A 57671-nucleotide genomic window follows, 5' to 3' on the forward strand; every position below is an offset into this window, starting at 1 on the left:
GCGTTCCATTGAGTGGCGTGCCGCGAGGATCCCGAACCGGATCCGCTGGGCTTGTGCGTGGGTTATCGCTGGGATTCGCTTTCGAGGAGGTCTGGGTCGTGCTTGGTTGCTGCAGGCTGGCTCGTCGCATTCGAGCCGGTAGTCCGTGGAGCTCTTGACGGTCATGCTTGTATTTTTTCTTTCATTAGGTCCCGGACGATACCGGCACACCTTTTGGTGAACTGCTCTTGTAGGCGGAGCCCGCGGCGACTGGGGAATGAACCCTGCGCTCAGAAGCTTCGTTTTCGCCGATGGTCCGGAGTTGGCAGGGCGGGGCGCGGTGGCTTGCCACCGCGCCCTCAAAGATGCTCCTGCTGACGTGGGTGGTTAGCTGGCGTTTGCGTATTTTGCCGGGTCGGCGTCGAAGGCCGGGCCGCAGCCGCCGCAGCAGAACCAGTAGCGGTTGCCTTCGTAGTCGCGGAAGAGGCCGGTGGCTTCCGCGACAGCCTTGACTACAGGTGTGCCGGCCATGACTGGGCATGTGGTGACGGCATCATCAGCTTGTCCGGGGCCTGTGGTGAGGGTCAGGTCCTCGGTTTTGGTGTCTTTGGGGGTGTTGTTGGTGCTGCAGCAGCTTCCCATGGTGGGGTTTCCTTTCGGTGGTGGGGTTGTTGGTTCAGGCGTCGATCGGCTGTCGTGCACGGGAGCGCGCGGCGGCCGGTGACGGGTTTCCTGCCTGGCTTTTGAAAGAGCGCAGACGGAGACTGTTGGAGACCACGAAGACGCTGGAGAACGCCATCGCGGCTCCGGCGAGCATCGGGTTGAGCAGCCCGAGGGCGGCCAATGGGATCGCAGCCACGTTGTAGGCGAAGGCCCAGAACAGATTGGTCTTGATCGTGCTGAGGGTTTTGCGGGCAAGCCGGATCGCATCTGCAGCAGCGCGCAGGTCACCGCGTACCAAGGTGAGGTCAGCCGCTTCGATGGCGACATCGGTGCCGGTTCCCATGGCCAGGCCCAGGTCCGCCTGGGCCAGGGCTGCGGCGTCGTTAACACCATCACCGACCATGGCTACGACTTTGCCCTGCTTCTGCAGGTCCGTGACAACACGAACCTTGTCCTGGGGCAGGACTTCGGCGATGACCTGTTCGATCCCTACCTGGGCGGCGACCTGTTCGGCGACTACCCGATTGTCACCCGTGAGCAGCACCGGCGTCAGGCCCAGGGCGCGGAACTGTGCGATGGCCTCGGCGCTGGTTTCCTTGATCGCATCAGCGACGGTTAGCACTCCTCGGACCTGCCCGTCCCAGGCAACGACCACGGCGGTCTCCCGGGCTGATTCGGCCTGTGCTTTGACGCGGGCCAGGTCTGCGGGCATGGTCAGGGACCAGTCCTCGAGCATGGCTTCGCGTCCAATAATGACCAGGTGTCCATCGACCACACCCTGCACGCCGCGCCCTTCGATGTTCTTAAAGGATTCCGGGGTGGGCAGGTTCCCGACACGCTCGGTGGCGCCGCGGGCGATGGCCTGGGCGATGGGGTGCTCGGAAGCGTCCTCCAGGGCCCCGGCGACGCGGAGCAGTTCGTTCGTGTCGGTGCCCGGTGCGGTATGGACACCCTGCAAGGTCATCTTGCCGGTGGTGACTGTGCCGGTCTTGTCCAACAGGATGGTATCGACCTTGCGGGTGGATTCGAGCACTTCCGGGCCCTTGATCAGAATGCCCAGCTGGGCCCCGCGGCCGGTACCGACCAGCAGTGCAGTGGGGGTGGCCAGACCCAGGGCGCAGGGGCAGGCGATGATCAGGACGGCTACGGCGGCGGTGAATGCTGCCGTCACCGGGAACCCTGCACCAAGCCACACGGCCAGTGTGCCAACAGCGATGGCGATCACGATGGGCACGAACACCCCCGAGATCCGGTCGGCCAGCCGCTGGACTTCGGCCTTGCCGGACTGGGCGTTCTCCACGAGCTGGGCCATTTGCGCCAGCTGGGTGTCCGAACCGACCCGGGTTGCGCGGACGAGAAGGCGGCCGCCGGAGTTGACGGTGGCGCCCGTTACGGTGTCCCCTTCCCCGACTTCTACCGGAACGGATTCGCCGGTGAGCATCGATTCATCAACGGCGCTGCGGCCGCTGACGACGACGCCGTCGGTGGCGATTTTCTCGCCGGGACGGACGATGAACTCATCGCCGACCGACAGCTGGTCGGTGGGGATGCGGATTTCGTCGCCGTCGCGCAGCACGGCCACGTCCTTGGCGCCGAGCTCCAGCAGCGCGCGCAGCGCCGCTCCGGCCTGGCGCTTGGATCGCTTTTCAAAGTAGCGTCCGGCGAGGATGAACAGGATTACCGCCGCGCCGACTTCCAGGTAGATGTTGGCAGCCCCGTCAGTGGGGGCAACTGTCAGTTCGAAGGGGTGCGTCATTCCCGGTGTTCCGGCGGTGCCGAAGAACAGGGCGTAAAGGGACCACAGGAACGCTCCCGTGGTGCCCATGGAGATCAGGGTGTCCATTGTCGCGGCACCGTGGCGAAGGTTGGTATATGCGGCTTTGTGGAAGGGCCAACCGGCCCAGAGGATGACGGGAGCGGCCATCGCCAAGGACAGCCACTGCCAGTAATTGAATTGCAGGGCGGGGATCATAGCCATTGCGATGACGGGGATCGCGAGCACGGCGCTGCCGATAAGCCGGTGTTTCAGGGACGTCAGTTCGGCGTCGGGCCGGTCGCTGTCTTCCCCGCCCTGCTGCTGTTCCCGCCGTGCGCTGGGCAGGGCTGCGGTGTAACCGGTCTTCTCCACCTCAGCGACCAGGTCCTGAGGATCATATCCGGCAGGGGCGGTGATACGTGCCTTCTCGGTAGCATAGTTCACCGAAGCGATGACGCCATCGAGCTTATTGAGCTTGCGTTCGATCCTGTTGGCGCACGAAGCGCAGGTCATCCCGCCGATCTCAAGTTCGATGTCGATGCCCGGCGCCTGTTGAAAGGCCGCGGTTTCAGACATTGGATACTTCTTTCTCCCTGTGCGGGCCCCCGGCCTGTCCGGCCGTGGGTCCTCGGGGATGGTAGGGGTGGGTCAGTGATCGCCATGCCCGTCGTCAGCTGCGCTGTCGGTGGGAGTGATCTCGGGGGTGACCGTTGCGGAAGGCTCCGATGCTGCCGCCGGGGCTGATCCCGTGGTGTCCAAGACGAACCGGGCGGAATGGACTTGCCCGTCGACCTGGAAATCGAAATAGAGGTAGTAGCGGCCAGGGGTCGGAGCGGTGGTTGCGAATTTCACTTCGGGCCCGGAGACTTCGCCGTTGACCGGTTCAGCACCTTCAGGGTGGGTGTGCAGGTAGGCTAAGTCCCCCGCACGCAGCGCCACCAGATGCCCGTAAGCCCCCAAATAGGGCTCCAGGCTGGTTACCGGCTGACCGTCACGGCTGACACTAACCGTCAGAGCCGCGGCTGATCCGGCCCCCAGGTCACCATTCAGGGAGACCTGGAACCCGTCCACTTCATCGGCGGCCGACACTTCCAAGGAGGCGGGCTCGAAGGGCCCGGCCACATCTATCGTGCGGGTCAGTGTCAGGCCCTCACCGGCTCCGGCCGGCACAACGTCGGCGTAAATCCGGTACGTGCCTGCCGCTTCCCACTGCCACGGCAGCGACCAGCGCCCGGCCTCGTCCATAACGGGATGCACATGACGGTAATTGGATCCGTCAGAACGCACCACAATCAGGTGGGCCTGCTTTCCGTGCGAGGTCTCAAACTGGGTCACTGGGGACCCTTCGGGGCCGGTGATCGTGAACGCCAGCTCCCCGGCAGTTCCGATTGCCGCGGGAGCGGTGATCCCACCGAGCAGGTAGCCGCCCCGTTCGGCAGTGACGCCCTTTACCGGGGACCCGGCCATGGCTGCGCCCGGAGCCGGCGCCGGTGACTCCGCGTGTCCGGCACTGGCGTGCCCGCCAGTGGAACCCTGCGCGGACTGCGCCCAGGCAGTAACTGCCTGCTCCGGCACCACGGCTCCTGCCACAGCGAAACCCGCGGCAAAGACCACGGCGAGTCCCGCTGCGTAAGCGCCCAGTCGTCCGGCTGCGTTCATGCCGACCGCACCCCGCGGTAGCCGGCCGTTTGAACAGCTGCGATGACAGCTGCGTCGTCGACGGTTCCGTTGCCACTGACCACGAGCTTGCCGGTTCGGTGGCTGACCTCTACAGACCCGACGCCGGGCACTTCCTGGACTTCTTCGCGAATGGACATCTCGCAGTGACCGCAGGTCATGCCGGTTACCTGGAATTCAGTGGTGGCCATGGTCTTCACTTTCCTTCGGTTTATACCCCTAGGGGGTATGTGTATAGTGGTGAGCATATACCCGCAGGGGGTATGTCTGTCAAACGGGATATTCACCAGGAGGCCGGAATGGCTCAGCAGGGAATCATTATTGCGGGAGCGGGGGCCGCTGGCATGAGCGCCGTTGCCTCGTTGCGCGCCGAAGGTTACGAAGGGCCGCTGACAGTGATCAACGGCGAACCGCACCTGCCCTACAACCGGACACTGGTCAATAAGGGCGTGCTGCCAGGCCTGCTCACCGTCGAGCAGATCACTCAGCCTGGAGCCCGTGCGCTGGAGGGCGATCTCGTGCAGGGCCGTGCGGCCTCTCTGGATACGGAGAATTTTCTTCTAACCCTGGAGGACGGCCGGGCCTTGCCCTACACGGCCCTGATCGCCGCCACGGGAAGTGCTCCGCGGCCTGACAGCCGGATCACGGCCGCCCCTGAGCGGGTATTCCATCTCCACACTGCCCAGGACGCCGTCCGGCTGCGCGCACAGCTTGGCGCAAGCGCTGACACGAAGACCATCACAATCCTGGGTGCGGGCTTCATTGGAGCCGAAACGGCCAGTTACCTCGCCGACGCTGGCGCACGCGTAAATCTCGTCGCCCGCTCCGCCACGCCGCTGGCCGCTGCGCTCGGTAGCCACATCGCCCAGCAGATCGGCGAACTGCACCGCCTCAACGTCACTAGCCACTTCGGCCAGGACATCACCGCCCTGATCCCCGGGCCAGCTTCGGTCACCGCCACCCTCAGCGATGGGCAAATCCTGGAGTCTGACCTCGTTGTCATTGCCCACGGTAACGCGCCGAGCTCGGCATGGATCACCGGCGACGATAACGGCATTGCCGTCGACTCCCACCTCCGGGTCCGGGGTTTCGAGCGCCTCTATGCAGCCGGCAGCGTCGCCCTTCACCCCGCCAGCGACGGGCAGCTCTACGGCATCGACCACTGGGACGCTGCCGCCGCCCAGGGCGCCCACGCCGCCAGGGCAGTTCTGCATGACATCACCGGCGCGCCTGACCCCGGCCCCTACACCCCCGACACCGGATATACCCTCACCGTCTACCGGCAATCCGCAGCCGCCTACGGCACCGTGCTACCTGGCAGCCATGAAACCCAACATGACACCGGCACCCCCAAATCGGCCCTGTCCAGCTTCCACCGCCCCGACGGCACAATGATCGCCGTGGCCGGACTCAACGCCTTCCCGCAACTGCTCGCCGCCCGCAACCAGCTCACCACCCCCTAACCCCGCCGGATCACTAGCTTCCCAGGAGACACCATGATGCCCGAAGCATCGCCTCAGGGGTCCGTCCTGCCGGGCGGCACCCGTCCCGGCGCCGGAGCGACGCCCATAGGAACCGCGTCGGAGTCCCGAGCCGGATGGAACCGATGAATGTCGTCAAGGCTGTGGGGGCAGCCTGGGACATGGTGACCGACGTCGTTGCCCGACAGGTAGAGCCCGGCAACATGGCAGTCACCATGGCCCTGTCCCCCACAGTGTCCGAACGCACGCGGGCACTGGTCTCGATCGCGATACAAGCCCGACTGGACTGCGGCCCTTGCCTGGCCTATTACGAGTCGACCGCCCGGTCTGTTGGCCTTGACGAGGCCCAGATCGAAGCAGCCCGACTCGGCACCTCTTCCGACCCATGCGGTCGCCACGCTGATCAAAGTAGCTCTGGCCGTCCACGCCAGTTCCACCACTATCACGGCCGGGCAGGTAGCAGCCCTAAGAAACGTCGGATACAGCAACCGCGAGATCGCCGACGCCGTCTTGGTCGTGGCTCAGAACGTAGTCCTCGGCGCGTTCCAGCTCATCGCCGACCACCATACCGACCGCACTGTACAACCCCTGGGCCTCCTGCCAAGACCCCGTCACCGCGGGGGGCGCAGAGGCGATCCATCCGGCTCCATCACCACCGATAAAGGAAAACCCCATGTCCACCATTAACCTCACGGAACAAGATTTCAGCCGCACCATCGAAGACAACGACATCGTCATGGTCGACTTCTGGGCCAGCTGGTGCGGCCCATGCCGGATGTTCGCCCTTACTTACGAAGCGGCTTCCGTGAAGCACACCGATATCGTCTTCGCCAAGGTCGACACCGAGGCCGAACAGGCACTGGCTACATCGGCCGGGATAAATTCCATCCCCACACTGATGGTCTTCAGGGAAGGGGTTCTGGTGTTCTCCCAGCCCGGAACCATGCCGGGCGGTGACTTGGAAAAAGTCATTGCGGGCATCAGGAAGTTCGACATGGCAAAAATTCGTGCAGACCTGGCAGACCAGTAAGCGCACCGGTCTGATCCGGCTGGCCGTGAAGGAGTCGGCCGCAGCCGGTCCTACCTTTCGCCAGCTCTCCCCGTACTGACCAAGGGACGACCGGCGCCATCGGGGAATCAATCAGGAAGGTCATGAAAATGATGCACGCCCGTATCGCGAGAATACTGATGGAAGTTGGCCGACGAACCTCCATTGATCCGACGCTGGAAGCCAAAGGCTTGCACGTCGCCCTTCGCGCAAACATCACCCGGCGGTAGCACGTGTCCGTCGATACTTTCCCCAATACCAACCCCGCCCGCACTCTGCAACGGAAAGTCGTCCGGGTGCTGGGGGTCTGATGCTCCTATCGTGTGTCAAGCGGTGGCGAGCCAGTTTCTGTAGCGATCGGCGAGTTCGGGCAGCGGCCGGGCTTTGCGCTCGATATCGGAGATCCGGGCGGGCCACGTGCTTAAGGCTACGGCCACTTGACTGAGGGTGATGTTCTTTTTCGTGCGAATGGCGCGGAGGTCGGCTTGGACCGTCCTTACTGCTGGGCTGGTAAGGATGCGGTAGATCTCTCGGACGATGGCCCTTTTGAGGCAGCGGATGATTTCCTTCTTGCTCTTGCCATCCTGTGTGCGGCGCTCGACGTAGGCGCGGGTTTTGGGGTCGTGGCGCATTCGGACGAGTGCGATGCGGTGGAGGGCGGCGTTACCCTGTCTGTCGCCGCCACGGTTGAGCCGGTGGCGGGTGGTGCGCCCGGAGGACGCCGGGATTGGCGCGGCGCCGCAGAGCGCGGCGAACGACGCTTCGTTGCGGATCCGCTCTGGGTTGCCGCCCGCGGTCACGACGAGTTGCGCGGCGACCAGGGTCCCGACGCCGTAGACATCCAGCAATGCTGGGTGGTGCGCCTGGACGAGTTCATGCAATTGCGTCTCGATGCCGGCGACGCGGTCTGAGAGCTCCTGGTGGGCGCAAGCCATCGTCTTCAGGGCCAGCCCGGCGGCGTCTTCAGGGCCGGCCAGATCGGATCCAGGACGACTACTGGCCAGACGGCGCAGCAGCGCGTCCGTGTCCAGGTCCCGGTATCTGGCGCGGACCGGTTCTGGAGCGGTGATCAGCAGCCCTTTAATGGCGTTGGAGATCGAGGTCATGGAGGAGACGAACCGTTTCCGCGCGCCGAGCAGGAATCGGATGGATTCAGCGGCGGTGTTGGTGTCTTTCGGGATGGAGATGCCACGGCCGGAAAGCACCGTACGGGCAGCTTCGACTGCGTCGACAGGATCTGATTTCCCATTCATCCGGCGCACCTGCCGGGTAGGGCGCAGGACTTCCAGCACGGTGTGTCCGGCGGACTGAAGGGCCCGGGTCAGGCCGGCGCCGTAGGAGTTGGTGCCCTCGACACCGATCCCCCGGACGGGGCCGGCTGAGGCTACGGCATCGATGAGCGCGGCATAGCCACGGCTGTCCGCCGTGAACGTCGCGGTGGAGACCACCGCGCCGTTCTCGGTGAGAATGGCAAGGGTGTGAGTGTCGGTGTGGGTGTCGACCCCGGCGACGCGTCCGGCCGCGTCGACATCCGCTCTCGCGTGTGGCATATGGTGTCCTTCCAAGCAACGGTTCGGGTTGTCACCGTTGGCCCTGTCGGCCGCAGACAGGACGCTGAAGGGACGCGCACCATGGCAGGGCCAACTGGTCATGGGATCGGTCATGCTCCTATGAGGTCATGAACCGGCAGAGCCCACGGCTGGTCCCGGGAACGCAGGACAAATCAGGTCAAGGACAGGTCCCCCGAAGGGGGCCGCCAGTCAAGTATCGGGTCACTGCATTCCCGGACCCTTCCAGTATCAGCGTCAAGTTTTCGGTGTAACTGGTTTTGATTTTATTTCTTGCCGGCGGACAGGCGTCCGTCGAAGGTGACTTCGAAGGCATTGAGCGCAGCCTTCCAGCGGTTGGACCAGCGTTGTCGGCCCGTCCCGGTGGGGTCCAGACTCATGACCGCCAGATAGACGCATTTGAGCGCGGCCTGCTCCGTGGGGAAGTGTCCGCGGGCATTCACGGCTCGCCGGATGCGCGCGTTGATGCTCTCTATGGCGTTGGTCGTGCAGATGATGGTGCGGATCTCGCGGTCGAACTGCAGGAAGGGCACGAATTCGGCCCAGGCGTTGGTCCAGAGCCGGATGATCGCCGGGTAGCGCTTTTCCCACTTCTCGCTGAACTCCACGAACCGGTCCAGGGCATCGGATTCCGACGCCGCCGTGTAGACGGGCTTGAGGTCCTTCGCGATCGCGGACCAGTCCTTCTTCGACGCGTAGCGGAACGAGTTGCGCAAAAGGTGAACAATGCAGGTCTGGGTGATCGTCTGAGGCCAGACGGTGGCGATGGCCTCGGGCAGGCCCTTGAGCCCGTCACAGACCACAATCAGGCAGTCCTGGGTGCCGCGGTTCTTGATCTCGGACAGGACCCGCAGCCAGTACTTCGCCCCCTCCCCGTCACCGTGCTCGCCGGCCCAGAGCCCAAGGATGTCACGGGTGCCCTCGCAGGTCACCGCCAGCGCCACGTAGATCGGCCGGTTCGTGACCTGCCCGTCGCGGATCTTCACGTTCACCGCGTCGATGAAGATCACCGGATAGACCGGATCCAGCGGCCGGCTCTGCCAGGCCGACAAACCCTCCAAGACCTTCTCCGTGATGGTGGAGATCGTCTGCTTGGAGACCTCCGCGCCGTAGACCTCGGCCAGGTGGGCGCAGATCTCCCCGTGCGTGAGTCCCTTGGCGGACAGCGAGATGACCAGGTCATCGAGCCCGGACAGGCGGCGCTGCCGCTTCCTGACCAGCTCCGGGGTGAACGAGCCGTCCCGATCCCGCGGCACCGCGATCTGCACCGGACCGGCCTCGGTCAACAGCTCCTTGGACCGGGTGCCGTTCCGCGAGTTCCCGCCGTCCCTGCCAGCCGGATCGTGCCGGGCGTAGCCCAGATGGTCCTCCATCTCGCCCTCCAGCGCCGATTCCACGACCATCTTCGTCAGCCGGGACAGCAGCCCGCCCTCACCGGTCAGCCGCAGGCCTTCCGCACGCGCCCGCTCACTCAGCTGCTGCACCAACTGCTCATCCAGCGCGTCCGCCGGAGCCGGCGCAACCATGCTCGTCGCAGCAGTCACATCACTAATCACATCAGTCACGGCAACCTCCTAATTCTCTGGAGTTACACCGTTTAAATTACAGTCCCGGTGCTGGCCATGGCGCAGCTCCTGGGAGGAATCGGCACGGGAGCCACCATGAGCCTTGGGGCGATGCTGGTCGTTAACGTCTCAGGCTCCGCAGCTTGGTCCGGCATGGCTATGACGATGGGAGCTCTGGGCGCTGCGCTGCTGGCGATACCCCTTGCCCGCCTGGCTCAGGCCAAGGGCAGGCGAATTTCGCTTAGTACAGGAGCTGGGATCGCTGTGGCAGGCGGGCTAATTGTGATCGTCTCGGCGGGCATGACCATTTTTCCGTTACTTCTGGTCGGCATGATTCTGATGGGCTCGGGCTCCGCGCTGAGCCTGCAGGCCCGCTTCGCCGCAACTGACCTCGGGAGCGAGGCCACCCGGGGGCGGGATTTATCTCTTGTTGTTTGGTCGACAACCATCGGGGCAGGAGTCGGCCCTAACCTATTCGGACCCGGAGAAAGTCTGGGCCAGGCCATGGGGATGCCCCAATTCACCGGCGGGTTCATCATTGGCGGCATCGCGCAGCTGCTCGGCGCCGCCGTCTACCTCATTGGTTTACGGCCGGATCCATTGCTTACCGCAGCTAAAGCTCGCAGTGCTGAGGAAGGTTCCCTGCCCCAAGCCAAAGTGGCTTCCGTCGACGGTCTGAGTCTGTTGCGATCTTCGCCGGCCGCGAAAAGCGCGGTGCTCGCTCTGGCCCTGAGCCACGCAGTCATGGTCGCGCTCATGGCCATGATCCCCGTGCATCTGACCGGCAATGGCGTGTCGCTGAACCTGGTAGGACTAACGATCAGCCTGCACGTGGTTGGCATGTTCGCGTTCTCCCCTGCCCTGGGTCACCTCACGGACCGCTTTGGCGCACGGGTGGTTGTCTTGGCAGGGCAGGCCATACTCCTCGCCGCCCTGCTGCAGGCCATGCTGGGATCCGACAACCAGGTTCTGGTCATCGTGACCCTGGTCCTGCTGGGCTTGGGCTGGTCGGCCTCCACTGTGGCTGGCTCCACGATGGTCGGTGCAGCGGTCGAGCCCATTCATCGGCCGCGGCTTCAGGGTGTATCCGATTCACTCATGAATTTGGCAGGAGCGGCAAGCGGCGCCGCCGGACCCGTCCTGGCGCACATCGGATTCAACGGGCTAAGTGCTGCCCTTATCGCGCTGGTCGCTGTCACGGTAATAGCCCAAATGGGGCAAAGATGACAGGGGCCTCCGCCGCCTGCGGGACTTTGCGCCCGCTCCCGATCCATTATTGGGCGCTGGCGAGATGGCTCACTTTTCGACCATCGCTGACACAGGTGTTGTTTCTTGCTCCTATCTATACCCTACAGGGGTATGGTATAAATTGTTCCCGCAGGTTCCACTCACGCATCCAGTTAGAACTCCCGCCCCTAATTTGCGACCTCCGGTCCGCAGAGGCGGACTCCCCAACCCTAGGAGTATGAAATGTCTGCTATACCCCCGCCATCGCCTTCACGGAGGTGGCTCGCTCTTGCTCTCATAGCAACAGCGCAATTCATGGTCATCATGGATACGTCGATCATCGGCGTCGCTCTGCCTCGCATCCAGGAAGATCTCGGATTCTCACAGGAAGATCTTTCTTGGGTCTTCAACGCCTATGTGGTCGCCCTTGGCGGCCTGTTGCTCCTCGGTGGGCGTTTGTCGGACCTGTTCGGTGCACGCCGCATTTTTGGAGTCGGCTGGGCAATTCTGCTCATTGGTTCCCTCATCGCCGGCGCTGCCGGAGACGTAGCCATCGAGCTCACGGGTCGTGCTGTGCAGGGCCTGGGATCAGCCCTTATCGCACCTTCCGCCTTGACCCTGTTGATGATGCTCTTCGGTGCGGAGCCGAAGCAGCTGACCAAGGCTCTGGCAATCTACGGTGCTGCCGCACCTGCCGGTGGAACCGCCGGTGTCTTCCTTGGCGGAATCATCACCGAGTACGTTTCATGGCCGTGGGTCTTCTACATCAACATCCCCATCGCGATCATCGCCCTACTCGCAATACCCGTCCTCATGCCGGCCAGCATCGCCCGCAAAGGCTCGGTTGATCTGCTCGGCGCCGCCACCGCCACCGCAGGAATTGGTGCGCTCGTCTTCGCGATCGTGCGTGCCCCAGAGGTCGGGTGGGGATCGCCGGAGACCTGGCTGGTGCTGATAGCGGCGGTCGCCCTTTTGGGAATCTTCCTTAGGCTTCAAGCACGCCTGGCTAACCCTCTGATGCGGTTGGGGATCTTCCGCACTTCAAACCTAGGTGCGGCCAACATTGCGCAGCTGCTGCTGGGTGGGGCCTGGATTCCGATGTGGTTTTTCCTGAACCTCTACCTGCAGCAGGTCCTTGGATACAGCGCATTCCCCAGCGGAGCCGCACTGCTCCCCATGACCGTGCTCATCATGATCGGGATGATCGTCCTCGCACCCCGGATGATCAACCGCTTTGGCCCTAAAGCCATGACCGTTGCAGGCCTTGCCATACTGGCCGTCGGAATGGGATGGCTCTCCCTCATCCGTCCAGACGGAAATTTCTGGATTGACGTGCTCCCGGCCTCGCTCGTGGCGGCGTTGGGTATGTCATTGGCCTTCATTCCCTCGCTCGGTACCGCAATCTCCAGCGCCCGGCCGGAAGAAGGAGGACTTGCCGCCGGCATCGTGAACACCAGTTACCAGATAGGTTCGGCGATCGGCCTGGCTGGCATGACCGCAGTCGCGACAGCCTTCGGAGCTCATCAGATTGGTGACCCTGCCGCCCTGACCAACGGATTCTCCGCAGCCTTCATCGGGGCCGGGCTGATCGCGCTCATCGGGGCAGTGCTGGCAGCCCTCATGCTGCGTAATCAAAACAATGGCAGCTCACGCCAGGACCAGGAGGTCCCAGAGGCCGGCGCCCGCTCCTAGCCGTACTCCGAGCCATATCGGTGACGCGAGAACGATCTGTAGAAGAGCCGGTCAGAACTCGCCCCGGAAAGCCGGACTAGCTTTCTAACCCGAGGGCCTGAGCCCGGTGCAGCACCGGGCTCAGGCAACCATCCTGAGCGCAACTGCCCAGCCATCAATGCCTAGAAGGAAAACGCAATGCTTACTCCAAAACTGCTCATCGCCTACGACGGGTCCCCCAACGCACAAGTGCAACACAAACCGCCGCCAGCCTTTTCCCTGCGCTACAGCGGTGCTGCTCTATGCCCGTCAATCGCTGGAGGGCTTCGCGGCGCATCTGGAGGGCCATCCGGCGCTGGAGGAATTACAGGGCCTCGACGCCGCTGCGCTCGACGTTTCAGAACAGATTGCCGCCGAAGGTGCGGAACTGGCCCGTAGCCTCGGCCTAATCGCTGAACCGTTAGTCGCTTCCACGATGGCCACAGCGTCCGAGACTATTGTGAACACCGCCGAGGACCTGAACATAGATCTGATCGTTCTTGGTTCCCGCGGGTTGCGTGGCTTCAAAGCGACCCTACTAGGAAGCACATCGGCAAACGTCCTTCACCATGCCACCCGACCGACCCTCGTGATTCCCTCGGAAGCTGTGGCTTCGGCTCGCCGCAACAGCCGGGCATTAACGGACAGGGTCTAGGCATTCCCCACCGTCAGGTCGCCGGATCCTCGAGCAGAAACGCATGTTGGATCCGGCAACCAGGGGCCAGCTAATTGAATTGACCACGGACGTTGGGGACGCTCAGCGTGGTTTGGTACATGAAGAAGACCTCCGGGTGGAATGGGGCTTGCCTCAAGGGGCAAGCAGCTTTTCGACGCGGCCCTTACAGAGGAAGCTGTGGGGCTCGGACCATTTCGCTTCGGCTGCGTCACGGGAATTTTCGCAGTCCGAGAGAGCAGTCCAAGAGATTAGGACAGATTGATGCATACCAAAGGAAAGAACCAGATGAGTGATATATGGTTCGCTGTCGAGGACAACAACGGCAAAAAGATATTGTCGATGGACCAAGTAAAGGTCACCTTTAAAAAGGATCCGCGAGTCGGAAGAGTGTGGATTATGTCTTATGCCCAACTGGCCGACCTTCAAGTCGCAATCGAAGCCCACTTGGCGATGAACTAACTAGCTTATCCTCGGCCGGCCAGGAAACTCGATGCGGGAAACCGGCGGCTTTGACGCGACGGATAAAGGAGCACCGGTCCAGTTTCGGTTGCCCATCGTAGTACCCGAAACGCGACACCCGAAAGTGCCAGGCCGTGTGCAGGTCCGGGTAGTCTCGGCCTCCATCAGTTCGAAGCATTCCGATTCTCTGCTTGGAAGCGAAAAGGCTGCGGCTCTTCGTATCACTCCCCCGCTGACCCCCTCCCAGCGCAAACGCTCCGGCGCCGCCTTAGCCGTCTCAGCCGCCACGCACTCCTCCGTTCCAGCCCGGGCCCGTTCTTGGGCACCCACCGGCCAAGCAACTGTTCTCAGACAGCCCCAAGTCCCGACCTCCTGGCCACCATCACCCTCATGGGCGGTGCCAGCACCCTGATCGGCGTCCTCCCGACCTACAACGGCTCATCCGGCGACTGGTACCAGGGCGGCGCCGGAATACTCGCGCCTATCCTGCTGATCCTGCTCCGCCTGCTGCAAGGCCTCGGTGCCGGCGCTGAGATGGCCGGCGCCTCCATCCTTATGACCGAATACGCTCCACGCAAGGAACGCGGCTTCTACGCCTCACTCCCCTTCATGGGTGTCCAGGTCGGCACTGTCGTTGCAGCACTGGTCTACTTCCTGCTCTTCAACGCCAACCAGACCGTAAAGATCACCGAAATGTGGCTGTGGCGGGTACCGTTCCTGGCCAGCGTCGTCATCCTCGTCGTCGCTATCTTCATCCGCCTCAAGCTGAGAAGCCGCTGCGCACACTGGTCAAGTCCTCCCGCAGGACCCTCCTGCGCGGTATTGGCCTCCGTCTCGCAGAGAACGGCTCATCCTCCATCTATCAGGCCCTCGCCGTCGCATATGTCACAAGCGCCGCTGTCGGCGTCACCGGCCCCATCGGTGCACTGTCCCTCGTGTTCGCCGCCAGCCTCGGATCAATAGTGGTGCCGATCGCCGGCAAGCTTTCGGACCGGTTCGGGCGGTCAAGACCTACCGCGGCTTCGCGATTTTCCAGTTCGTCGCAGCCTTCCCGATCTGGTACGTGTTGAGCCTCGGCGACACCGTCCTCACGATTGTCGTAATCTCCCTCGCGCTGGGCATCGGAACCTGGGGCATGTTCGGATCACAGAGCGCCTTCATGTCCGAGCTCTTCGGCTCCCGTCAGCGCTACCTCGGCGTCTCCGTCGCCCGTGAAATCTCCGCCGTGATCTCCGGCGGCGTCGCACCCTGATCGGAGCATGGATCATCTCCTTGGTCATCACAGCAGACGGCGGAGCCGGTGTTCACGGTGCAGGACTGGGCGCCTGGGTACCCATTGCCGCCTACCTGTCACTCCTGACCGTGATCACTATCATCGCTACCTTCTTCACACCCGAGACCATTGGACGCGACCTGGACAGCATCAAGGACGCAATTGACGACCCGGCAACCGTCGCGGGCCACCACAAGGCGGTCTACGCAAAGACGCACGAACACGAGTCGGCTTTGTAGGACAACCGTCACGAGGACGCACAAGCCGTCCAACAGTGCAGTCTCTACGTCCGGCGGTGGTCACCTACTGGTGATCGCCGCCGGACGCGCGTGTTTTAGTTCTCAGCCAGACCGGAGATGGCGGACCTACGATCCACTTGCGCCCTGCCAGCCTGAAGTACACCCCAACCTGACGTCAGGTAGTCCTCTGGGGCGTCAGAATAGGATCCGAACCTGCCATTCAATACACCCCGGTGGGAGGGTCTTAGATTCCAACCGGACGCATTTGGCGATCGCATGCTTTGAGGATGGCGTGAGCGCAAGATGTCGATCGTGCACGCGATGTCTGCACAAATCAGCGATGTCTGCTTATGTTGTCGCGGGCTTGGCCCGGAAACTGTCAAGCGGTGATTCCCGCCAACCCCGTCAACAATTAGGCCGTTTGCGTGTCAGGTGGCCTTCGGCGCGGCGTGCAGATATTTTCCGTTCGCAAGCTTTCCGTCTGATTCAGGATTCGCTGCACCCACCCGGTACTCTGATGAGCGCGGCCAAGACGCGTCCTGCGGATCGGCAAATACGCCGTCCAGAGCAGGGGGATCGGGGAATCATGGCCAAGTATGAAGTCGGCGAATACGCGTTCGGAAAAAAGGGCGCCGTCAGTGAACTGCTCAGCGCCGCTCTGAAGAAGTACGAGCCCGGTGACAAGGTGGCGGATCTTTTCGTGTCGGGGCTGTTGACCGCGCTTGTCCGTGAACACCCTGAGGCGGCCGAGAAGATCGGACCAGGCATCGAGCACTGGGTGGTTTGCTCAAACAACGACCGTCAGTACAACACCAGGGGCTTTAGGGCGAAGCAGATCGGTCGCGAGGGCCTCGTGAAGTTCAAATACACGGATGTGCTTTCGCCACCCACTCGGCACGCACTCTTCGCGGAGGCCCTTCCTAGCCCGGGGATTTCATGGCGGGTGGCTGAGGGTGTGTGTTTAAGCAGGGAAAGGGTGCTCTGAGCTGGGAAAATAGTGGTTGTCGAGACCGTTATTTGCCGAGTGAAGGAGCACCCTTTCGATGCAAAAGTCTACCTGTGTTTTTCCGTCGGTTCCGGTCACTTTCACCGGCCAGTCGCTGGTCTCCCACGCCGGGGTGAAGGTCCTGACCGGTTTCATGGATGCCCTGGGTTTCGGGGCACTGTGCGAGGACCGGTTGGGCCAGTTCGTTCCCGCAGGCGCGACGCACCGGCCCGGCCGGCTGGTCGGTTCTCTGGCGGCGATGCTGGCCGCCGGAGGTGAACACGTGTCCGATCTGGACATCCTGCGGGTCTCACCGGGGGTCTTCGGCCAGCTGCCCTCGAACGCGACGGTGTCCCGGTTTTTCGAACGGACCGTGACGAACCCCGAGCTGTTCGGCTATGGCATCGAAACCCTCACCCGGCAACTGCGCTCCACGGCCTGGGAAGCGGCCGGGAACCGGAACCCGGCGTTGTCGGCGACAGCGGCGGATCCGCTCATCCTGGACCTGGACGCCACCCTCGTGGCCTCACACTCGGAGAAGGAAAACGTCGCCGGCACCTACAAGGGCGGCTACGGCTTCGCCCCCTTCATCGCGTCCTGTGACTACGGTGCCGGTAACGGCACCGGGGAAATCCTCGCCTGCCTGCTGCGGACCGGCAACGCCGGCGCGAACAGCGCCGATGACCACATCCGCGTCTTCGAGACCGCCGTGTCCGGCCTGCCCGAAGGATTCTTCGACGAGACCGGGGCGCTGGCCGGAGAGAACGTCCTGGTCCGCACCGACAGCGCCGGAGCCTCAAGGAAGTTCCTCTGGTACCTGCACAGCCGGAACGCCCAGTTCTCCGTCTCCTACCCCGTCCCCGCGGCCAAAGCCCACATGGTCGATTGGATCAACGACAAGAAGAACTGGCAGCCGGCCCTGGACCAGGCCGGCAACGACCGGACCGATGCCTGGGTCATCAACGCCACCGACATCATCCCGCTCACCGACTACCCGCCGGGAACGAACCTGTTCCTGCGCGCCGAGCCCTTGCACCCCGGCGCGCAACCGACGCTGCTGGACATCGACGGGCACCGGATCACCGCGTTCCTGACCAACTCACCGCGCTGGCACGGCCCGTTCCTTGACGCCAGACACCGCGCCCGGGCCCGGTGCGAAAACCGGATCAAGACCCTGAAAAACACCGGTCTGGGCAAGCTGCCGTTCTTCGACTTCGCCGCGAACCAGGCCTGGGCGTGGATCGCAGCCCTGGCCTCCAACCTCGTCTCCTGGCTCCAGCTCACCGCGCTCCCCGCCGGCGACCACGCCAAGGGATGGGACATCAAACGCTGGCGCTACCGGCTCTTCGCCACTGCAGGCAAGATCATCACCCGCGCCAGAAAGAGCTATCTCCTCCTGCCCGGAACGGCACCCGAACACCAACTGATCCACAGATTACTCGAAGCCACCGCAAGCATCGCGGCGAGCCTCAAGAACCCCACCGCCATCATGCAGACCTGACGCCCGGAACCAGCCCCATCACTGCGAGCAGACAGACAGCCATCACGGGTACGTGGAAACCCGCGCCAACCCCGGCGCATGGGACGGTCGAGGGTGCCCGGAATCCGCCCAGACAACACGCCAGCCGCTCAGCCGCCATCAACACCCCCGACCGACGACCGATGCAAAATCCGGGCTAGGGAAGCAATCGACATCACACAGCAGCTAAGGACGGATGCGTTCAGCGACGGCCCCGTCAGGTGTGCGTACACCGGCGAGAAAATCACGGAAAAGACCGACGCAGCGGCCGTCCACCGGAACCCTTCCCGGGCCGAGCTTCACAGGCAGTTCCTCGCCAGTGAAGGGCTCACCGAGGAATCGGTCAAACTGCTCGTGCACCCTTCCCGGCTCGAAGACCGTGAGCTTGCCCAGAGATGGCGCCGCTTCCAGACTGCGCACCTCAATGGAATGTCCATCGTAAAAATCCGGCGGCACTGAAGGCGAGTGGGTAGGACACGACGCTGTCTTGAGCCGCCAAGGTGCCTATACCCCAGCCTGACTTTTTGTTCCTGCAGGACGCTGGAGCTCAACTGAAATCATCTGTGTGACTGCAGACGCCGGGTCCTTGGTTGCATCGTCCTGGTACAAGATACGTTCGCTGGAGCTGAGCGCCTTAACCTCTTCTCGGAAGCTATCAAAGCGAGGCACATTATAGGTGCTGAGGTCCCCGAGTTCGTAATCACGGGCGATATACGACAGGCGAGGGCGGATAGCGTCCCCAAATGGCGAGACGTCAAGAGCGGAGTCGAGTTCCCGCATCAATTTCTTGGCGTCATGTTTCCTCATACCTTGCGGATGGTTTCGCAGGAAGTTGTTAACTGCCCGCTTCATACGATCATCGCTGCGGTTTCTGTCTTCTTCTTCCGACGCGTCTTCTAAACGCTCAGCAAGGAAGCTTAGGAGGGCAGCAAATCGCCTTCGCAGCATCTCGGCGCCGGCAGTATCAGGGAAAACGGCGAGCAGGGAAATGACTTCTCGCGCTAGCCCGGCCTTCTCTATATGCTCCTCAGCGAAGGCAGACGTGTAGGCCCCTTCCAAAGCGTCCCAAAGCCGGCCGCCCGACTTGGCGAGGTTCTTTCCTATGCTTTCAGGGGTGAAGGACTCCGTGTCCTGCTCCTGCAGATCCTCGAAACGCGCCAAGTAATTCAGCGCAGCTCTGTGCGCGATCTCAATCGGCAGCAGATCTTCGATCTCTATAATGCTGACCCCGTTGTCGGGTACCAAGCCAGACTCCGCGGCCCACGTATCAAGACGAACAATATATTCATCGCGTAACACGCGCTTTCGCCGAGCTTCTCCCCGTTGGAGCACTTTCTCGGCTATCAGGCCCGATTTGTCGCCGTCCAGGAGCGCGACACAAGGAGGCTTGATAACATCCCGGCCCCTGGCCAGGTAGGCCATGTAGGGAATACCGTCTGCACCCCCGCACGCTACGACGGTGACCTCATTCAGGTCCAGAACCCCTGCTGTACTTTGTTCTCGTTTCGCGATGTGAGCTGAAATGCCTGCCAGCAGTACTTGATCCCCCTGTCCTTCGACAAGGAGATTCTTACCACCTATGAAGGTTGTCTCCGCCAGATTGGCACCGATTGAAGAACGTAAGGGTTCGTAGCGGTTGTTGGCTGCATCGCGGACTACACGAGTTCCTTCGTCTTCGGAGCCCTTGTCTAACACCCGGATCCTGTGAGGGGCATTCTTGTCGATCAAGAATGGTGAATGCGTCACATATACGACCTGACTTTGTTGACCATCGTCCTCAGGTAGAGCGTAGTCATGCAGCACCCGCATCAGGTCTTGCTGTCCCACGCTTGATAGGAAAGCATCCGGTTCGTCCAAGAGCAGTATGTCCGGCTTGCGGTTCTTCAGCCGGTGGGCAGTGAGTTGCACAAAGTAGCTCAGGAAGAAGCGAAGTCCTTGGCTCCTTTCTCCGAAGGAATACTTTGACCCGGTCCGGTCCAAGATCGTGAACGCCAACTCGTGCTCACGCGCTTCAACTCGAAGCTCGAAGTCTCGATCCTGGGACCACCAACGCTGGACGTTCAGGTTTTCCTTGATAGCGGAGTTCATGGCCCCAATGATTGCCTCAACCTGGCCTTCGCGTCCGGATTTAATCGAGTCTTGCAACTCCACGAATGCTTGTTGATCTATACCGGCGGCATCGACTAGTAGCTGGCGGGCAAGCTCGAACTCCGCCCTGCGTCTTGCTTCAGCCTGAACACTAGCGGGATCCGTACCTTTAGAAAGCGCCGGCAGAACCGCTTCTCCAACTGTCTCAGCGGTCAGTGCAACGAGATCCTCTAAGCGTTCCAGTACTTCAGTTCGGGTCTTCCTGAGCTGTAGCTGACTGTGAGGTTGTCCGGCGAGTTCGGCTATGGAGACGCTGTCCGGAACAGCCAGGTCCGTCCTCAGCTCGTGATAAGACGGGAGAATTGCTTCCAGGCTTGCGAGTTCATCCCCAGTCAGCGGGACCCTCTCGCCGTTGACTAGCAGGAAGGGCGCCGCGGCTCCCGGACGGTAAAGGCTGAACTCTCTCGCACCCTCAAGAGCTGCAATACCTGCTCGATCATCCGTCGAATCAAGCTCGAATGTGCAGCCGAACTCAGGCAACCTGAGCTCGTTGGTCTTGACGGAATACAACTCGCTGTACCGGCAGAAGTCAGCGCGGTTGATGGGGTTTCCCGTCAGAGAAGCCTTAATGGCAGTCAGCAATTGACTTTTGCCGGATTCGTTCGCTCCAACAATGGCCGTGATTTCTGGATCCAAAGGTATTCGAACAAAGGGGTACCATGCAGGATCAGTATCCTCCCAGGGGGCCGGCTGATTCGTGATTCGCGACTTCAATTCGTAGTCGTAATTGAACGAGCGAAAGAATCTGACATCTAGCCTGTTGAACTTCATGATCTCCCCCGAGGGCCGCTTATTTCCGAGCCAATACTTCTGATGTGAGCTTAGGGCATGCGGCAGACAAGGATTGGGCGGCTGTGCGCGAGTCCGGTAAGCCGACGTGTTGCAAAAAGGCCCCCCACTAGCCAGAGGCCCCAACCGGCTTCCTCGAAATTGCGGGCGTTTGGCCAGCGAAGATCAGTGCCGAGCCGCTACCGAAAACAGCCTGTTGCACAATTGCGGGTGTTCGGGGCGAAGACACGCTCGCTGCCCACAGCCGGGGACAATCCTTGGAGGTTATCCACCGCTACTGCTGCCGAGGGAGCTACCTCCATGGCTCCCAATTTCCAGCCGTGGATAACCCGGATTGACCCCAGCCATGGACAGCTAGAAGTCGGGTCAGCTCCGGCCGTTTGGTCCGGGCAGTAAAGGCCTAAGCGCGCGCCTCGTTCTTTTCATCCGATCGTGACCAGCCAGCGGTGCTAGTCAAAGATTCCGGCTTCAGGGGTTGTGTGGGGAAGAGCAGTTCTGTCCCGGGCGGGAGTTTTGTGCCCGTCGTACGCGCATTTTTTGAAGGGGCCTTCTTTGTCCATGAGGACGCGCATGTGTGGGTCGGCGTGGTTGAGCCACCAGGTGCTGACCCCGAGCGCAGGCTCCAGCCGTAAGTGTTCCCAGGCCCGCCAGATGGCTTCCATCCGGATCAGGGCTTCGGGGTGTTTGTACCACTCAGGGCACCACGCGTAGGCTGCGCCCTCGTTGACTTCCCGGACGTAGGACTGGGCCAGGAGGTCAGCGAAGAACTCCACGGCGCTGGAGTACACCAGTTCCGGTTCGGGCTCAGCGTGGCTGTTGCCGGCCGGGGACTGCTCCTCTTCGTCCCCGAAGGCGTCCGCGAACTCTTCGCTCACGCCTTGTCCCCGTCCGTCCACGGGTTGTGGGCGGCAACAGCCACAGGGGCACGCTCAATTGTTTCCTTGGCTGCGAGGGAGTCTTTGACCTTTTGGGCATGGGGCCCGTTCATCCAGGGAATCGTTTCGATCATGGTGGCCGGGGCACCGGAGGCGAGCAGGATGGCTCTGAACCTTGGCAGCGCTGTCAGGTCGGCAACGGACAGGATTTCGTCCTTGCTTTCCTGCCTGGACGAGGAGGATCCGGTTCTGCTGTGGCTGCGGGAGACGTTGATGTAGCTGTATTGGCCGATGAGGCGGGAGAGCTCGTCGAGGTAGCCGACTTCGGAGACGCCGCCGCCGTAGATTTTGACGTTGGATGCTGACCAGAGTTTCCGCATTCCTTCGAGGTTCCAGACTTCCACGCCCTGGGACCAGGACTGCAGGATGGTCATGAGGATGATGCCGCGGGAGCCGTAGTGGCTGTATTGGTCCGGCAGGGCTTTCCACCGGCAGACGTTCGCGGCTTCATCGAGGATCCCCAGCAGCGGTGTTGCGAGGCGCCCGCCGGGTTGGGAGGTGGCGTACTTTTCGGCAGCTTCGACGACGGCGACGGTCAGGGCCGTGACCAGGGGGCCGGCGGTGCCGAGTCCTTCGCGGGAGAGGCTGTACAGCGTGCCTGTGCCGCGCACGAAGTCCTCGGGAACGAACTGCGGCCGCGGGTCGCTGTCCACCGTCGTGTCCCGGGCCGGGGTGACCCATTGGCTGACCTCGCGGTCGGTCAGGAAGGAAACCATTTGCCGGGCGGTGCCGTAGACGCCGGCCCGCTGCTTTTCCGGTTCGCGGATGTGGCCCATCACCATGTCCGAGAGCAAGTCATACCCTGCGGTCCTCAGCAGTTCTGCGGGGGCCTCGTCGTGCGGGCGGGTCAGCCAGGTATAGACCTGTGTGACCGGGGCGGAGCCGAGTGAGGCGGCGAGCAGGAAGGCTTTGAGCAGGTTCTGCCCTGCCGGGTCGAAGTAGGCATCAGGTTTGGTCCCGGGTTCCCGGGAGCCGTTGGCGAAGTGCTGTGCCAGGTTCCCGGCCGTGGCTTCGTTCTTCACATACGACAGCGGGTTCCACCACCACGTGGGATCGTCTTCGGCGACGGCCTGCGGGTCAAAGACCCACATCGCGCCTGCCTCTGACCGGATCGGACGTGTCACGTCCACGATGTCGCGCTTGTTCGAGGTAGCGATCATCGCACCGGGTGCGTCCAGGATCGCCGGGACGGCGTAGGAGGTGGTCTTCATGGTGCGGGGCCCGGCGATAAGGATCAGCATGTCCTCCCAGGAGGCCCACAGCGGGCGTTTCCCGGCGACGCTGCGGCCAAGCCGCACACCCGGGGAGTTCTCGACCCCGAGGCGCACCGCGGTGGCGGTGGTCCCTTTGGTGCCCAGGTGATTGAGGTCTTTTCCCCGGCCCATGTGGACGGCGGCCTTATCCACACGGGTGCGTTTGCTCGCGGTCCGGGAGCGGACCACCAGCACCGTCACCAGCAGTGCGATCAGGACAGCGGCCAGCACGCAGGCGACCACTGTGGATTATTCCGGCCAGGGCACCCGGCCCTTGACCAGCCCGGCCACCAGATCAATCGGATGGGCCGGGGGCGCGGCAAGACCGGCCAGCCAGGATCCGAGATGGGCCGAGACCCAGCTGCCGCCCCCCAATGACGACAGCTGCGCCGATGGCCAGCCAGATCCCTAGCCCGTCGCCCATGCCCGTGCCTTTACGATTCGGAGCACTCATGCCGCACCTTCTTCCCTACCGGAGCCGGCGCTTCCAGCAGGGTCTCTGCCCGGGCATGCCATTTTTTATTTGTGTCGTTCAGGGTCGCTTCGATGGAGGTGAGGCCGATCTGGACGGGGATGCCGGGGCGGCCGCCGACCTTGATCAGGAATTTCCCACGTCCGGGAGGTTCGACGTCGCCGCCGCGGGAATCCCAGGCGGGCGGGTCCTGCCACGAGATGAGCTTCTGCTGTTCCTGCCGCGACAGCGGGATCGCTGCGGTCAGCAGCGGCATCTCGGAGGCGGGGAGGCCGCCGCAGATGACCATGCCGGAGCGGTTCGACGAAGCCGCGGGCCTTCATCCGGTCTTCTTCGGCCGGGAGCGCGAGGAGGTCGGACATGGTGTGGGAGATCATGACCTGCCCGACACCGACGGAACGGTTGAGCCGGGTCAGGGCGTCCACCCGGTCCACCATGCCCTTGCCGGCGCGCAGTGCCCGCCAGAGCTCGTCGAGGACGACGAAGTAGTTCCGGCGCGGTTCCAGACCGGCGTCAGCGAGGGCGTTGGCGATGTTGACGGTGCCGAAGCCGTAGGACCAGCAGGCCAGCAGCACGGCGGCCTGAAGGTCCGTTTCGGTCTCATCGATGCTGGAGACATCGAAGACGACGGCCCGGTCGCGCCGCATCTGGTTCGTGGTGTGCCGGGAGAAGATTTCCCCGAGTTTCCCGCCGCCGGTCAGCCCGAGGAGCGTGGCTTCCAGGGCCCGGGTTTCCTGCAGGTAGACGGTCATGTCGCCGCGGTCCAGTGCGACCTGGCGCAGCTCGTCCGGCGCGGCGGTGATGACGTCGAGAAGGTCTTTCAGGACCGGAACACCGTCGAAGGATTCATCGAGGACGCGCAGGGCGCGGTCCAAAATGGTCTGTTCCTGATCGATGGGCGGGTTGTTCCGGCTGATCGTGATGAGGGAGACGACCACGTTCAGGCGCCGGCCGTGTGCGTCGGCGCCCGGACCCGGACGGCGGCGTCGTGGTGGCCGCGCTCCTCGAGGAGCTGAGCGACCTCGATGGCCTGTCCGGGGTCAAGGATGTTCCGGTAGCCACGGCCGCGGCCGAGTTCGATGACCTGCCCGCCAATGGCCTTGATGGCGTCCACGTGTTCGCCCTTCAGGTCCCCGAGTACGAGCGGGTGGACGCCCTGGCCGGAGAGGCCCAGCTTCATGCGGCGCACGGGCGTGGATTTTCCCAGGCCGGGTTTGCCGAGGATGAACGCGGAGGGGTTGGAAATCAGGTGGGCGCGCTGGAACCAGCTGATCGGGTCACAGCAGACCGTGGCCTGGGTTTCCTCGTGCCGGCCCAGCGGGACGCCGATCATGGGCGAGGACGTGCCCGAGGAAAATGGCCACAGCCCGCAGACCTGCACTGTGGTCCCACAGTATTCACGCACCGCCGGGACCAGGGCGGCAGCCCCTCCCCCGCGGCCGCCCCAGCCGCGGGACCCGGGGACACGCAACCGGGCCGGACGAACAGTGGATGCGCGGCGGTTACGGGCTTCGGTTTCCACACCGTCAAGGAGCGGATTCTTCGTCCGTCGAAAGAACTTCTGCATTACAGGGCCTCCCTGATTTCGGTGGGCAGCAGGATCCGGAAGCTGGAGAAAACCATCGCTTCAATCTCACACCGGCTGGAACTCGAGACCGCCCGGTCCCTGTCCAGGTCAATGCCCTTCCCGGGGTGGGACCCTTTCTTCGCCGCGTCGAGGTCGCTCATCGACGTCTACGCCTACCCCACACTTCATTTCGATTTCCACGCCAAACAGCTGAGTCTTCGGCAACCGGGCGCGTCCTGAAGCTCAGGGCGGACCAGAAACGCCGATAACAGCGCATCTGTAGGCTCGGGTCGATGCTGCCGACGAATTCAGTCCGCGGTAGCAAATGCCGCAGCGATCCGCTCCAGCGACTCTTCCTTCGACATCCCGGCCATCTCGGCGATCATTCCTACCAGTGCCTCGCACACTCTGCCGAGTGCGGCGATGGCTTCTGAGTTTCCGCCAGGAAGATCTCTGGTAAGCAAAGTGAAGCCCTGCGGATCGTTGTGGACAAAAGTCGTGAGGATCGCCACGCCCAGATCCAACAGGTCGTCCGGCTTTTTCTCATCCATCGCCAAAGCTCCTTGATCTGGAAGGGAGACCGGCGCTCAAATCCCGGTTGTCCAGCCGAAAATAATCCGGGGCGGTTGTGAACAGCTTGTGGAAAAGCTGTAACCGGCTGGCAACGGCAGTGGGGGTCTAACTTCCATCCCCAGCTTTGCCTCCCAGCCCGTTCGGATCCGCGCGACCATAACGCCGTTTCAGGGTCGGACGGTGATGCAGGACGGGGCGGCGTACGTCGGAAGGGAGTGTGGGCAACTGCCCCACGGATGGCAGCGCGAGCTGCCTGGGCGCTACCGCTCCGCCAGCGTGCGGATCGTGAGGTAACGGATCCATTGGAACGCCTTCGGCGGCTTCCAGCCTGAGGGCGCCCAGGTGTTCCGCCAGCCCAATTTCCGGTCGTCCCGGATTGGCATCCACACATTTACGTAAGTGATCCCGGGCGCGGGCCTGCTCCGGCGCAGACCCGGCAAGCACCAGGGCGATAATCTCGGCGGCCTGCCGGCGTATCCCCCAAGCCTCGTCGGACCCCGGTTCGATCGCCCAACTCTCTGCAGTCCGGTTCAGAGGCGGACCTTCGGGCAGGAACGACGGCTCCATGGACATTGGCTGCTCCTTTCCCGGAGGACCCTTAAGGGAACTTTACAACGAGACCGACCGGTCTGTCCCCTGGTCGCATCCCGCCTACGGCGCCACTACGCCGCCTGAAGACAAAGGCCCGGGCCAGGATTGCATTGACGGCTGCCGGGTCTCCGGATGACACTGGTCCGGTGAGCTACGCAGAAGGCGAATCAACCATACTCAAGGTTGTTGACCGTCTGGCCGTGAGGTTTCCTGGCGCTCCCAAGGCTCGCATCGCAGAAATCGTGCGCGAAGAATATGACTTGCTCGCTGCCGGCCGGATCCGGATCTACATCCCGACCTTGATCGAGAACGCCGCCAGGAACCGGCTCCACGGCGAATTCGACAGCGTAGCAACCCTCGACTGACGGCAAGGGATCGGGGTTCCGCATCTCCCGACGCGGTTGACCGTCTCTCATTGACCGCACGGAGATAGCCGTGTGGCCGGCAGCAGCAGTAAAGCTTGAATCTGGCGATGACCAGCCGCGCCTGTTGTGTGAGTTCCGCCTTCGTCAAGATTGCCGACCGCCGCGAAAACCCGCAGGGCATCCGCCTTCCCTGCACGACGCGGATGCCGGACACTGTGTTCAGGGGGTGTCATCCAAGAACCGAGGAAGGCCTGGCCGTCATGAACCCTTTGATCACGCTCGCTGCACTGACCGGGCCGCACGACGGCCCCGCGACGAGCATCCCTGTCCGGACCATTGAGGCCAGGGATCTTCCTGAACTCACTCGAATGTACCGGCATGCCTATGCCGACGGCCCCCTGCCCTCCGACGGCGGCAGCCCCGAATGGATCCGCGCCCTCTTCGACGGCGTCCACGGCCGCCTCGTCACCGAAGCGTCCCTGGTGACTACCCGCACGGATGGCAGCCTGACCGCAGCCATCATCACCACGGACTCGGCGCCGGGAAGCGAACGCGGCGGGCCGGCATTCATCGCTGAGCTCATCACACGCCCCGAGCACCGCCGCCAGGGACTGGCCGAAGAACTCCTCCGCCACTGCATGCATGCCCTGCATTCCATGGGCCGAAGCACCGTGGCCGTCAGCGTCGACAGTCGCAACGCAGCGGCGATCGCTCTCTACCTGTCCAGGGATTTCCGCCGCCTCACCGATGACAGCGACACCGACGGGGATACCGACTGAACCGCGAACTGGCCCCATGGGCTCGCAACCACGGGGCCAGCGTTCAGGGCGCCGACATTCAGGGGGGCGAATGCCGTATGGCCCGCCCCGCGCTGGGTTGATGGGCCACGTCCTGGGGCAAAAGTAGGCGCCTGACCTCTACATTTCCTTGGCCTGCCCCGCCGGCGGGTCTGTGCGCCGGTCAAAGGTGATCGTTGCCCGTGTGGAGTCAGCCGATCAGTGCCAGCACCGTGCCCGCACTCACGACGCCACCGGCTTCCACCTGGACGTCCGCGACGGTGCCGCCGCGGTGGGCAGCAAGCTGGGTCTCCATCTTCATTGCCTCCAGCACGACGACGGGGTCCCCTGCGGCGACCTCGGCGCCCGGTTCGACCAGCCACTTCACCACGGTTCCGGCCATGTCCGCGCGCAGCTCGCCGGGATCAGTGGCGGCGCCGCCGTCGGACGCGGGATCCAGTGACACTCCGGCGGGGAGCGCCGCTCCGGACCGAGCCCAGCCGTCCAGCAGCTGCGCGGGCAGACCGACCGCCATCCGGCGGCCGTCCACCTCAACGGTGATGGTGCGGCGAACGCCGTCGGGCGCGGCGGTGCTGTAATCCGGGTCGGCCGGGATCCGGTCCGCGAAGCCGGTTTCGATCCAGCGGGTGTGGATGCCCAGGCCGGTTGCGGCAGTGAAGTCCGGGGATTCGAGCACGGCCCGGTGGAACGGCAGCACCGTGGCGACGCCGGTGATGCTGGTTTCCGCGAGGGCGCGGCGGGCCCGGCGCAGCGCCTGCTGGCGGTCGGCGCCGGTGACAATGAGCTTCGCCAGCAGCGAGTCGAACTGCGGCGGCACAAACGAGCCGGAGCGGACGCCGGTATCGAGCCGGATTCCGGGGCCTGTGGGGCCGGAGAACTCGGTGATGGTCCCGGGCGAGGGGAGGAAGCCGCGCCCCACGTCCTCGGCGTTGAGCCGGAATTCGAAGGAGTGCCCGCGCGGGGCCGGGTCGTCGCTGATGCGCAGCGGCTCGCCCGCGGCGATCCGGAACTGTTCCTGCACGAGATCGATCCCGGTAGTCTCCTCGGTGATCGGGTGTTCCACCTGCAGGCGCGTGTTGACCTCGAGGAACGCAACCGTACCGTCGGCCGCAACCAGGAATTCGACCGTGCCGGCGCCGGAGTAGCCGGCTTCGCGGCAGACGGCCTTGGCGGCATCGTAAATCTGCTGCGTTTGCTGCTCGGTGAGGAACGGCGCGGGGGCCTCCTCCACGAGCTTCTGGTGCCGGCGTTGGAGCGAGCAGTCGCGGGTTCCGACGACGATCACGTTGCCGTGTGCATCGGCCAGAACCTGCGCCTCGACGTGCCGCGGCCGGTCCAGATAGCGCTCCACGAAGCATTCGCCCCGGCCGAAGGCGGCGACGGCCTCACGGACGGCGGAGTCGAAGGCCTCTTCCACCTCATCAATGGTCCGGACCACCTTCATGCCGCGGCCGCCGCCGCCGAAGGCCGCCTTGATGGCGATCGGCAGGCCGTGCTGTTCGGCGAAGGCGCGGGCCTCGGCGGCGGAATCCACCGGCCCGTCGCTGCCGGCGACGAGCGGGGCGCCGGCGCGGACGGCCGCCTCACGGGCGGTGATCTTATTGCCGAGCAGCCGGATGGCGTCCGGCGTCGGGCCGATCCACGTCAGGCCGGCGTCCAGGACGGCCTGGGCGAACTCATCATTCTCGGAGAGGAAGCCGTAGCCGGGGTGCACGGCGTCGGCGCCGGATTCCGCCGCGACGGCGAGCAGCCTGGGGATGTTGAGGTAGGTGTCCGCCGGCGAGTTGCCGCCCAGGGCGTAGGCCTCATCCGCGGCGGAGACGTGCAGGGCGTCGGCGTCGATATCCGCGTAGACGGCGACGGACGCCAGCTGCGCGTCGTCGCAGGCCCGGGCGATCCGGACGGCGATTTCGCCGCGGTTGGCGATCAGGACCTTGCGCATCAGGGACTCGCTTTTCGTTCGGGACGGATGTGTTCGGGGCGGGCGGACGCCGTGGTTCCGGCAGGCGCCCAGCGGAAGCGGATCGTGCCGCCGATCGGGACCTGGGCGGCGAGATCCAGCTGGGAATCCACGACGACGGCGATCACCGGATAGCCGCCGGTGATCGGATGGTCGGCGAGGAAGAGCACCGGCAGTCCTTCCGGTGGAACCTGGAGGGCACCGGCAACTGTGCCCTCGCTGGGCAGTTCGCCGGTGCGGCTGCGCTGCAGCGGGGTTCCGTCCAGGCGCATGCCCACCCGGTTGGACTGCGGTGTCACAACCCATGCCTGGCTGACGAAGGAGTCCAGCGCGGCCTGGTCAAACCAGTCGGCGCGCGGGCCGGGAACGACGTCGAGGACTGTCACACCGGAACCGGGGAACTCCGGCTGCAGCTCCGGATTCCCGACGACGCCGGAGTCGGCTTCCCCGCCTGCGGCGAGGAGCTGCCCGGCGGCCAGCGGCGCGGGGCCGATCCCGGACATGGTGTCGGTGGATCGGCTGCCGAGGACCGGTGCGGCGTCCACGCCGCCGCGCACTGCGAGGTAGCTGCGGAAGCCGGCCGCGGGCTGGCCGACGGTCAGTGTTTCGCCGTCCAGCAGGGCGAACGGGGTGGCCATCGGGACGGTGCGCTGCCAGACCTCGTCCCCGCCGACGTCGGGCGGTGACTCGATGGTCAGTTCCGACGGCGCCCCGGCGACCGCGAGCACCTGGTCGCCGACGGCCTGGACGCTGAGCCCGCCGGCGACGGTCTCGACCGCCGCGGCCGACGCCGCGTTCCCGACGAGGCGGTTGGCCCGCCGCAGCGAGGCCCGGTCCAGGGCGCCCGCGGCGGAGACTCCCAGGCCTGAGTGGCCGTACCGGCCGAGGTCCTGGATCAGGCTCTGCAGCCCCGGAGAGATGACCCGCAGCCCGCTGCTTACTTCCGCGGCAGCTGCCGAAGCGGGGGTATTCTCCGGCGCCAGGGTCACAACATCCCGGACCGCGCGGAACTTGACCCGGTGGCCGGGGCTGGCCAGCGCGGGCTGTTCCCGGTCCAGGTCCCACATTTTGGCGCCGGTGCGGCCGATCAGCTGCCAGCCACCCGGGGAACGGCGCGGGTACACGGCCGAGTAATTGCCGGCCAGCGCCACCGAACCCGCGGGAACAGCGGTACGCGGCGAGCTGCGCCGCGGCACGTCGAGGACCTGGTTCTCGCCCACCATGTAGCCGAAGCCGGGCGCGAAGCCGGCGAAAGCCACGGTCCATACCTGGCCGGAGTGGGCGGCGATCACACCGTCCGTGCCGAGGCCGGTCAGCTCCCCCACTTCGGCGAGGTCCTCGCCGTCGTACACGGTGTCGATGACCACCAGCTCGCCGTCACGCTGCACGGGAGCGGTCAGGTCGAGCCGGGGTAGCTGCTCGGCGATCCGCCGGGCGGACACCGGCGAGTCCGCGGTGACCAGGACGGTCTCGGCGGCGGCCAGCACGTCCAGCTGCCCCGGCAGCGGGTTCTCGAGGAGCAGCGCCTGCAGCGCAAGCACGCCCTGGGTTCCGGACAGCTCGGCGAGCACCGCGCGGGTGCCCACGGGCCGCACCAAACGGACCTTGTGTACTGCCGCCTGCTGTCCTGCCAAGGTTTCCCCCGCTGTCTTAATCATCAGCTGCCTCCATCATTGCCGGTGCCGGTGAAAGGGATCCGCGCCGCCGAGGAGCGCACTAGGCGTGGGCATCCTGCAGGAGCCGCTCTTCCTCGTCGGTGTGCGGATTCCGGCCGAGGGCCAGACCTACGACCGTCACGATCGAGGTGACCGCCAGGTACGCCGCGATCAGGAACCAGTTGCCGGTCATAGCGTAAAGGGCGGTGAAGATCAGCGGTGCGACGGCGCCGCCGATGACGCCGGCGAGGGTGTACGCGAGCGAACTGCCGGCGTAGCGCAGCCGGGCCGGGAACTGTTCGGTGATGTAGGCGGCCTGCGGGCCGTACATAAAGGCGTGCAAGGCCAGGCCGATGACTACGCCGACGGTGAGCATCAGGACGGACTTGCCCTCGACCATGAGGAAGAACAGCGGGATGTACGCGGCCGTGCCGACGGCGGCGATGCCGTAGACGAGGCGGCGGTTGAAGCGGTCCGTGAGGGCGCCGGCAGCGGGGATCAGAAACAGCTGGAAGGCGGAGCCGATCAGGATGGCGGAGAGCACGTTGCCGGTGGTCATGCCCAGTTCCCTGGTGGCGTAGACGGCCACGAAGACGGTGAAGAGAGCGTAGAGCACGTCGGGGCAGACGCGGGACAGGGCGGCGGCGACGAGGGCGCGGGGTTCCCTGGTGAAGACCTCCTTGATGGGGGCCTTGGGCTGCTCGCCGTGGGCCTGGATGGCCTTGAAAACAGGAGTTTCCTCGAGCTTGAGCCGGATCACCAGGCCGAAGACCACCAGGAGGGCGGAGGCGAGGAAGGCAACGCGCCAGCCCCAGGAGAGGAAGGCTTCGGTGCTGAGGGACGCGGCGAGGAGAGCCAGGACACCGTTGGCCATCAGGTTGCCGGCCGGCGGGCCGATCTGCGCGGCCGAGGACCAGAAGCCGCGCTTGTGGGCGTCGCCGAACTCGCTGGAGAGCAGGACGGCACCGCCCCATTCGCCGCCGACGCCAATGCCCTGGGCCAGGCGCAGCAGCACCAGGATGATGGGGGCGGCGACGCCGATGACCGAGTAATCCGGCAGCAAACCGATCAGCACGGTCGCGATGCCGATCAGCAACAGAGTGATGACGAGGACGTGCTTGCGGCCGATCTTGTCACCGAGCCGGCCGAAGACCACACCGCCGATGGGGCGGGCCAGGTAGCCCACCGCGAAGGCGGAGAAGGACAGCAGCAGGCCGACGAATTCGTCGTTGCCCGGGAAGAAGATCTTCGGGAACACCAGGGCCGAGGCCACGGAGTAGATCGCGAAGTCGTAGTACTCCAGCGAGGTGCCGGTGAGGCTGGCGACGTAGGCCTTCAGGGCTCCGGGTGGCATCTTCTTTTTGCTGGCGGCCGGGGTGGCCTGGTGCGGTGCGGTCATGGTTTTTCCTCCAGGTGTGCGGGGTGCTGCCTGTTGCTCGGGTGGAAGTGCGGTGACCCGGTGGAACCGGGGGTGGTGCAGGGCGTGATTAAACGAACGCGGCGGTGGCGATGCCGGCGGCGGTGAGCGCTTCCCGGACCGCCGCAGCCATGGTGACGGCTCCCGGGGAATCGCCATGGACGCAGATGCTCTCTGCGCGGATTTTCCGGATGGAGCCGTCGATGGCGCGGACGGCGGAATCGGATGCCATCCGGAGCACGTGCTCCGTGACCTCCGCGGGGTCGTGCAGGACGGCTCCGGGGAGCGTGCGGGACACGAGGGTGCCGTCCGGGTTGTAGGCCCGGTCCGCGAACGCTTCGGTGACGGCGCGGAGCCCGGCGGCTTCGGCCAGACGCAACACCTCCGAGCCGGGCAGGCCCATGATGGGCAGGCCGGGATCGACTGACTTCACGGCGTCGACGACCGCCTGCGCCTGGGCAGTGTGCGAGACGATCGCGTTGTAGAGGCCGCCGTGCGGCTTCACGTACTTGACGGTGCCGCCCTCGACGGCGGCCAGCGCCTGCAGCGCGCCGATCTGGTAGACGACGTCGTCCGCCAGGTCGATCGGGTCGATGTCCAGGAACCGGCGGCCGAATCCGGCGAGGTCGCGGTAGCCGACGTGGGCGCCGATCACGACTCCGGCCGCCACTGCCTCGCGGCAGGTCCGGCGGATGACGCGGGGGTCGCCGGCGTGAAATCCGCAGGCCACGTTCGCGCTGGACACCGAGCGGAACATCGCCGTGTCATCGCCTAAGGTCCAGCGGCCGAATGACTCGCCGACGTCGCTGTTCAGGTCAATGGTTGCCATTTGTGATCCTCATCTCATGATAGGCCCCTCTAAGAATGCACTAATCGGGTCGATTGTTCAACAATTCCACGATTCAACATTGGAACGATCGTGTAGATTCGGCACCATGACGACTTCCGAGGCGGGATCCCGCAGCCAGACCGCCGCGGCACGGCTGCGCGTGACGGTTCCCTCAGTGGCGGACCGGGTGGCGGCTGAACTGCGGCTTCAACTGGCGGAGGGTCTGCTGCTGCCGGGCGCGCGGCTGACCGAGTCCGCCATCGCCGAAGACCTGGGGGTTTCCCGCAACACGGTCCGGGAGGCCTTTGCCGAACTCGCCGCCGAGCGGCTGGTGGTCCGCCTTCCCAACCGTGGCGTGTTCGTTGCGAGCCTTGGCCCGGGCGACATCCACGACGTCTACACCGTGCGCCGTGCGGTTGAGGTCAGTGCGATCCGCGCGGGGGGCACCCCGGAGCGGGTGGCCGCGGTCCGGGCCGCGGTGGAGGAAGGCAAAGCCGCGGCCGCCGCGGACGACGAGGAAGCCCTGGGCACCGCCAACCAGCACTTCCACGGCGCGATCGTGGGGCTGGCCGAAAGCCGCCGGCTGGACACGATCATGTCCCAGGTCCTCGCCGAGATGCGGCTCTTCTTCCACAAGGCCACCGTCGACGCTCATTTCTACCGCGGTTATCTCGCCGACAACGACGAGATCTGCACCGCACTGGAGGCCGGCGAACTTGACCGCGCCGGCAGCCTCCTGCTGTCCTACCTGGACCGCTCGGAAGCCAAGCAGAGCGCCGTCCACGGAGACTAGAGCGAGGCACTTTCGGCCCTGTGATGCGCAAAATTCCTGCCGACGCCGGAAGTCAGGCGTCGGGAGGTATTCCGCGCGTCGGGGGAAACTCTGCGCGTCGGGGATGACGCCCACGGACGGCGATTCTCGAGGTCACGGCCGAGGCGCACATTGACGCCAGCCAGGTGCGGGTCCTCGGCCTGGCCGCGACATCCGTCTGGCAACACCAGCAAAAAAGAGCGGCCCGGGTTGGCCCGTTCTGGACCAACCCGGGCCGCTGCCGTTCCCGGCGTGGCTTACCGCGGGAGTGGCTGCCGAGGCCGCCGCTCCCGCAGTTTTGTCAGTTACCGGCCGTTACCGGAATCGGGGGTTTCTCCGCCGGCGTTCCGGCCTCCGAGGCCGCGGGAGGGGTTTTTCGCTTGAGTCGCTTGTCGATCGTCGCTCCGCCGCCCTTGCCGCTGCGGTTCTTGTTCCAGATGTCGAAGCCGACGGCGAGGAGCAGCACCAGGCCCTTGATGAGCTGCTGGTAGTCGGTGCCGAGGCCCAGGATGGACATGCCGTTGTTCAGCACACCCATGATCAGGCCGCCGATCAGGGCCCCTGCCACGGTGCCGATGCCGCCCTGGACTGCCGCGCCGCCGATGAAGGCCGCCGCGATGGCGTCCAGTTCGAAGCCGGTGCCGCCGGCCGGCTGGGCGGAGTTGAGCCGGGCCGTGAACACGAGGCCGGCCAGGGCGGCGAGGACGCCCATGTTCACGAAGAGCCGGAACGTGACGGCCTTGGTTTTGATGCCGGAAAGCTCGGCTGCATGGAGGTTCCCGCCGATCGCGTAGGTGTGGCGGCCGAAGACGCTGTTGTTCATCAGGGCCGTGTAGACGATCACCAGGACCGCGAGCACGATCAGCACGATCGGGGTTCCCCGGTAGCTGGCGAGGAGGAAGGTGATGGTCAGCATGAGCAGGGCGATGAACGCGGTCTTGGTCGCAAACCAGGCCATCGGCTCGTTCTCGAGCTCGAACCTCTTGCGGATCCGGCGTTCCTTGACCGCCTGGATCACCAGCGCCAGGGTGGCGCCGACGCCCAGGATGACGGTCAGCCACTCCAGCACCGAGGTGCCGCCGGAAATGTCCGGCAGGAAGCCGCCGCCCAGCGCCCGCAGCTCGGACGGGAAGGGCGTGATCTGCTGGTTCTTGAGCGTGATCAGGGTCAGACCGCGGAAGATCAGCATCCCGGCGAGGGTGACGATGAAGGCGGGGATTCCGACGTACGCGATCCAGTAGCCCTGCCAGGCACCCACCAGCGCGCCGACCAGCAGGCAGGCCGGGATCGCCAGCCACCAGGCCCAGCCCCAATGCACGATCATGACACCGGCGACCGCGCCGATGAAGCCGGCAATCGATCCGACGGACAGATCGATATGGCCGGCGATGATCACCATCACCATGCCGATGGCCAGGATCAGGATGTAGCTGTTCTGGACCACGAGGTTGGTGACGTTCTGCGGCTGAAGCAGAATGCCGTCCGTCAGGATCTGGAACAGCAGGACGATCAGGATCAGGGCGACAAAGATGCCAACCTGGCGGAGGCGGCTTGTCAGGAAGCCCAGGGATTCTCGGAGGGCGGACATGTTCGCTATTCCTTCTCTTTGGTCATGTAGTGCATGAGGGTTTCCTGCGATGCTTCCGCGATCGGGACCTCGCCGGTGATGTGCCCGGCGGACAGCGTGTAGATCCGATCGCAGATGCCGAGCAGCTCGGGCAGTTCGGAGGAGATCACGATGACCGCCTTTCCTTCCGCCGCCAGCTTCGCGATGATCGTATAGATCTCAAATTTCGCGCCGACGTCGATCCCGCGGGTGGGTTCGTCGAGGATGAGCACGTCCGGGTCGGAGAACATCCACTTGCTCAGCACGACTTTCTGCTGGTTGCCGCCGGACAGCTTTCCCGTGATGGCGGCGACCGACGGGGCCTTGATGTTCATGCTTTTCCGGTAGTCGTTGGCCACGACTGTTTCCTGGTTCTTGTCCACCCAGCCGCCCTTGACGAGCTTGTGGAGCGCGGCCATGGAGACGTTCCGTTTGATGTCCTCGATGAGGTTCAGCCCGTAGCGCTTGCGGTCCTCGGTGGCGTAGGCGATTCCGTGCTTGATGGCCGCTGAAACGGTCGCAGTGTTGATTTCCTTGCCGTGCTTGAAGACTTTTCCGGAGGTGGCCGTGCCGTAGCTGCGCCCGAACACGCTCATGGCCAGTTCCGTCCTTCCGGCGCCCATCAGCCCGGCCAGGCCCACAACTTCCCCCTTGCGGACGTTGAGGCTGGCGTTCCTGACCACCATCCGGCTGTGGTCCTGCGGGTGCCGTACGGACCAGTCCTCGATCCGCAGGACCTCCTCGCCAATCCGGGGATCCCGGTGCGGGTACAGGCTTTCCAGGTCGCGGCCCACCATTCCGCGGATGATGCGTTCCTGGGTGATCTCGCCGTCACCGAGGCGCAGGGTCTCGATGGTCTGGCCGTCGCGGATGATGGTGACGGCGTCCGCGACCTTGCGGATTTCGTTGAGCTTGTGGCTGATGATGATGCTGGTGACGCCCTGGCCCTTGAGGTGCAGGATCAGGTCCAGCAGGTGGCCGGAATCCTCGTCGTTGAGGGCCGCCGTGGGTTCGTCGAGGATGAGGAGCTTGACCTCCTTCGAGAGCGCCTTGGCGATTTCCACCAACTGCTGCTTGCCCACGCTGATGTGCTGGACGGGAGTGACGGGGTTTTCGCTCAGGCCCACCCGTGCCAGGAGTTTTGCGGCCTCCAGGTTGGTCTTCCGCCAGTCCACCCAGCCGCGCGTGGCCTGCTCGTTGCCGAGGTAGATGTTCTCGGCGATGGACAGGTAGGGGCTCAGCGCCAGCTCCTGGTGAATGATCACGATGCCGCGCTTCTCGCTGTCGCTGATGCTGGAGAAGTTGCAGGGTTCGTTTTCGAAGAGGATTTCGCCGTCGAAGGAGCTGTGCGGGTAGACGCCGGACAGCACCTTCATCAGGGTGGATTTTCCGGCGCCGTTCTCGCCGCAGATGGCATGGACTTCACCGCGGTTCACCTGCAAAGTGACGTCCTGGAGGGCCTTCACGCCGGGGAAGGTCTTGGTGATTCCCCGCATTTGAAGAATGGGTGTGTTCATCGTCAATTCTCACTGACTGGTAGTACTTAGACCGCCTGCGGCTGCAGGGGTCTACGGGAAGGGCGGCGGCCGGCCTCGACGGCGGGACGCCACCCCTCACCGTAACTACTTGACGTCGGCCTCGGTGTAGTACCCGGAGTCGATCAGTTCCTTCTTGTAGTTCTCTTTGGTGATGATGACGGACTTGAGCAGGTAGGCGGGGACCACCTTGACCTTGTTGTTGTAGGTCTTGGTGTCGTTGACCTCGGGCTCCTGGCCCTTGAGGAGTGCGTCGACCATCTTCACGGCCTGGGATCCGAGTTGGCGGGTGTCCTTGAAGATGGTGGAGTACTGCTCGCCGGCGACGATGGACTTCACCGAACCCTTTTCGGCGTCCTGGCCGGTAACGATCGGCAGGCTCCCCTTGGCGTAGCCGCCGGTGCTGGTCAGCGCCGAGATGATGCCGATTGACAGGCCGTCGTAAGGGGAGAGCACGCCGTCGAGCTTGGTCCCGGAGCTGTAGGCCGCCGTGAGGATGTCCTCCATGCGCTTCTGCGCCACCGGTGCCTGCCAGCGGAGGATGGCGGCCTGCTCGAACTTGGTCTGGCCGCTGGGCACCTTGAGGGTTCCGGCGTCCAGGTACGGCTTGAGGGTGTCCAGGGCGCCGGTCCAGAAGAAGTTGGCGTTGTTGTCATCCGGGCTGCCGGCGAAGAGCTCCACGTTGAACGGGCCCTTGCCTTCCACCTTGTTGCCGCTGGCGTCGAGAAGGCCCAGGCCGGTCAGCAGCGACGTGGCCTGCTGCACGCCCACCGTGTAGTTGTCGAAGGTGGTGTAGAAGTCGACGTTGGGAGTGCCGTTGATGAGGCGGTCATAGGCGATGACCTTGACGTTCTGTTCCTTCGCCTTGGCGAGGACGTCGGTCAGCGTGGTGCCGTCGATGGCGGCGACGATGAGGGCCTTCGCGCCCTTGGTGAGCATGTTCTCGATCTGCGCCACCTGGGTGGGGATGTCGTCGTTCGCGTACTGCAGGTCGGTCTTGTAGCCAAGCTTCGTCACGGACTCCGAGACGTTCTTGCCGTCGGCGATCCACCGTTCCGAGGTCTGGGTCGGCATCGAGATCCCGACGAGGGCGCCGGCAGCGTCGGCGCTGACGGACGGCGAGGCGGTACCGCCCCGGGTGCCGCAGCCGGTGGCTCCGACAGTCACGGCGAGGACGACCGCAGCGGCGCCCAGGAGTTTCCTGATCTTCACAATTTTCTCCTTCCGCGGACCCGGGTCCGCGAAGTTGCTCCTGATCGCAGTTCTTCACGTCATTGTGTCCCCTGAGGGGCGGTAATAGCGGGAGGAATGCGGAGGTCTGGGTGGAACGGGGGTTCAGCCTGCAGCGGACCGCGGCCAATTGTTATCGCTAACAATAGAGACAAAGATAGCTCCTCGTAACATGTGAGTCAACGCACATCCGGCGGTCATTATTCAGCCCGCGTGGCCCCACGCGTTAGCCAGCGAAGATCAGGGCCGCCATCCAAGCGCGCGCCACGCGCCGCGGTTCTGCCTCCCAGGTCGTTACAGCGCCGTCAGCCCGCCGTCGATCGTGAACATTCCGCCGGTGGCGTAGGCAGATTCGTCGCTCGCGAGGAAGACCATGATGCCTTCGACGTCGGCGGCCTTGCCTGCCCTGCCAAGCATGGTGGAGTTGACGAGACCGGCCCGGCTTGCGGGGTCGTCGGCAATGGCCTGTACCAGCGGGGTTTCCGTGTAGCCGGGGACTACTGTGTTCACACGGATGCCGGCGCTGGCGTAGTCGGCCGCGACCACGCGGGCTAGTCCGTGGACGCCCGCTTTTGAGCTGGTGTAGGCCGTAAAGGTCTGCCCACATCCGACGACCGCCGTGGGGCTACCCGTGCAAATGATGGAGCCGCCCCGGCCTTCCAGGGCGCGTACGGCGTGCTTAAGCGTAAGGAATGCGCCGCGCTGGTTCACGGCTACGGTCTTCTCCCAGACGTCCAGGTCGAGGTCACCGACCCTTGCGTCCTGGCCGAAGAGCTGGACTCCGGCGTTGGCGACGACGATGTCAAGCTGCCCCTCGCCGGCGATGGTCGCATAGACGGTTTCGACGCTTGCCTCGTCGGAGATGTCCATCCGGAGGGCTGCGGCACCGGACGCCCCGGTGGCTGCGGCGGCCCTGACGGCGGCGTCGACGTCGATGTCGGCGAAGTAGACGCGGGCGCCTTCTGCAATGAAGCGCTGGGCGACAGCCAGGCCGATGCCCGATCCGGCGCCGGTTATCAGGGCTGCTTTGCCTGCGAGCCTATTGGACATCCTGGTCCTCTTTCCTGGTGGGTAGTTTCAGCTGAGCGGACGGGCAGTTTCGGTCCACGCCGGAAGGTCGATGGTCCCGGCATGGCCGTATTCCAGCCGCACTGCCACGCGTACCGGCTTGGGCGTGAGGTTCGCAGCGAACAGCACGACGCCGGACCCGACCCTGACGGGATAGACGATCATGCCAGGCGTATGCCCCTCGGCTTTGAGCACCCCGGCTCCGCGCAGTCCGGCGAGCCGAGTCAGCAGGCTGCCGGCGGGGGTATCGGCGCCACCGTCGGTGCGGAGACCCCTGGGACCGCTGGCCTCGAAGTAGCTCACGGATTCCACCCCGGGCATGGTGAGGGAAGCGATGCTGCCCAGCATCCACGCGGCGGTGAAGTCTTCTCCCTGGAGCGGGTCGGAGGCCATGCTTTCGGCTTTTTGTCGGCACTCGGCGCCGCCGGTGGAGACCGCGTTGAAGCGGGGTTTGAGGGTGATGGGACCGATGTGCAGGGCAGTACCGGAGCCGATCCGGAGCGCATTGAGTGCTGTTTGCCGCTGCATCGGCAGCGTCTCGACGATGTGCATCACTTCGGAGGCATGCATCTGCGGCGTGATGCTGTACGTCATGGCCTGCGCCTCGGGAAGTGACGGCGCTGTTCGATTGAGTTCGGTGAAGTGTGAGCGGGCGCCGGCCAGCAGGGTCCCGGCGAAGCCGCGCCGTTGCGCTTCCCCTTGCAGTTGCCGCCACAGAGCCGGCCCGGTGGCGTGGCTCTCGGAGCTGAAAGCGCCGAGCCGGCTGACCTGGTCCAGGGGCAGCAGGTCCAGGAATCCCGCAAGGGATTCGGGTCGGCGCACGGATATCCGCACATCCAGAGGCACACCCAGTTCCGCGGCCTGCCGATGGGCCTGCCGGATCTCTTCCGCAGCCGCTGCCCGATCGTCCCCGGAAAGTTCGACGAGCAGCGATGCCAGGCCGGGCACCGGGGCGAGGGTTGCGGGTGATCTGGAGGCGGAAGTGCCAAGCGCCGGGACCGTGCCGACCGTTTCGTGGTGCACAGTCAGTACGGCAGGGCCGGTGTCCGGCTGGCGAGGTTCCGGCTGCCGCCTCTCCGGACCCTGGGCTGCGGGTTCGGCCGTGAGGCGGATACTCTGTCGGATGCGGTCGCCGGCCCGCACCTCGACGGGGAAGGGGCGGGACAGCGGTGTGCTGTAGGTCTTGAAGGATGCGTCCGTCCAGTTGCGCTGGTCTTCGGTTTCGAATGTATCTCCGCTGAACTGCAGCCGGAAGTTCGTCCCGTCCCGTTCCCAACACATGGCCGCAACGTCCCGGAAGGGCTGATGCGGGCTGATCTCCACGGGAAATGCCAGGCGGGTGCTGGTCCGCTCGGGCGAAGTGACAGTGAGCGCCCGTCCCGCATCGTCCGGACGGTGCAGGACCACCAGGCCAATGCGGTTGCTGCTGAAACTGCCGGGCGCAACGCCGTCGAAGCTGAGGGAGAGTTCACCGCCGCAGAGCCGGAGCATCAGGTCCGCGCGGTAGCGGGCGTTGAAGCCGGCAAAACCGATGGTCAGCCGGAGTGTGGTGGTCCCTGCCTCGTCGCTACGGGTGATCGATTCGACGTCGGGTGTCAGGGTTCTCCAGTCGTGGTCCCGGACAACCAGACGGATGCCCCGGAGCACGGGGTATCCGCCGTATTCGATGTCCGCCACTTCGTCGCCGCGCAGCTGCAGACGCCAGGCGCCGGCTTCGATGGTCTCGGAGGGGGCGAAAAGCCGCAGGCGGTTACCGGCGTCGATCACGTGGTGTCCTTCGCTGTGAAGTATCAGGACCCGGCTCCGTCCCGGACGGCGCGGATCCTGACGGCGATGAACTGCCTGCCGGGGAGCTCCAGCCGGAACCGGCCCTGGACGGTGTCCGGCAGGGTTTCAATGGTCATGTTCCAGGTGTCAATGATGTCCACGGCATAGTGGTGCCCGGCGGGCATCACGAAGTTCCGGTAGGTGGGCTGGTTGAAGCCGAAGTAGCTGATCTCGTACTCGTGGCGGATGCCGGCGGTGGGAACATCCCAGCCGCCGGGCAGCGGCTCGAGGAACCCGCGCGGTGTCTCCTCGAGGATGCGGCGCAGGAACGCGATGCGGCCCGGGCTGCTGCCGTGGAGTTCCCCGCCCTTGGACCACCAGAGGGTGTCCTCCGGGTGCACATACGTTTCGCCGTGGCCGACATAGCCGCCGCGTACCGCGCCTTCCCAGAACCGCCGGGTCATTTCCTCGCCGGTGATGTTGCCCCAGCCCTGGTCGATGTTGCCCTCGTAGGCGCACTCGTCGATGACCACCGGCTTCTGCCAGCGGTCCCGCCACTCGCCCGTGAACTCGGCAGTCTTGTGCACGTCCTGGCGCTGAACGCTGCTGTGCGTGATCCACGGACGGCTGTAGTCGTAGAAGTCCCGGCAGTTGTGGATGGAGAGTAGGTGCCCGCTGGGGTCGTTGACCTGGACAATGCCGGCGAAGCGTTCCCAGTCCTCGGTGGTTTTGCGGAACAGCAGGTCGTATTCGTTGGCGAGGGACCACCAGATATTGCGGCGCGAGGCCAGCCGGGCAACGACGTACTTCAGGTAGCGGTCGTCCTGGCCCGGGGTCATGGTGGCGAAACCCCAGCGGTCATAGGCGTGGAACAGGATGAGGTCCGCTTCGATGCCGAGTTCGGCCAGCTGGCTGATGCGCTGTTCGAGATGGCGGTAGAACGCAGGGTTGGGCCGCTCGTAGTCGAAGCCGGCCGCCAGGGAACCTTCGAACGGGTACTGATCCGGCTCGTTCTCGTTGAACAGGTAGGACTTGGGGAAGACGCACATCCGCATCTTGTTGAACGGTCCTGCGGCCAGTGTGTCCAGGGTCTGCTTTTCCAGGGCATCGCCCTGATGGGCCCAAGCGTAGGCCGTGGTGCCGACGGGCAAGTACGGAGTTCCATCCCCGTAGGCGAAGTGGAAGGTGTTGGCCACCTGTACTACGCCTCTGGCTCCCCCTGCAGCCTCGCCGGCAATGAATGAGCCGGTGATTCCGTCCAGCGAGCGGGCGTTACTGGAGGTGGCGAAGGTCCAGTCGCCCGCCTCGCGGACGAGGAGCCTTACCTTGTAGCTGCCGTTTCCGTCGTAGAAGCCAGGAACGCTGAGCGCCTTGCCTGACGGCGCGGTGAAGTCCGCCCGGAGGTCGACGTCCGTGAACGGGTTGCCGTGCGATGGCCCGGAGAGAGCGAGTTCGAAGCATTCCTGCGCTGCCGCCGTCGTCGGGAAAGAAGCAGTGGCGCTGCCGGGTTCCACCGCCTCCGGCTCGTAGCCGGCGGCCGGGGCAGGAACGTCGGCGGCGGCCGCCGCCGCGCGCTGCGCCACGGGATCCTCCGGTTCCAGCTCGCCGATGAGGCGGAGGATTTCCGCAACCTCCGCGGGTTTTCCCTGCAGGGCTTCTTCAGTTCCCAGGATCAGGCCCACCTCATGGAAGTAGAGCGTGTGAAGCAGGGGGTTGTTGGTCAGGGTTGGAACCCGTTCGCGCAGGATGCGGTTGCCTTCGGCGTGCCCCATAACGAAGTACAGCGGGCTCTCAGCGGTGAAAGTGGTCATCGGTGCCTTCTCAGTTCGGGAGTTCTTGGCGTGTGCGGGAGGGTGCGGCGGCGCGGCGGTCATTGAGGGCAGCCAGCGCGGCGGCGATGTCCTTCTTGACGGAGGGCGGGGTGAAGATCAGGCTCTGGTCCAGGGTCGTCTGCCGATACCAGACGGTGTCTTTGCGGAATGCCGCCGCGCCCGCCGGATCCTGGGCTTCGATGGCCTGCCACACCGCGGCATAGGCCTGCGGGTCGTCCATGATGTCCGCGAGCGGGGTGTGCAGTGAAGCAGCGGCGGTTTCCGCGGCGGACTCCGTGGCGGGCACGTCCCAGCGGTGCTGGCCCGAGCCCACTTCGAACTCGGCGGAGCCGTCCGGAAGCGAGACCACGGCGGCGGTGCCCGGGCGGCACGGTGGCTTCCACCAGGACCCTGTCCCCTGCGCGCTTCCATGCGACCCGGGCCAGCCCGTACGGCGTCTCGTGCGACGTCGAAGCGTGCTGGAGACTGGCGAGCGGCCGCGGCGCGATGCGCACCTTCCGGTACCCGGGCGCCGCCGGGGCCAGCCCGGCAACAGTGCGGTGCATCCAGTCGGCGATGGCGCCCAGCGCGTAGTGGTTGAAAGACGTCATTTCGCCGGGGTTGACGCTGCCGTCTTCCAGGATGGAGTCCCAGCGTTCCCAGATGGTGGTGGCGCCGTGCGTGACGGGGTACAGCCAGGAGGGGCACTCGGTCTGGGTGAGCAGCCGTTCGGCAGCGTCCAGGTGCCCGGTAGCGGTCAGGGCATCGGCGATCAGAGGTGTGCCCACAAACCCGGTGGCAATCCGGTACCCGCCGAGGCGGGCGAGCTCCGCGAGCCGGCCGCCCATGGCCCGGCGCTGCGACGGATCGGTGCTGATGCCGAACATCAGGGCCAGCGAGTAGGCGGTCTGGGCGTCCGAGACGATCCGGCCGGAGGGCGTTACGTATTCGGCCAGGAACGCCTGCCGGGTGTCTTCGGCGAGCACCGCGTACTTGGCGTGGTCGGCGTCGGAGCCGAGGATGGCTGCGGCCTTGGCCACCAGGTCCAAGGACCGGAAGAGGTAGGCACTGGCAACGATGTCCCCGTGCGTCCTGGCAGCGCCGGGCTTGTCCGGGGGTGCGGCGGGATCGAGCCAGTCGCCCAGCTGCATCTGGCCCTGCCAGAGCCCGGAACTGTTCCGGACCTTCAGGAGGGCATCCGCCCAGTCCCGCATGCTGGCGTACTGCCGGCGGAGCAGCCCCGTATCACCGAACCTCTCGAACAGCACCCAAGGGACCACGGTGGCCGCGTCGCCCCAGGCGGCCACCGGCGATTCGAGCATGCCCAGCACGGACGGAACGATGATAGGCACCACGCCGTTGCGGTGACCCTGCTCGAGGGCGAGGTCCTCCAGCCAGGAACCGAGGAAGCCCAGCGTGTCGTACAGGTAGCTGGCTGTTGGGCTGAAGACCTGGATGTCACCGGTCCACCCCAGCCGCTCGTCACGTTGGGGGCAGTCGGTGGGGAGCGCGAGGAAGTTGCCACGCATCCCCCACAGGGCGTTCTCGTGCAGGCGGTTCAGCAGCGGGTCTGAGCACGCGAACCAGCCAGTGCGGCGCATGTCGTTATGGATGACGACGGCGGCGATCGCCGCCGGGTTTAGCGCACCGGGCCAGTTGTCCACCTGGGCATAGCGGAAGCCGTGGAATGTGAAGCTCGGCTCCCATTCTTCCTCCCCGTCACCGGCGAGCGTGTACGTGTCGGTGGCGGCCGCCTGGCGCAGCGGACGGAGCGACAATTCGCCGTCTTCGAGCACTTCGGCATGCCGGAGGGTGATGATATGGCCGGCCGCGCCGCTGACCCGGATCCGCAGCCTCCCCACGAGGTTCTGGCCGAAGTCCAGCACCGTGGCGCCGGAGGGCGTGGTCAGCACTTCCACGACCGGCAGCTCCTCGATCCGGCGCACGGGAGGGGCGATGGCCGGGGTGGCTGCCGCCCATTTCCCGGCATCAACCGCGGCAGGATGCCAGTGTGCGTCGTCGAAGCCGGGTTGGGACCAGCCGGCCTCCGCGCGCCGGGCGTCAAAGGACTCACCGGCGTAGATGCCGCTGGAGACAAGCGGTCCGGCCGTGGTGGCGCGCCAGGTCGGGCTGCTGGTCACGGTTTCCCGCGTCCCGTCGGCGTATTCGAGGTGCAGCTCCACCTTTACGGAAGGCTGCTCACCGTAAAAAGGCTTGGCGAAGCCGTGGAAGCCGTACTTTTCCGTGAACCAGCCGCCGGCAAGCCAGACTCCGATGGCGTTGGCGCCCGGGGTCAGGAGTGCTGTGACGTCCGTGGTTTCGTGGTTGAGCCGGTCCGCGTAGGCCGTCCAGCCCGGCTTGAGGACCTGGTCGTCCACCTCCGTGCCGTTGATTTCGGCCTGGTACACGCCGTGGGCGGTGGCAAACAGGGTGGCTTTGGCCAGCCCGTCGCCCACCGTGAATTCGTTCCGCAACTGGCCGGGCCGTCCCAGCGGCGCCTGCTTTCCGGCCGGGACGGGGAGACTGATCGCCGTGGCCTGCCACCGCCCGTCCACAAAGCCGCCCACCAAAGTCAGGGGCTCGCTCCAGTCGGTGGTGTCGCCGTCGTTCCCGGTGATCCGGACTTCCACTTCCACCTGCTCGCCCGCGGCGATGGCCTTAAAGGGCCACTCCACCAGCACGGACTCCGTGCCGCAATGCACCCGGGACTCCGCCGTTCCGCCACGCGTGAGCCGGAGTTCGGCCTGGGTCTGTTGCCAGTCGGTGCTGTCGGTGGCTGTTATCCAGCTGAGCCGGGGCCGCGGGTCTGCCACGAACGGGGTGTCCGTTCGGTACTCTGCGCTGAACCGGCTGACGGCGGTCTGCTGGCGGATGGCTGACTGCGGTGTCAGGGACGTGGATGTCACGGAAGACCTTTCGGGAAACAGCGGGTGAGGGAAGGCTGGGCGGACGGGCGTGTGGTTCCCTAGTTGGGCTCGCGTCCGGAACTGCGGAACCAGTGGAAGGCCACCGTGCCGCTGCTGGCGAAGACGCCCGCCACCCGTCCGGTGAAGGACGCGGCGGTTTCGGCCGAGAGGTACCGTCCGTCCAATTCGGCCAGGGTGACCGGTTCGCCGCCGATGACGGCCTGCAGCGCCACGGTGTCCGAACTCAGGTGGCCGAACCCGGCGCCGCCGGCGGGCTGGCGGGTTGCGATCCGGAGTTCGAGGGGGCCTCCGGGTACCTGGCGGGTCCACGCCTGTTCGATCGAGGACACCCGGGCCCGGGCGGTGACGGTGGTCCCGTTGACTTCGATCGAGTAGTGGTGGGACTCGTCGTAGCGGACGGCGAGGCCGCCGGCGTTGCCCTTCCCGTCACTGGGACCCTGCTCCTCGGGGGAACCTGTGTCCACCAGTGCGGCGATCGTCTCCACCTGGTACCGCTGGCGGCGGCCCAGGAACGCGGGCCGGGCGTCATCCAGGCCGGGGCCGTCGCTGGTTACGGTCAGCCGGCCGCGGATCTTCTCCGTGGAGGCGAACGCGCCGGGAAAGCGCCGTACGGCGATCCAGCCGCCGTCGAGCTCCGCGTCCACGAAGTCATCCTCGAACTCGCCGCCGGAGCGCGGATTCAGGATGACAGGTTCAACCACCGGCCAGCCGTCCTCCCAGGTGACCGGGGTGATGAAGGTTTCCCGGCCCAGCGCCGAGAAGGCGCGGGTCATGCCCCTGGGCCGCATGCCCAGGAGCACCATGGCCCAGCCGCCGTCGGGGGTCTGCACGAGGTCACCGTGGCCCGTGTTCTGGATAGGGCGGTCGGTGCTGCGGGCGCTCAGGACGGGGTTGGCCGGGTTGTTCTCGAACGGGCCGGTGGGGGAGGTTCCCCGGGCGATGCTGACGCTGTGTCCGCGCTCGGTGCCGCCCTCGGCGATCATGAGGTACCAGTAGTCGCCGTGCCGGTAGAGGTGCGGGGCTTCGGGGAACATCAGTCCGGTGCCGGACCAGACGCTGCGGGGTTCCTCCAGGGCCTTGCCCGATTCCAGGTCCACGCGCACCTGGAGGATGCCGCGGTGCTCACCGATGTTTCCGGTGACGGTGTCCAGCCCGGAGTAGGTCAGGTAAGCGGTGCCGTCCTCGTCCCAGGCAAGGTCCTGGTCGATGCCGACCGCGCCCTCAATTGCCAGCCCGTCGCTCCACGGGCCGGCGGGGTCCTTAGCCGTGAACACCAGGGTCCCCCGGGCCATGGCGTCGGTGACGGCAACATAGAACAGACCATCATGGAAGCGGATGGTGGGCGCCCACGCGCCACCAAGGGTGGGCACGTCGCGGGAGTCCAGTTGCCCTTCGCGGTCCACCACGTGCCCGACCCGGGTCCAGTCGACCAGGTCGGTGCTGTGGTACACCGGGATGCCGGGCAAGTATTCAAAGGTGGACGTGGCGAGGTAGTAGTCCTCCCCCACCTTGACGATGCTGGGATCCGGGTTGAAGCCCGAAATCAGGGGGTTGGGCAGGTTCATGCGGCACCTTCCTCGGTTGGGTGCACCAGCGTGAGCGTGGTGTCCAGCGGCAGTTCACTGACGGAGGTGCCGACGCGGAGGGTGTAGTCGCCGGGTTCATACGTCCAGCCGTTGTCCCAATACGCCAGGAGCCGGGTGGGCACGTCCAGGACTGCGGTGACGGTTTCGCCGGCTTCTGCCCACACGGGGGCGGAGGAGACGAGCCAGCGGACCGGGCGGTCCACGGCGGAGCCGGGCTTTTCGGCGTAAACCTGGACCACGTGTTTTCCGGCGCGCTGACCGGTGTTTCGCAGCGTGACGGCCAGCGGCACGACGTCGGCCGGTGCGGCCGTGGCGGGGGCCACCACGGATTCGAGACGCCAGGACGTGTAGCCGAGTCCGGAGCCGAATTCGTAAGCCGGCCGGACTCCGGCTTTGAGCCACGCCCGGTAGCCGATGTGGATCCCTTCCTCGTAGACCAGGGTCCCGTCGGCGTCGGGCGTGACATTTATGACCGGCACGTCGTCCTGGCTGGCCGGCCAAGTGGTGGGGAGCCGGCCGCCGGGTTCGGTGACGCCGGTGAGGATGTCAGTGAGGGCGTGGCCGAATTCCTGGCCGCCGAAGTAGCCCAGGAGGATGGCTGCGACCTCGTCGCGCCAGGGCAGCAGCACGGGGGCACCGGAGTTGACCACCACGATGGTGCGCGGGTTGGCCGCCGCGACCGCGTGAACCAGGCGGTCCTGCAATCCGGGAAGCTCCAGGGAGGTCCGGTCGTAGCCCTCGGATTCGACGCGGGAGTTGGTGCCGACCACGACGACGGCGACGTCGGCGGCGCGGGCTGCCTCAACCGCCTCGGCGATCAGGGCGTCGGGGTTCGAGTCGTCGGGTTCCACGCCGATCGCGATGCTCAAGGCATTGGCGAGGGCGCCGGTGCGGTCCGCGATGTCGAGCTCCATGCGCACTTCCACCGGGATACCGGCAGTGACTGCGAGCTCGAAGGAGGCGGAGGGCGGGGCCAGGAACGCGGCCCCAAGGTCGGTTCCGGTCGCTTCGATGGTGACTTCACGGCCCAGTACGCCGTCGACAAACATCCGGCCACGCCCCACGGTGGAGAAGCCCAGGCGGATGGTGCCGGTCTCTTCCGGGGTGTAGATGGTGTGGAACTGGACCGTGGAGGACGCCGCGATCGGGGCGTCGCCGCCGAACCAGACCAAAGCCGTGGAGCGGCGGTCCTCGGCGAAGAGTTCCTCGCCGTGGGCGTCCAGGAAGCGCACGCGGAGCCCCGGACGGCCCGTGACGGGGTTGGCCAGGTGTTCGAGCGGCAGTTCGGCGATGCCCTCCTGGACCACAGCGCCCACACTGTACGAAACTTTGTCCGCGCCGAAGGCGGCGCGGATCCCGTCCAGCGGGGTGACGACCTTTTCCGGGACCACGGTCGCGGAACCACCGCCCTGGGTGCGGGCGTGGCGGGCGTTGTGACCGATCACGGCGACGCGGGACACTCCAGGAGCATCCAGCGGAAGCCCGCCGTCGTTCTTCACCATCACCGTGCCGGCGGCGGATGCCTCACGGGCGAAGGCGATCGGGTCCTCACGGTCGGCCGGTTCGGCCTTGACGGCGTCGAAGCCTTGCAGGGCGCCGACGCGGGCCGCGAGCTGCAGGATGCGCAGGACTTTGCGGTCGATGCTGGCCTCGGCCACTTCTCCGGATTTCACTGCCACGGCAAGCGCCTCGCCCCAAGGACCGGCCGGGCCGGGCATGACCAGGTCCTGAGAGTGGTTGGCGCTGTTGACGCTCCGGACGGCGGTCCAGTCGCTGATGACCACACCGTCAAAGCCCCACTCACTGTTCAGCGGCGTTTCCAGCAGTTCGTTTTCCGTGGCAGTGGCGCCGTTGATCGAGTTGTAGGCGCTCATGACCAGCCAGGCCTTGGAGTCGACGATTGCCTTCTCGAAGGCGAGCAGGTACAGCTCGCGCAGCGGCCGGTCCGCGACCTTGACATCGACGGTGAAGCGGTCGGTTTCCGAGTCGTTGGCCACGTAGTGCTTCGGGGTGGCTCCCACACCGTTGCGCTGCACGCCGGAAACGTAGGCGGCGGCGAGCCCGGCCGTGAGGACCGGATCCTCGCTGAAGGCCTCGAAGTGGCGGCCGCCCAGCGGGGAGCGGTGCAGGTTGATGGTCGGGCCCAGGACGACGTCGACGCCTTTGCGCCGCGCCTCGACGGCGGAGGCGGCGCCCAGCCGGTCGGCGATGGCCGGGTCCCAGCTGGAGCTGATCGCGGCGGCCGAAGGGAAGTTCATGGACGGCACGCGTTCGTCCCAGACCTCGCCGCGGACACCGGTGGGACCGTCCGAAACCAGCATGCGGCGCAGACCGATCTTCGCCATCGGCCACGTGGTCCAGAAGTCGCGGCCGGTCAGGAGCTGGATTTTGTCTTCTAGGCTGAGCTCCGCCAGCAGGGATGCCAGGCGCTGCTCTGTGGAGAGCATGTCGGTGGTGAGAGTTTCCATGATGTCTTTCTGGTCTGTACTGACGGCGGAAGTGGGGCTCATGCGGGGGCGCCTGCGGTGACGGGTGTGGCTGCTTGTGCGGTTGCTCCGCGAACGGCGGCGATGGTGTCCCGGTACCAGTAGGCACTCTGCTTGGGGATGCGGGTCTGGGTGCCGTAGTCCACATAGACCAGGCCGAAGCGCTTGTCGTACCCCTCGGCCCACTCGAAGTTGTCCATGAAGGACCAGGCGAAGTAGCCCCGGACGTCCACACCATCGGCGATCGCCTCACCCACGGCGGAAATGTAACCGCGGAGGTAATCGATGCGTTCGGGGTCGCGGACCTCGCCGTTCGGGTCAACGTAGTCGTGGAACGTCACACCGTTTTCGGTGACGTAGAGGGGCAGCCCGGTGTACTCGCTGGCTACCCGCTTGAGCACCGCCTTGAGGGCTTCGGGAGTGTTGGACCAGCCGAAGGACGAGGGTGCCGGCTGCACGTGGGTCCAGTTCGGGGCGGCCCCATCGCCGGGACCCGCGGAAACGAGCATGTTGGTGTAATGGTTGACTCCGGCAAAGTCACCAGGCGCGGAGATGATGGCGAGGTCGCCCGGCTGGACCAAGTCCCTGGGCCCGGCATCCTCGCCCGTGGCTGTCAGTCCGTACCGGCCGTAGGCGGCGATGGTCGTGTCGGCGTAGCGGCCGCGGTAGACGGGATCCAGGAAGATCCGATTGCTGACGGCATCCCAGTATTCGGTGGCCTGGCGGTCTGCCTCGGTATCGGTCGCCGGGTTCAGGTTGCCGACGATGTTGGTAATGCCCACTTTGGCCTTGGGGCGGCGGGCGCGGAATTCCCCCAGTGCCAGGCCGTGGGCCAGGAGCAGATGGTGGGCGGCGGGAACGGCGAGGCTATCGTCCTTGAAGCCGGGGGGCCTGCATACCCCACGAGTGGCCCAGGAAGGCTGCGCACATGGGCTCGTTGATGGTGATCCAGTGCTCGGCGAGATCACCGAGGGCCTCGGCGACGAGTCCGGAATACTCGCCGAAGCGGTACGCAGTGTGCCGCGCCGGCCAGCCGCCGTCGTCCTGCAGCGCCTGCGGCAGGTCCCAGTGGTACAGCGTCACGTACGGCGTGATGCCGCGGGCGGTGCAGCCTTCGAGCAGCTCCCGGTAGAAGCGGACACCTTCGGGGTTGAGTGGACCCGTCCCGCTGGGCTGCAGGCGGGACCAGGACAGGGAAAGCCGGTACGCGGGGATGCCGAGCTCGGCCATCAGATCGAGGTCGGCTTCCCAGCGGTGGTAGTGGTCGCAGGCGATATCGCCGTTGTCACCATGAATCGTGGTGCCGGGCTGGTGGGAGAAGGTGTCCCAGATGCTTTTGCCGCGGCCGCCCTCGTTGACGGCGCCTTCGATCTGGTAGGCCGCTGTGGCCACGCCCCAAGCGAAATCGGCGGGAAAAGTGGCGCCGGAGGAGAGCCCCGGGTGTGCGGTCGCTGATTGCGTGGTCATTGGCTCGCCTTTCTGTTGTCTGGATTCTGTGGTGCTGCGCGTCCGGCGGATGGGGCGGCGCCCCTAGGCCACGCCGGCCTGTACGTCCTGCTCGTGCTGGATTGCCGCCAGGCGATGGCGGTCGGCCCGTCGTTGGGCCTGCCGGTCCGGATCCGGCACGGGCGCGGCCATGAACAGCCGCTGGGTGTAGGGGTGTTCCGGTTCGCCGGTGACTTGGTCCCCTGCGCCCCATTCCACGATTTCGCCGTGGTACATGACTGCCACGCGATGGCTGAGATACCGGACCACCGCGAGGTCATGGGAGACGAAGAGGTACGCCACTCCGGTGCGTTCCTGGATTTCGAGGAACAGGTCCAGGACCCGGGCCTGGGTGGAGAGGTCCAGGGCGGAAACCGGTTCGTCGCAGACGACCAGCTTCGGGTCCAGGGCAAGCGCCCGGGCGATTGCGATGCGCTGGCGCTGCCCGCCGGAGAATTCCCTCGGCAGCCGGTGAACGGCGTCGTGTGGCAGCCGCACCTGGTCCAGGAGCTCCGCGACCCGCTTGTTGGCTGCCTGGCGTTCCACCTTCCGGACGGTCAACGGCTCGGTCAGGATTTGTTCGATGGTCATGGAAGGATTCAGCGAGGTATACGGGTCCTGGAACACCACCTGGATTTCGTGGCTGAGCTCCTTGCGCTGGGCCCGGCTGGCTTTGGAGATCTCCTGCCCGCGATAGCTGATGCTGCCGCCGGTTACGGGAGCAAGACCCAGTACGGCGCGGCCCAGGGTGGTTTTTCCGGAACCGGACTCACCCACCAGGCCCACGGTCTCGCCGGGGCGGACGTCCAGGGAAACGCCCCTGAGCGCCTTGAACGGCTCCCTGCGGAAACCCTTGAGGGGATATTCGACGACGACGTCCCGGACGTCGAGCAGTGTTTCGGTCATAGCGATACTCCGTTCAGGGAGAGAAGCGGTCCGCGGGGCGCCGTGTCCTCGAGGATCGCGTCGAGCAGCAGCCGGGTGTAGGGGTGCCGCGCGTCGTTGAAGATGGCCCGCACGGGACCTGTCTCCACGACCCGGCCCGTCTGCATCACGGTCACGCGGTCACACAGGTCCGCCACGACGCCGAAGTTGTGGGTCACAAGGATGACTCCCATGTTCAGTTCGGCCTGGAGTTCGCGGAGCAGGTCGAGCACTTCGGCCTGCACCGTGACATCGAGCGCCGTCGTGGGTTCGTCGGCGATCAGCAGGTCCGGCTGGCACGAGACGGCCCCGGCTATCAGCACGCGTTGCGCCATTCCGCCGGAAATCTGGTGCGGGTAGGCGTTAAAGGTCCGCTCGGGGTTGGGAATCCCCACTTTGGCCAGGAGTGCGAGGGCCCGCTTCCGGGCGTCCGCCTTCGATATCCCCAGGCAGACGCGCATCGGCTCCATCAGCTGGCTGCCGATGGTGAACGCGCCGTCCAGGTTGCTCATCGGCTCCTGCGGGATGTAGGCGATACGCTTCCCGCGGATCTTGGTCATCTCCTTCTCCGACAGGGAGGCCAGGTCCTTGCCGTCGAAGACGATCGAGCCGCCCGTGACGCGGCCGCCTTGTGGGAGAAGCCGGAGGATGGAGAACGCTGTCTGCGTCTTCCCGGAGCCGGATTCGCCAACGATCCCGTGGACTTCGCCGCGGCGGACGGTCAGGCCCACATGGTTGACGACGTGGGTGGTGGAGCCGTCCGGCTGGTCGTAGCCGACACCAAGGTCGGTGACTTCCAGGAGGATCTCGCCGGCAGTATCGGAGGGCTCCTCGGGGTGGACGACGGCGGCGGCGCCGCGCTGCTCGGCGGCGGAGGCCGCATCGGTGAGCGTCGCCTTGCGGCGCTTGACCGGCCCGCCGCTCCGTTCAAGCTCGTCGCGCATCGCGTTGGCCAGCAGGGTCAGGGCGACGCACACCAGCCCGATCAGCAGGGCGGGCCACAGGACCAGGGTTGGGACCTTGTAGAGGTTAACGAAGCCGTCGTTGAGCATGCTTCCCCAGGTGGGGATGTTCAGGTCGCCCAACCCCAGGAATTCGAGGCCCGCCTGGATGGCGATGGCAATGCCCAGGATCATGGCGGACTGGATGATCACAGGCGCCCGGACCACTGTAAGGATGTGGCGGCCGATGATCCTGAAGTCGCCCAGCCCGGAGACCCGGGCGGCGTCGACGTACAACTCGTTGCGCACCGCGGTGACTGAGGCGTAGACGAGCCGGAAATAGGCCGGGGAGAGCATGATGCCGAAGATCATCATGGACAACCACATCGACGGGCCCAGCACGGCGCGTGCGGCCAGAAGGACCACCATTCCCGGCAGGGCCATCAGCAGGCCGGTGAGCCAGGAGGAGACGGAATCGAACCAGCCGCCGTAGTAGCCGGCAATCAGTCCGCCGGTCACCCCCAGCACCATGGCCACCGCCAGCGCCAGGAGCGCGCCGGCGAGGCTGAACTGCCCGGCGAATAGCAGACGGCTGTAGACGTCGCGGCCGGCGCTGTCCGCTCCCAGCCAGTGCCCCGGCCCCGCCTTGGCCAGGACGGCCTGCAGGCTCGCCTGACCTGGATCATGGGTGGCCAGCAATGGTGCAAGGATGGCCGCCACGGCGACCAGCACGAGGACCAGGAGGGACGCTGCGCCGGTGGGATGTGTCAGGAGCCGGCGGAACAGGGAAACCTTCGCTGCCGGGGTGGGACGTGCGATGGGAGTATCGATCATGACAGCCGAACTTTCGGATTGAGCCAGCCTTGGGCGAGGTCGATGATGAGGTTGACGGCAACCACGATGGCGGCCGTAGCGACGACGACCCCCATCACGACGGGGATGTCCCCTTGACCCGTGGCGGCAACGGTGATCTGCCCCAGGCCGGGCAGCGCGAAGATCTGTTCTACAATCACGGCCCCGCCCAGCAGGCCGATGAACTGCACGGCGAGGACGGCCAGGGCCGGACCGCCAGCGTTGCGCAGCACATGCTTGTAGACAACCCGGTTGAAGGAGAGGCCGCGGGCACGCAGCGTGCGGACGTAGTCCTGCCGGAGGGCGTCGATCAGGGAACCGCGGACCTGCTGGACCACGGAAGCGACACACCCGATCGAGAGGGCGATGATCGGCAGGGTGACGGTGGAGGCCCAGCCGCCGAATGACGTCGTGATGGGAATATAGCCGGTGGCCTTGAACCATTTGAGGTTCAGGGCGAAGAGGGAGACGAGCCCCAGCGCGATCAGGAAGCCCGGGATGGCGTGACCCAGCACCCCCACGGACTGGACCACCCGGTCCACCCAGCCGCGCCGGACAGCCGCCCAGACGGCAATGACCACAGAGACTGCGGCGGCGATGATGGTGGCGCCCAGCACCAGCGAGATGGTGACCGAAACCCGGCTGGTGACACCGGTGGTGACCAGCTGGCCGTTGAACCAGGACCGGCCAAGATCGCCGGTGACGGCACTCGTCAGCCAGTCCCAGTACTGGACCAGGAGCGGTCGGTCCAGGCCGAGCTGTGCGGCTTTCAGCGTTACCTGCGCTTCGCTGGCGGTAGGACCGACAATACGCCGGGCGATGTCGCCGCCGCCGGCATACAGCAGCAGGTAAGCGACCGTTGTAATGACGAACAGCAGGAGGACGCCGGAGAGCAGGCGCCGCAGCACGAATTGGTACATCGAAAGTTCCTTAGGGGAGTTCCTGGAGCTGCCGGTTCCGGATCACGGTGAGGGGGTCCGGAACCGGCAGGTGTCCGCTAGGAGGCGGGAGTGAAGGACCAGATGAACGGGTAGGCATTGCCCGTCTGGACCTCGACGTTCGTCTTGGCGTCGGTGACGAAGCTGGACTGCGGGCGGTACCACGGCGCGAACCAAGCCTGCTCCACGATGTACTTGTTCAGTTCCTTGGCCGCGGTCTTCTGCTCGTCCGCGGAGCCGACGTGGATCGCGTTGATCAGCTCATCCGCTTTTGGGTCCTCGTACTTGTACGGGTTCCACGGTGCGTTCGGGGCGAGCTTCATGTTGATCAGCTGCCAGTCGGACTGCTGCTCCAGAATCATGTAGCTCACGCCGTACTTCGGTGCCAGGAGGTCGGCGATGAAGTTGTTGCCGGTGTCCGTGAACTCGGCGGTAATTCCGACGTCCTTGAGCTGCTGGGTGATCAGCGCCGGGATCGTGTTGCCCAGCAGGGTGGAGGAGGGCAGCTTCAGAGTCAGCCCGCTTGCGTAGCCTGCCTCGGCCAGGAGCGCCTTGGCTTTGGCCGGGTCGTAGGAGTACCGCGCGTCCAGGGACTGGTCATAGGCGTCCGACGACGTCGGGAACACCTGCGTGGTCAGCTCGCCGTGGCCCTGGCCGATGGACTCCAGCATTGCCTTCGTGTCGAAGGCGTAGTTCAGTGCCTGGCGGACGCGGACGTCCTTGAGCGCCGGGTTGGTGGTGCCGGCGCGGTCAAAGAGGAGCAGACCGGACCAGTTCAGCTGGAGCGGGTTGACCTTGTACCCCGCGGCTTCAATTTCGGTCAGGGTGTTGTTGTCGATGGTGTTGGCGGCGTTCAGCTGGCCGGACTTGATGGCGTTCAGCAACGAGGTCTGGTCGCCGTAGACGTTGAGGACCAGGTTGTCGTAGTGGACCAGGCCCTTGTCCCAGTACTCCGGGTTGCGCTTGTAGCTGTAGGAAGTGCCCGTGACGGTGGCGGCGGTGTCCAGAACGTACGGTCCGGAGCCGACCGGCTTGGTGGCGATGTCCGGGGCGGCGAACGATGCCGGACTCTGCATGAAGGACGCATCCTTGGACAGGTAGTTCAGGAACGCCGGGTCCGGGGCGGAGAGCGTCAGCTCCAGTGTGGTGGCATCCACCGCCTTCGCTGTCGCAAGTGCCGCGAGGAACTGCGCGTCCGGGGACGTGCCTGCCTTGAACCGATCAAGGTTCTGCTTGGCCGCATCGGCGTCGAAGGGCGTGCCGTCTGTGAACTTCACGTCGTCGCGGAGGCTGAGGGTCAGAACGGTCTTGTCGGCGTTGTACTTCCACTCCTTGGCCAGCATGGGCACCAGCGTGCCGTCCGGCTTCATCCGGATCAGGGTGTCGTACACGGCCTGGTAGAAAGGCGAGAGGTTGGCGAATTCGGACTGGTCCGCGGCAAACGTCTTGGGAGCCAGCAGGGTGCCGAGGGTGAGGGTTGCGGAGGACTGCTCCTGGCTTGCGTCTCCGGCGGCGGAACATCCGGTGAGGCCCAGGGCAACGGCAGCAACGAGGGCGGCCATTCGCTTCGATCGGAACATCTTTGGTCCCTTTCACGATCAGTGGCAGTCCATCATGGACGGCCATTGAGGAAGACCGTAACATGAAAACCGAGTGGGTACTAGGTTTTTGTTTGCGAGCTTGAAACGTTGCCAATTGTGACGGCGCCCACATCGGACGACCGGTTCGGAATCTGGTCGAAATTCGCGTTGTTAGGGTGGGGTCATGACAGAAACAGTGCACAGCGCCTCCGCGGAAACGCCGCGCCGAGGCCGCCCGCGGGGCAGCTACGCGAAAACCGAAGCGCGCCGTCAGGAAATCCTGAACGCGGCGTTCGAGGTCTTTTCCGCTTCCGGTTACCGGGCGGGCTCACTGAAGGACGTCGCGGACAAGGTGGGGCTCAGCCAGGCCGGGCTGCTGCACCACTTTCACAGCAAGGAAGCCCTGCTGGAGGCACTCCTGACCCTGCGCGACGAGCAGTCTGCTGCCCGGACCGGTGCCCTGACGGCCACGGGCGCGGATCTGCTTCGCGGAATGGTGGAATTGACCCGCTACAACACCACTATTCCGGGCCTGGTGGCGCTTTACTGCGCGCTGTCGGCGGAGGCCACGGATCCGGAGCATCCGGCCCATCAGTACTTTCTCAACCGGTACAACTGGGTGCGGGGCGTGATGACCGAGGCGTTCGCCGAGATGGGCCGGCAGGGCAGCCTCCGGACCGGAATCGCGCCGGAGGCGGCCGCCCGGCAGATCATCGCACTCATGGACGGGCTCCAGGTCCAATGGCTCCTCGACAATGACTCGGTGGACATGCCTGCCGAAGTGGCCTCGTATCTGAATGCGGTCACGACCGCGGCGTTCTAACCCGCCGGGTGGCTGCCGTCAGGCGGCAAAGATGCACCAGCCCGCCTCGTGGACGGCTCCGGGGTCGAGCCGCACGAGGTCCGTGCCGGTGTTGAAGGCGTCCGGCGGACAGCTCATCGGTTCCA

General features: G+C 65.3%; 47 protein-coding genes and 1 pseudogene (1 of these 48 cut by a window edge). 16 read left to right on the forward strand and 32 right to left on the reverse strand.

Annotated features, from left to right (window positions below; all coding sequences use genetic code 11):
* Positions 1-366 precede the first annotated feature (366 nt).
* From QFZ69_RS20785 to QFZ69_RS20800, 4 genes are all read right to left on the reverse strand, one after another.
* Positions 367-621 (reverse strand): YHS domain-containing protein, encoded by a 255-nt coding sequence (locus QFZ69_RS20785; RefSeq protein WP_306914145.1) that lies wholly within the window; start codon positions 619-621, stop codon positions 367-369.
* Positions 622-655: 34 nt separating this feature from the next.
* On the reverse strand, positions 656-2974 hold the full coding sequence (locus QFZ69_RS20790; RefSeq protein WP_307000406.1) for a cation-translocating P-type ATPase: 2319 nt from the start codon (positions 2972-2974) through the stop codon (positions 656-658).
* A gap of 72 nt (positions 2975-3046) precedes the next feature.
* Complete coding sequence (locus tag QFZ69_RS20795; RefSeq protein WP_306914147.1) at positions 3047-4057, reverse strand: heavy-metal-associated domain-containing protein; 1011 nt, start codon at positions 4055-4057, stop codon at positions 3047-3049.
* A complete protein-coding gene (locus QFZ69_RS20800) occupies positions 4054-4266 on the reverse strand; it encodes a heavy-metal-associated domain-containing protein (protein WP_306914149.1) in 213 nt (70 codons plus the stop codon). Before QFZ69_RS20800 ends, QFZ69_RS20795 begins: the two co-directional genes overlap by 4 nt.
* Positions 4267-4374: 108 nt before the next feature.
* Between QFZ69_RS20800 and QFZ69_RS20805 the strand changes: the two genes are divergently transcribed.
* The 3 genes from QFZ69_RS20805 to QFZ69_RS20810 all read left to right on the forward strand — a co-directional run bounded on the left by QFZ69_RS20805 (position 4375) and on the right by QFZ69_RS20810 (position 6586).
* Complete coding sequence (locus QFZ69_RS20805) at positions 4375-5538, forward strand: FAD-dependent oxidoreductase (protein ID WP_306914150.1); 1164 nt, start codon at positions 4375-4377, stop codon at positions 5536-5538.
* Positions 5539-5771: 233 nt separating this feature from the next.
* Entirely contained in the window at positions 5772-6218 is a 447-nt protein-coding gene (locus QFZ69_RS23430; RefSeq protein WP_373461917.1) for a carboxymuconolactone decarboxylase family protein, read from the forward strand.
* An 11-nt stretch (positions 6219-6229) separates the two neighbouring features.
* The gene (locus QFZ69_RS20810) at positions 6230-6586 is read left to right on the forward strand and encodes a co-chaperone YbbN (RefSeq protein WP_306914152.1); all 357 of its coding nucleotides are present in this window, start codon (positions 6230-6232) and stop codon (positions 6584-6586) included.
* A gap of 344 nt (positions 6587-6930) precedes the next feature.
* Here the strand turns inward: QFZ69_RS20810 and QFZ69_RS20815 are convergent, their stop codons facing one another.
* Both QFZ69_RS20815 and QFZ69_RS20820 read right to left on the reverse strand, forming a co-directional pair.
* Positions 6931-8154 (reverse strand): IS110 family transposase, encoded by a 1224-nt coding sequence (locus QFZ69_RS20815; RefSeq protein ID WP_306912914.1) that lies wholly within the window; start codon positions 8152-8154, stop codon positions 6931-6933.
* 284 nt (positions 8155-8438) lie between these two features.
* Positions 8439-9698, reverse strand: a complete 1260-nt coding sequence (locus QFZ69_RS20820) for an IS256 family transposase (protein WP_306919529.1) — start codon at positions 9696-9698, stop codon at positions 8439-8441.
* A 96-nt stretch (positions 9699-9794) separates the two neighbouring features.
* Between QFZ69_RS20820 and QFZ69_RS20825 the strand changes: the two genes are divergently transcribed.
* The 9 genes from QFZ69_RS20825 (at position 9795) to QFZ69_RS20865 (ending at position 17807) form a co-directional block, all read left to right on the forward strand.
* On the forward strand, positions 9795-10964 hold the full coding sequence (locus tag QFZ69_RS20825; RefSeq protein ID WP_306914154.1) for an MFS transporter: 1170 nt from the start codon (positions 9795-9797) through the stop codon (positions 10962-10964).
* 243 nt (positions 10965-11207) lie between these two features.
* Entirely contained in the window at positions 11208-12656 is a 1449-nt protein-coding gene (locus QFZ69_RS20830) for an MFS transporter (protein ID WP_306914156.1), read from the forward strand.
* Positions 12657-12927: 271 nt separating this feature from the next.
* Positions 12928-13329 carry a universal stress protein gene (locus QFZ69_RS20835; RefSeq protein ID WP_306914158.1) on the forward strand — a complete coding sequence of 134 codons (402 nt, stop codon included), beginning with the start codon at positions 12928-12930 and terminating at the stop codon, positions 13327-13329.
* Between the two features lie 282 nt (positions 13330-13611).
* On the forward strand, positions 13612-13809 hold the full coding sequence (locus QFZ69_RS20840; RefSeq protein WP_306914160.1) for a hypothetical protein: 198 nt from the start codon (positions 13612-13614) through the stop codon (positions 13807-13809).
* Positions 13810-14199: 390 nt separating this feature from the next.
* The gene (locus QFZ69_RS20845; protein WP_306914161.1) at positions 14200-14772 is read left to right on the forward strand and encodes an MFS transporter; all 573 of its coding nucleotides are present in this window, start codon (positions 14200-14202) and stop codon (positions 14770-14772) included.
* Positions 14773-14872: 100 nt separating this feature from the next.
* Positions 14873-15061 carry a hypothetical protein gene (locus QFZ69_RS20850; protein WP_306914162.1) on the forward strand — a complete coding sequence of 63 codons (189 nt, stop codon included), beginning with the start codon at positions 14873-14875 and terminating at the stop codon, positions 15059-15061.
* 20 nt (positions 15062-15081) lie between these two features.
* On the forward strand, positions 15082-15321 hold the full coding sequence (locus tag QFZ69_RS20855; RefSeq protein ID WP_306914164.1) for a hypothetical protein: 240 nt from the start codon (positions 15082-15084) through the stop codon (positions 15319-15321).
* A gap of 586 nt (positions 15322-15907) precedes the next feature.
* Positions 15908-16306: a DUF3223 domain-containing protein gene (locus QFZ69_RS20860; protein WP_306914165.1), complete on the forward strand. Its 399-nt coding sequence runs from the start codon at positions 15908-15910 to the stop codon at positions 16304-16306.
* Between the two features lie 58 nt (positions 16307-16364).
* A complete protein-coding gene (locus tag QFZ69_RS20865) occupies positions 16365-17807 on the forward strand; it encodes an IS1380 family transposase (protein ID WP_306914167.1) in 1443 nt (480 codons plus the stop codon).
* A gap of 522 nt (positions 17808-18329) precedes the next feature.
* Here QFZ69_RS20865 and QFZ69_RS20870 read toward each other — a convergent pair.
* From QFZ69_RS20870 to QFZ69_RS20895, 6 genes and pseudogenes are all read right to left on the reverse strand, one after another.
* Complete coding sequence (locus QFZ69_RS20870; protein WP_306914171.1) at positions 18330-20744, reverse strand: AAA family ATPase; 2415 nt, start codon at positions 20742-20744, stop codon at positions 18330-18332.
* Between the two features lie 467 nt (positions 20745-21211).
* Positions 21212-21637, reverse strand: coding sequence for a DUF4913 domain-containing protein (locus QFZ69_RS20875; protein WP_306914172.1), 426 nt, complete (start codon positions 21635-21637; stop codon positions 21212-21214).
* Positions 21634-23193 (reverse strand): type IV secretory system conjugative DNA transfer family protein, encoded by a 1560-nt coding sequence (locus QFZ69_RS20880; RefSeq protein ID WP_307000408.1) that lies wholly within the window; start codon positions 23191-23193, stop codon positions 21634-21636. Before QFZ69_RS20880 ends, QFZ69_RS20875 begins: the two co-directional genes overlap by 4 nt.
* A gap of 191 nt (positions 23194-23384) precedes the next feature.
* A pseudogene (locus QFZ69_RS20885) lies at positions 23385-24893 on the reverse strand (ATP/GTP-binding protein).
* Between the two features lie 95 nt (positions 24894-24988).
* On the reverse strand, positions 24989-25150 hold the full coding sequence (locus QFZ69_RS20890; RefSeq protein ID WP_306914175.1) for a hypothetical protein: 162 nt from the start codon (positions 25148-25150) through the stop codon (positions 24989-24991).
* A gap of 147 nt (positions 25151-25297) precedes the next feature.
* Positions 25298-25540 carry a hypothetical protein gene (locus QFZ69_RS20895; RefSeq protein ID WP_306914176.1) on the reverse strand — a complete coding sequence of 81 codons (243 nt, stop codon included), beginning with the start codon at positions 25538-25540 and terminating at the stop codon, positions 25298-25300.
* 759 nt (positions 25541-26299) lie between these two features.
* Between QFZ69_RS20895 and QFZ69_RS20900 the strand changes: the two genes are divergently transcribed.
* Together QFZ69_RS20900 and QFZ69_RS20905 are read left to right on the forward strand one after the other, a co-directional pair.
* On the forward strand, positions 26300-26518 hold the full coding sequence (locus QFZ69_RS20900) for a three-helix bundle dimerization domain-containing protein (RefSeq protein WP_306914177.1): 219 nt from the start codon (positions 26300-26302) through the stop codon (positions 26516-26518).
* Between the two features lie 260 nt (positions 26519-26778).
* The gene (locus QFZ69_RS20905; protein ID WP_306914179.1) at positions 26779-27297 is read left to right on the forward strand and encodes a GNAT family N-acetyltransferase; all 519 of its coding nucleotides are present in this window, start codon (positions 26779-26781) and stop codon (positions 27295-27297) included.
* Between the two features lie 208 nt (positions 27298-27505).
* Here QFZ69_RS20905 and QFZ69_RS20910 read toward each other — a convergent pair whose 3' ends face one another.
* The 4 genes from QFZ69_RS20910 to QFZ69_RS20925 form a co-directional block, all read right to left on the reverse strand.
* The gene (locus QFZ69_RS20910; protein WP_306914181.1) at positions 27506-29257 is read right to left on the reverse strand and encodes a biotin carboxylase N-terminal domain-containing protein; all 1752 of its coding nucleotides are present in this window, start codon (positions 29255-29257) and stop codon (positions 27506-27508) included.
* Entirely contained in the window at positions 29257-30933 is a 1677-nt protein-coding gene (locus tag QFZ69_RS20915) for a 5-oxoprolinase/urea amidolyase family protein (protein ID WP_306914183.1), read from the reverse strand. The genes QFZ69_RS20910 and QFZ69_RS20915 overlap by 1 nt, the downstream gene beginning before the upstream one ends.
* Before the next feature lie 58 nt (positions 30934-30991).
* A complete protein-coding gene (locus tag QFZ69_RS20920) occupies positions 30992-32329 on the reverse strand; it encodes an MFS transporter (RefSeq protein ID WP_306914184.1) in 1338 nt (445 codons plus the stop codon).
* Between the two features lie 88 nt (positions 32330-32417).
* Positions 32418-33176, reverse strand: a complete 759-nt coding sequence (locus tag QFZ69_RS20925) for a LamB/YcsF family protein (RefSeq protein WP_306914186.1) — start codon at positions 33174-33176, stop codon at positions 32418-32420.
* A gap of 106 nt (positions 33177-33282) precedes the next feature.
* On the opposite strand from QFZ69_RS20925, the gene QFZ69_RS20930 reads away from it, so the two are divergent.
* On the forward strand, positions 33283-33969 hold the full coding sequence (locus QFZ69_RS20930) for a GntR family transcriptional regulator (protein ID WP_306914188.1): 687 nt from the start codon (positions 33283-33285) through the stop codon (positions 33967-33969).
* Positions 33970-34288: 319 nt separating this feature from the next.
* Here QFZ69_RS20930 and mmsB read toward each other — a convergent pair whose 3' ends face one another.
* From mmsB to QFZ69_RS21005, 15 genes are all read right to left on the reverse strand, one after another.
* Entirely contained in the window at positions 34289-35575 is a 1287-nt protein-coding gene (mmsB, locus tag QFZ69_RS20935; RefSeq protein WP_306914190.1) for a multiple monosaccharide ABC transporter permease, read from the reverse strand.
* A 5-nt stretch (positions 35576-35580) separates the two neighbouring features.
* The gene (gene mmsA, locus QFZ69_RS20940; protein WP_306914193.1) at positions 35581-37110 is read right to left on the reverse strand and encodes a multiple monosaccharide ABC transporter ATP-binding protein; all 1530 of its coding nucleotides are present in this window, start codon (positions 37108-37110) and stop codon (positions 35581-35583) included.
* Between the two features lie 105 nt (positions 37111-37215).
* Positions 37216-38340 (reverse strand): multiple monosaccharide ABC transporter substrate-binding protein, encoded by a 1125-nt coding sequence (gene chvE, locus QFZ69_RS20945; RefSeq protein WP_306914195.1) that lies wholly within the window; start codon positions 38338-38340, stop codon positions 37216-37218.
* Positions 38341-38652: 312 nt separating this feature from the next.
* Positions 38653-39408, reverse strand: a complete 756-nt coding sequence (locus tag QFZ69_RS20950; protein ID WP_306914196.1) for an SDR family NAD(P)-dependent oxidoreductase — start codon at positions 39406-39408, stop codon at positions 38653-38655.
* A 27-nt stretch (positions 39409-39435) separates the two neighbouring features.
* On the reverse strand, positions 39436-41193 hold the full coding sequence (locus tag QFZ69_RS20955; protein WP_306914198.1) for a hypothetical protein: 1758 nt from the start codon (positions 41191-41193) through the stop codon (positions 39436-39438).
* Between the two features lie 23 nt (positions 41194-41216).
* Positions 41217-43004 carry a DUF5605 domain-containing protein gene (locus QFZ69_RS20960; protein ID WP_306914200.1) on the reverse strand — a complete coding sequence of 596 codons (1788 nt, stop codon included), beginning with the start codon at positions 43002-43004 and terminating at the stop codon, positions 41217-41219.
* A gap of 59 nt (positions 43005-43063) precedes the next feature.
* Positions 43064-45910 carry an alpha-L-rhamnosidase gene (locus tag QFZ69_RS20965; RefSeq protein ID WP_307000410.1) on the reverse strand — a complete coding sequence of 949 codons (2847 nt, stop codon included), beginning with the start codon at positions 45908-45910 and terminating at the stop codon, positions 43064-43066.
* Between the two features lie 59 nt (positions 45911-45969).
* Entirely contained in the window at positions 45970-47496 is a 1527-nt protein-coding gene (locus QFZ69_RS20970) for a glycoside hydrolase family 43 protein (RefSeq protein WP_306914202.1), read from the reverse strand.
* The gene (locus QFZ69_RS20975) at positions 47493-50027 is read right to left on the reverse strand and encodes a beta-glucosidase (RefSeq protein WP_373461747.1); all 2535 of its coding nucleotides are present in this window, start codon (positions 50025-50027) and stop codon (positions 47493-47495) included. Before QFZ69_RS20975 ends, QFZ69_RS20970 begins: the two co-directional genes overlap by 4 nt.
* Entirely contained in the window at positions 50024-50971 is a 948-nt protein-coding gene (locus QFZ69_RS20980; protein ID WP_307000412.1) for a glycoside hydrolase family 1 protein, read from the reverse strand. Before QFZ69_RS20980 ends, QFZ69_RS20975 begins: the two co-directional genes overlap by 4 nt.
* Positions 50871-51470: a family 1 glycosylhydrolase gene (locus tag QFZ69_RS20985; RefSeq protein WP_307000415.1), complete on the reverse strand. Its 600-nt coding sequence runs from the start codon at positions 51468-51470 to the stop codon at positions 50871-50873. Before QFZ69_RS20985 ends, QFZ69_RS20980 begins: the two co-directional genes overlap by 101 nt.
* A gap of 63 nt (positions 51471-51533) precedes the next feature.
* Complete coding sequence (locus QFZ69_RS20990; RefSeq protein ID WP_306914205.1) at positions 51534-52394, reverse strand: ATP-binding cassette domain-containing protein; 861 nt, start codon at positions 52392-52394, stop codon at positions 51534-51536.
* Positions 52391-54187, reverse strand: a complete 1797-nt coding sequence (locus tag QFZ69_RS20995; RefSeq protein ID WP_306914206.1) for a dipeptide/oligopeptide/nickel ABC transporter permease/ATP-binding protein — start codon at positions 54185-54187, stop codon at positions 52391-52393. Before QFZ69_RS20995 ends, QFZ69_RS20990 begins: the two co-directional genes overlap by 4 nt.
* Entirely contained in the window at positions 54184-55125 is a 942-nt protein-coding gene (locus tag QFZ69_RS21000) for an ABC transporter permease (RefSeq protein WP_306914208.1), read from the reverse strand. Before QFZ69_RS21000 ends, QFZ69_RS20995 begins: the two co-directional genes overlap by 4 nt.
* 77 nt (positions 55126-55202) lie before the next feature.
* Positions 55203-56723: an ABC transporter substrate-binding protein gene (locus tag QFZ69_RS21005; protein ID WP_306914210.1), complete on the reverse strand. Its 1521-nt coding sequence runs from the start codon at positions 56721-56723 to the stop codon at positions 55203-55205.
* A gap of 184 nt (positions 56724-56907) precedes the next feature.
* On the opposite strand from QFZ69_RS21005, the gene QFZ69_RS21010 reads away from it, so the two are divergent.
* Complete coding sequence (locus QFZ69_RS21010) at positions 56908-57546, forward strand: TetR/AcrR family transcriptional regulator (protein ID WP_306914212.1); 639 nt, start codon at positions 56908-56910, stop codon at positions 57544-57546.
* Positions 57547-57564: 18 nt separating this feature from the next.
* Here the strand turns inward: QFZ69_RS21010 and QFZ69_RS21015 are convergent, their stop codons facing one another.
* A protein-coding gene (locus QFZ69_RS21015; RefSeq protein WP_306914214.1) for an aldose 1-epimerase family protein crosses the window boundary here: on the reverse strand, positions 57565-57671 show its 3' portion. 814 nt of this gene lie beyond the right edge of the window; only the last 107 of its 921 coding nucleotides appear in the window; its start codon lies beyond the right edge, outside the window — the gene reads right to left on this strand; the stop codon is at positions 57565-57567.

It is taken from the genome of Arthrobacter sp. V1I7, from assembly GCF_030817015.1.
Taxonomy (GTDB): domain Bacteria; phylum Actinomycetota; class Actinomycetes; order Actinomycetales; family Micrococcaceae; genus Arthrobacter.

What these genes read in the sequence shown, in the direction of transcription:
- QFZ69_RS20985 (WP_307000415.1), bottom strand. Translation starts at nt 51,470, where the DNA reads ATGACCACGCAATCAGCGACCGCACACCCGGGGCTCTCCTCCGGCGCC.
- QFZ69_RS20920 (WP_306914184.1), bottom strand. Translation starts at nt 32,329, where the DNA reads ATGACCGCACCGCACCAGGCCACCCCGGCCGCCAGCAAAAAGAAGATG.
- QFZ69_RS20815 (WP_306912914.1), bottom strand. Translation starts at nt 8,154, where the DNA reads ATGCCACACGCGAGAGCGGATGTCGACGCGGCCGGACGCGTCGCCGGG.
- QFZ69_RS20865 (WP_306914167.1), top strand. Translation starts at nt 16,365, where the DNA reads ATGCAAAAGTCTACCTGTGTTTTTCCGTCGGTTCCGGTCACTTTCACC.
- QFZ69_RS20790 (WP_307000406.1), bottom strand. Translation starts at nt 2,974, where the DNA reads ATGTCTGAAACCGCGGCCTTTCAACAGGCGCCGGGCATCGACATCGAA.
- QFZ69_RS20845 (WP_306914161.1), top strand. Translation starts at nt 14,200, where the DNA reads ATGGGCGGTGCCAGCACCCTGATCGGCGTCCTCCCGACCTACAACGGC.
- mmsA (WP_306914193.1), bottom strand. Translation starts at nt 37,110, where the DNA reads ATGAACACACCCATTCTTCAAATGCGGGGAATCACCAAGACCTTCCCC.
- QFZ69_RS20795 (WP_306914147.1), bottom strand. Translation starts at nt 4,057, where the DNA reads ATGAACGCAGCCGGACGACTGGGCGCTTACGCAGCGGGACTCGCCGTG.
- QFZ69_RS20810 (WP_306914152.1), top strand. Translation starts at nt 6,230, where the DNA reads ATGTCCACCATTAACCTCACGGAACAAGATTTCAGCCGCACCATCGAA.
- QFZ69_RS21005 (WP_306914210.1), bottom strand. Translation starts at nt 56,723, where the DNA reads ATGTTCCGATCGAAGCGAATGGCCGCCCTCGTTGCTGCCGTTGCCCTG.
- QFZ69_RS20800 (WP_306914149.1), bottom strand. Translation starts at nt 4,266, where the DNA reads ATGGCCACCACTGAATTCCAGGTAACCGGCATGACCTGCGGTCACTGC.
- QFZ69_RS20785 (WP_306914145.1), bottom strand. Translation starts at nt 621, where the DNA reads ATGGGAAGCTGCTGCAGCACCAACAACACCCCCAAAGACACCAAAACC.
- QFZ69_RS20805 (WP_306914150.1), top strand. Translation starts at nt 4,375, where the DNA reads ATGGCTCAGCAGGGAATCATTATTGCGGGAGCGGGGGCCGCTGGCATG.
- QFZ69_RS20950 (WP_306914196.1), bottom strand. Translation starts at nt 39,408, where the DNA reads ATGTCCAATAGGCTCGCAGGCAAAGCAGCCCTGATAACCGGCGCCGGA.
- QFZ69_RS20870 (WP_306914171.1), bottom strand. Translation starts at nt 20,744, where the DNA reads ATGAAGTTCAACAGGCTAGATGTCAGATTCTTTCGCTCGTTCAATTAC.
- QFZ69_RS20990 (WP_306914205.1), bottom strand. Translation starts at nt 52,394, where the DNA reads ATGACCGAAACACTGCTCGACGTCCGGGACGTCGTCGTCGAATATCCC.
- QFZ69_RS20820 (WP_306919529.1), bottom strand. Translation starts at nt 9,698, where the DNA reads ATGGTTGCGCCGGCTCCGGCGGACGCGCTGGATGAGCAGTTGGTGCAG.
- QFZ69_RS20970 (WP_306914202.1), bottom strand. Translation starts at nt 47,496, where the DNA reads ATGAACCTGCCCAACCCCCTGATTTCGGGCTTCAACCCGGATCCCAGC.
- QFZ69_RS20930 (WP_306914188.1), top strand. Translation starts at nt 33,283, where the DNA reads ATGACGACTTCCGAGGCGGGATCCCGCAGCCAGACCGCCGCGGCACGG.
- QFZ69_RS23430 (WP_373461917.1), top strand. Translation starts at nt 5,772, where the DNA reads ATGGCCCTGTCCCCCACAGTGTCCGAACGCACGCGGGCACTGGTCTCG.
- QFZ69_RS20840 (WP_306914160.1), top strand. Translation starts at nt 13,612, where the DNA reads ATGCATACCAAAGGAAAGAACCAGATGAGTGATATATGGTTCGCTGTC.
- QFZ69_RS20830 (WP_306914156.1), top strand. Translation starts at nt 11,208, where the DNA reads ATGTCTGCTATACCCCCGCCATCGCCTTCACGGAGGTGGCTCGCTCTT.
- QFZ69_RS20890 (WP_306914175.1), bottom strand. Translation starts at nt 25,150, where the DNA reads ATGAGCGACCTCGACGCGGCGAAGAAAGGGTCCCACCCCGGGAAGGGC.
- QFZ69_RS20995 (WP_306914206.1), bottom strand. Translation starts at nt 54,187, where the DNA reads ATGATCGATACTCCCATCGCACGTCCCACCCCGGCAGCGAAGGTTTCC.
- QFZ69_RS20925 (WP_306914186.1), bottom strand. Translation starts at nt 33,176, where the DNA reads ATGGCAACCATTGACCTGAACAGCGACGTCGGCGAGTCATTCGGCCGC.
- QFZ69_RS20905 (WP_306914179.1), top strand. Translation starts at nt 26,779, where the DNA reads ATGAACCCTTTGATCACGCTCGCTGCACTGACCGGGCCGCACGACGGC.
- QFZ69_RS20895 (WP_306914176.1), bottom strand. Translation starts at nt 25,540, where the DNA reads ATGGATGAGAAAAAGCCGGACGACCTGTTGGATCTGGGCGTGGCGATC.
- QFZ69_RS20915 (WP_306914183.1), bottom strand. Translation starts at nt 30,933, where the DNA reads ATGATTAAGACAGCGGGGGAAACCTTGGCAGGACAGCAGGCGGCAGTA.
- QFZ69_RS20975 (WP_373461747.1), bottom strand. Translation starts at nt 50,027, where the DNA reads ATGAGCCCCACTTCCGCCGTCAGTACAGACCAGAAAGACATCATGGAA.
- QFZ69_RS21010 (WP_306914212.1), top strand. Translation starts at nt 56,908, where the DNA reads ATGACAGAAACAGTGCACAGCGCCTCCGCGGAAACGCCGCGCCGAGGC.
- QFZ69_RS20910 (WP_306914181.1), bottom strand. Translation starts at nt 29,257, where the DNA reads ATGCGCAAGGTCCTGATCGCCAACCGCGGCGAAATCGCCGTCCGGATC.
- mmsB (WP_306914190.1), bottom strand. Translation starts at nt 35,575, where the DNA reads ATGTCCGCCCTCCGAGAATCCCTGGGCTTCCTGACAAGCCGCCTCCGC.
- QFZ69_RS20960 (WP_306914200.1), bottom strand. Translation starts at nt 43,004, where the DNA reads ATGACCACTTTCACCGCTGAGAGCCCGCTGTACTTCGTTATGGGGCAC.
- QFZ69_RS20860 (WP_306914165.1), top strand. Translation starts at nt 15,908, where the DNA reads ATGGCCAAGTATGAAGTCGGCGAATACGCGTTCGGAAAAAAGGGCGCC.
- QFZ69_RS20825 (WP_306914154.1), top strand. Translation starts at nt 9,795, where the DNA reads ATGGCGCAGCTCCTGGGAGGAATCGGCACGGGAGCCACCATGAGCCTT.
- QFZ69_RS21000 (WP_306914208.1), bottom strand. Translation starts at nt 55,125, where the DNA reads ATGTACCAATTCGTGCTGCGGCGCCTGCTCTCCGGCGTCCTCCTGCTG.